Genomic DNA, 56,317 nt, shown 5'->3' on the forward strand with positions numbered 1-56,317 from the left:
CGTACGACCAGTTGTTGTCCGAGACCGCGTCGGACCGCGACGCGGACGCCCTGCTGCCGAAGGCGGTACGGACGTACTGCGCCGTCATCGCCCACCACGTGGGAGCCATCGGCAGATTTGAACCCCCCGTGGCCCGCACCCTGAGATCGCTCAGCGCGACAGCGCTCAAGAACATGCCCCAGCCCGTCCTGGACGACGTCCTGGACACCATGGACACCGAACGTGCGGCCGTGCTGCGCAGGCTGCGCCGCCGTCCCGCCGGAATCAAGGAGGCGACCACCGCATGACCGTCCAGATCTTCGCCTCTTCGGGCGCGCACGGCACGGCCGTGGTCGCCGCCGCGGTCGACTCGGGCTGCTTCCGGGACGCGGAGCGCCGCATCCTGCTGCTCTGCGACACCGCGGCGGTCCCGGAGGCCACGCCGCTCCCCTCGACACTGCCGGGGTTCGCGGCGCTGCGCTCCCGCTTCGACGAGGTCCTGTCGTGGAACGACACCGTCTTTCCCCTGCACCCCGCCGCGTGGACGCCCCGGGCCGACGACGTGCCGCTGTGGGAACGGCATCTGCGCCGTGCCTGGGACCTCGGGGACGAGGAGGTCGAGCTGGTGCTGGAGTCCCCGCACGCCTCACCCGCCCACGCGATCGCCGAGATCTTCACGGACAGCCCGGTCACGGTGTACACGGACGGCCTGACCGGTTACGGGCCCACCGCCGGGAAGGTCGGCCCGCTGATCGGCACCCGGGTGCCGCAGGTGATCCACCCCGACCTGGTTCCCGGTCTGAGGCCGATGCTGCTGGCCGAGCACGGCGTGCCCTCCCGTCCGCTGCCCACCGCCGCCCTGCTGAAGGTCCACGCCGAACTGGCCGGTGCGCACCCGGGGTTCGCCGGCTCCCCGGGTGCCGCCCTGCTGCTCCTCCCCGAGCCGGAGACGCTTCCCCCCGACGGGGGACCGGAGCTCCTCCTGCGGATGGTGCGCGGCGCGGTCGCTCTCGGCCACACCCGTCTCGTCCTCCAGCCGCACCCCCGTACGCCGGCGTTCTCCGCCGGGGCGCTGAAGGCGGAGGCCACCCGTCTCGGTGCCGTACTGACCGTCCCGGCGTTCGAGGTGCCCGGCGCCCCCGTCCCGGCCGAGGTCCTCTTCGAGAGACTCCGTCCCGCGCTCGTCGTCGGCCTCTCCTCGGCCGCGCTGCTCAGCGCGTCGGTCCACTACGGCCTGCCGGTGGCCCGGACCGGCACCGGCACCCTGCTGGAGCGGCTCGCCCCCTACGAGAATCCCGCCAGGATTCCCGTGACGATCGTCGACGCGCTGCTGCCCGCCCTGGACGACGCCGCCGCCGTGCGCGACCAGACGCCGCCGACGGAGGAGACGGCGGCCGAGGCCCTCGACGGTCTGCTGGAGGCGGTCGGCTTCGCCATGCGTCCGCGCGTACGCCCGGACCTCCGTCCGGCCGCCGAGCGCTACCTCTCCACCCGGCTGGACACGCGGACCTGGCGCTACTTCAAACGCCGTCGCCTCGCGTCGCTCGCCCTCCCCGGTGTCGTGCCCAACCGTCTCGCCTTCGTCCGTCGCAGCCCGACGTTGCGGCGGGTGGCCCGCCGCGCGCGGGCCCTCGCGCGCCGCTGACCGGGCGACACGGGCGGGACACGGCGAGGTCCGGGGGCGGGAGGCGGGCGGGTGCCCGCCTCGTCGGAGCGTGCAGTCAGCCCAGCAGCCGCGTCAGGCCGAGGCGGGTCCACAGGAGCGCCGCGCCGAAGGAGACGGTCGCGGTGGCGGCGGTGACGGCGACAGCCAGCGCCGCCGCCGCCGGAAGGCCGAGATCGGTGTCGATCATGACATCGGTGAGGACGCCCAGGACCAGGACGTGGACCATGTACGCGCCGAACGAGGCGCCAGACAGCCGGGCCAGCGCGGGGCGCAGGCGCTCGGGGACGCCGACCCTCAGCAGCGAGAGCAGCACGGCCACGCTGAGCAGGGCGACCAGCACGCTGGCGTACGGGATCGCGTAGTGCACATCGTGCTGGTACCAGACGATCGCCGCCAGCGCCCCTGCGGCCGGGAGCAGCCACCAGAGCCGGAACCTGCCGAGCGTCCCGGCGGGCGTCGAGAGGAGCAGCGCGCCGAGGGCCGCGTAGATCAGCTGGTACGGGCCGAAGCCCCAGCCGAAGTGCGGCAGTTCGACGCCCGCGACCTTCGACACGTCACCGAACAGGGACGGGGCGGCCCCGAGCGCCAGGAGGGCGGCACCGAGGCCCCAGGGGCGCTTGCCCGCCTTCACCAGGGAGACGAAGGCGAGGAGCATGATCACCGGGATGTAGGCGTACAGGTACCAGAGGTGGTAGGCCGGGCGGACCGAGGCGAAGAGCGCGTGGAGTGCCAGGTCCCGGAGCGGGTCGGCATTGGTGCCGCGTGCCTTGCCCCAGGCGAGGTAGAGCACCGTCCACACGCCGAGCGGCACGACGATCCGTACGATCCGCTGCCACAGCTGCCTGCCGTCACGGACCGGTGCGCCGACGAGGACGACCCACCCCGCGATCGCGAAGAAGAGCGGTACCGCGAAGCGGCCGGCCGAGTCCCCCACCAGACCGGCCCAGTAGGTGCCGGGAGCGTTCGACGCCTCGCGGCCCGCGGCCTGCACGAACGCGGAACCCGTGTGACAGACGATCACACCGACGGAGCAGACCAGCCGGATCAGATCGATGTCGTAGCGGTGTTCGCGGCGCGGGCGGGCTTCGGAACCGGGCTGCGAGGGCTGCGCGGGGGCGGGCGCGCTGGGTGAGGAGACAGAGGAAGACATGGTTCAGGAAGACTATGAACGCGTGGGTGCGGGGTGAACTCCGATCGGGTGAACAGTCGCTACGTCCGGGTGGCGGCCGGGTGAAGGCCACGCGCGGCACCGTCGGTCCGGCGATGCCCGCGCCCGGCGGAGTCGGCCCCGCGGACGGCTCCCGGGGCACGGCGGGCCCGGAGTTCACCGTGGTGCCGGTGAACTCCGGAACCTGGGGAGCCGCCGTGCGCATGGATCATGGCGGTAGAGGTCCGGAAGGGTTCAGAGACCCAGGCTGACACGGGTACGCCGTACGGTTCGGCGCAGCCGGATCGCCGCTCCTCGGGGACCGCCGCCGGGAAGCGTGAGCTTCTGCAGGCGCCGCCGCTTGAAATAGTGCTGGGTACTGGCGTCGAGGTGCTCCCGCAGCCAGGACTCGGCCTCCGCGCGCAGCTCGGGATGGAGGTTCGCCTGCATGCAGTACCCGACCGTCCTCACCAGCGGACCGAGAGATTCCGGGGACGTGGACGGCAGTTCGGGAACGGGTCCGTCGCCCTGCTGGTCCAGGTCGGGCAGGAGGTGGTCGACGATCGTCAGCGGAATGCGGTTGCTGTTCTCGTACGGGGCGATGCGGTCCAGGACGAGTCCGGTGCCGACCCGGGCGACGGGAATGCCGTAGTACACCGCGGCCGTGAAGAGCGCGGTCGAGAAGCAGCCGACCACGAGCGTGGGCGAGCACCGCTCGTAGAGGGTCTCGGCGAGCAGCGGGCTGTCGAACGTGGTCAGCTGCACGCCGAGTTCGGCGGCGGCCTCGTCCAGTGCCCGGGAGTAGGCGGCCGGGGCGGTGGGGTGCGGCTTGAAGACGATGGAGGTGTGGCCCGCCCGCACCGCGCCGCGCAGCATGCGGATGTGCAGTTCCTCCTCCTCCTCGGGAGTGAGGATGCTCAGGGCCGCGAGGTACTGCCCCAGCAGGATGGCGGTGGGCGTTTCCGTGCCGAGGGCGGCGAGTTGCCGGTCGCCGTCCGCCGCCCGGCCGATCTCGCCGAGCACCTTGCGGAAGGCGTCGTTGGGCACGAGTTCCGGCTCGACCCCGAACTCCGACAGGAGAAGGGGGCGCAGCCCCGGTACGAGGTCCAGGTGGAGCACGCGCCGGACGCGGCAGGCGATGGAGCGCGGCAGCCTGTTGCGGGTCGGGCCGTAGCTCATCAGGCCGTCCGCGTAGACGTGCACGGCGCTCTCGGCGAAGATCGCGGCGAGTGCGCGGGCGGGGTTGACCTGGATGGATTCCACGGCGAGATCGACGGGGCCGGTGGGGTCGATGCCCCAGGCGAGGCGGAAGGCACGTTGCCAGAGCTCGGTCTCCTCGCCGCGCGGGCCCCAGCCGCTCGGGTGGTGCGGGCTGATGGCCTCGTTCCAGTCGACGACGGAGTCGAAGCGTGCGGCGATGTCCCCGTAACCGCGCATCTCGTCGAGCCGGAGCGCGGTCTCGGGGACCGAGGCGTTGTTGGAGACGAGAAGGATGCGGTGGCTGTCCTGCCCGGGTCCGAACTGTCCGGCGTCGAGAGCCGCGGCGAGGGTGGCCGCGCCGTACAGGGTCGATACCTGGAAGATCTGGGTGCGTCGAGTGGGCATGGGTCAGGCGGCCTTCTGCTTGTCCTGCTTGTCACGCAGGCGGTTGAGCAGAGCGCTGCGCTTGGCGTCCATCATCTTCAGGGTCTGGTCGAGCACCTGCTGCGGCATGCGGTGGAGTGCGGCCGTCGACTCCTGGCGCAGGCGCCGGAAGGTCGCTGGTTCGTACTCGTCCGCCTTGTCGTTGTGGAAGGCGATCATCGCGCAGTAGGTGCGCACCGCCTTCGGCAGGAGGAGTTCCGCGTCCCGGTCCTCGCGGATCTCGTCCAGCAGCGTGTCGTACGCGGGGAAGAAGTCCAGCTGGCGTGAGTCCTTGATCTGGGTCAGGGAGGTCGTGACGCCGCGCCGGTAGAAGATGCCGTACAGGTTGAGCGCCGCACAGGTGCGGGCCCGAAGGTGCAGCTGCCAGATCCACAGCCTGTCCTCGGCGGTGCGCAGCCGGGTGTTGAAGCGGTGGCCGCCGTCTTCGAAGATGCGCCGGTGGTAGATGCCGGCCCAGACGAAGGGGTAGTCGACCATCGTCTCCCACTCGGGCGAGGCGATGCCCTCCCGAGGGTCCAGCACCGTGTCCCGGAGCGGTGCGGGTGCGCGTTTCACGATCCTGCTGGTGCCGGTGGCCTGGACGTGGTCGGTGCGGGCGAAGTCGCAGTCCAGCTCGGCGGCGGCGTGCAGCAGCCGGCCCAGGTGGCCGGGGGCGTACCAGTCGTCGCCGTCGAGGAAGGTGACGAAGTCGCCCCGGGCCGCGTCGATGCCACTGTTGCGGGCGGCGGCGATGCCCAGGTTCTTCTCGTGCCGGACGACCTCGGCGTTCGGGAGTCTGTCGGCCCAACGGTCGATGATGGCCGGTGTCTCATCCGTGGAACAGTCGTCCACCAGCAGGAATTCGACGTCAGGGCCGCTGTTGCGGGCGAGACTGCCCAGCGTCGTGTCGGCGAAGGCACCGACATTGTGGAACGGAACGACAACGGACAGCTTCGGCACGCGGGCCCTCTCCTTCGATCATGATCCGCACACGTTAGTGAGCGGGTCGGAGGATCAGGTGTCCCTCGACCCAACGGACGGAGAACTCTGGGCGTCCCCTGGGTGGCTCCGGCCGGGGATGCCTGTTGTGCATCCGCCGCGACGGGGGCCCGGACCTCTCGTCCGGCCGCACCGGTCGGTCCGGGATGCCGGTATGGGATGCCGGTACGGGTGGTGGCCGGCGCACCCCGCGTACCTCAGATGCCGCTGAGCGAGAGCTTCGCGGCGAAGCCGAGGAAGAGCAGGCCGACCGCCGAAGTAGCCGTCACCGAGAGCCGCTTGCGGCGGCGGAAGGCGGCGGCGAGGCGGGTGCCGCCGAAGATCAGCGCGGAGAAATGGAGGAAGCTCCCCAGCTGGAGCACACGTGCACGGCGCCTCTTCCCGGGGCGGCCCGTACGAGGGCGCCCGGTGCGGGGCGGTGTGCCCGTGTCCGGCTCCGCACCTTCTCCGCCGCCGGAGGAGGACCGGGCAACCGGGCGCGGCGGGAACGCGTCTCCTCCCACACACCGGTACGCGGGGCGCGGCAGGCCATGGGGAGGCCGGAGTGACACGTACACGAGCGACATGCTCACCCTCGACATCCATCCGTACGCGGGCACGCGGCCGGCGGGCGCGGCGGGCGGCCGCGACCGCCGCCGTGCTGCTCGCCGGGGTGGCCCTCGTGACGGGGTGCGAGCCGACGGAGGTGACCGGTGGGGCAGGAGTGTCGCCCGTCCCCCGGGTGACGACTCCCGCCGCCTCTCCCACCGCGTCCGCGACCGCATCTCCTACCGGGGCTGCCGCCTCGTCGTCGCCGCCGCCGTCCCGGACCACCGACGACAAACCGTCCGCTCCGGCCACGGCGACCGCGCGGCCCACCCCCACCACCGTCCCGGCCCCGGCACCGTCCGCCCCGGCTCTGATGTCCATCGGCTCCGAGGGTGCACGGGTCCGCGAACTCCAGGCCCGGCTGCGGCAGGCCGAGCACTTCGCCCGTCATCCCACCGGTTACTACGGGACGCTCACCTCCCAGGCAGTCAACGCGTTCCAGCGCGAGCTCGGCCTCACGGTGACGGGGCGCACGGACGCCGTCACCTGGCAACGGCTGCTGGCCGCCACCCGTACGCCCACGGCGTCCGAGCTCGACCCGCCGACCGAACTCCCCGTGGCGGCCCCGGACCCGCGCTGTCTACGGGGGCGGGTGCTCTGCGTCAGCAAGGAGAGCCGGACCCTGGCGTGGATGATCGACGGCCGGGTGGTCTCGGTGATGGACGTGCGGTTCGGCTCGGAGTACACGCCGACCCGCGAGGGCGTCTTCTCCGTCTACTGGAAGTCGCGCCACCACGTCTCCACGCTGTACGGCTCCCCGATGCCGTACGCGATGTTCTTCAGCGGAGGCCAGGCGGTGCACTACTCGGCCGACTTCGCCGCGCGCGGCTACGGCGGCGCGTCCCACGGCTGCGTCAATGTCCGCGACGAGAAGAAGATCTCCGCGCTCTACGCGCAGGTGAAGGACGGCGACAAGGTCGTGATCTACCACTGAGACGCCGCGCTCGACCGCTGCCCGGGAAGCGGCGCGTTCCCCGGCCGGGCCCAGATCGGGTCCTGCCTCGGGAGGCTCCGGGGGCGTCGGGCGAAAAGGGGAAGGGGAAGTGGCGCGGACGGGACCGGGGGAACGTGTCCCGCCCGCGCCGATGCGCGGAGCCGAAGGTACGGGGGGAACCCCGGCTCGATGCGCCGCCGATGACCAGTCGGCTCACTTCCTACTGCGTCACCGAGCCGAAAAACGTCACAGATGTCGGCCGGATGTGACCGGTCCCACACGGGCTGCCCGGCGGACGACCGGTCAGCTCCACCCGAAGAGGGCCGATCGAGGATCCCCGGAGCGGGCACCGCGTCCGCCCCGCACGCCCGTTGAGCCCTTCTCGGTCTCCGAGCTCTCCCCGCTTGCCGCGTGCTTCCCTCTCCCCCCGCTCCCCGCTCTCCGCGTCGGAGCGGCGGCAGGGCTTCCCGCCCCGGGGGTCGCCGCCTCACCGGACTCCGGTGCCGAGCGGCGAGCGGTGGCCGGACCGACCGCAGGGGCGCGCCGGGGCGAGAAGGAGGAGGACCGGCCCTGCCGGTAGGTGTCCTGGTCCCCTTCGTGCGGGTGGCCGCCGGCGTGGCCGGAGCCTTCGCCCGCGCCGTTCGAGGCCGGCCCGTCCGGTCCGTCCGATCCGTTGTCCGCGTCTGAATCCTCCGGGTGCGAACGCGTGAGGGTCGCGCAGTAGGCCTCGATGTTCCGCTCGCCCCGTGCCAGTTGGGCGAGGCGGCGCCGCTCCCGGTCGTCCACGTGCCCCTCCCGGTAGTCGTCGCACTCCTCCACGGCAGCTGCGTAACCGTCGGTGTCGGAGCTCCCGTGACCACCGGAGGCTCCGGAGCCGTCCGGGCCGCCGAACGCGCCCCGGCCCGACGCCCCGCCGCCGTCCCCGTCCCTGTGACCGCCCGCGCGGCCGCCGGAGTCGCCGGTGCCGTCCCGGCCGTCCGGCCCGCCGGTACCCGGGGTGGTACCCGCGTCGCCCGTTCCGCCAGGGGTTTCGCCGGCGCTTCCGCCGGAGGCGTCGCCGGTACCGTCCGGGGTGCCGGAAGGACCGTCCGTACCGGGCGCCTCCGGTGCGGAGCCGTCCGGTGAGGCGGCCACCGAGACGGTGGCCGCCGGGCCGTGTTCCGCACCGCCGAACGCCCCGGTGAGCGCGCCCGTACCGGCCGCGACGGCGACACCGCCGAGCGCGCAGCCGGCGAGTGAGGCCACCAGGCCGATGCGCACGGGGCGGCCGAAGCGGGGGCGCTCCCGGCCGCGGGACGGGGAGGGCGGCGCGCCGAGCCGCACCGGGTCGAGCATGCCCGCATCCGGGGCCGTACCGGCTTCCACGACGGGCCCGACGGGCCGCCGGTGGCGCCCCGGAGCGGACGTCCCACGAGCCGGTCCCACCTGCCGGAAAGCTGCCAACGCGGCCTCTTCGCCCGCCAGTTCACCATCTGCCCGGGGCGCCGAACGGGCCGCGCCGAGCGTCTCGGCGAGGCTCCGTGCGGCGGAGCGCGCCTGAGCCCCGGGAGGCACGACCGGTTCGCCGCGGAGCAGTTTCTCCGCGGCTTCCCTGTCGAGCCACTCGTCCTGCTCGTCGGCCATCACATGTCCTTCTGCGTCCACGGACGCGAATGCGTCACTCCGGAACCACTCCCGCGGGCGCCACCACGCCACCCCGTCCGAGGCGTTGCGCGGGTACGGCACCGAGTTCCGGCCCGGGTCCGTCCCGGCCCCCCGCGCCCTGCTCCGTTTCGTCGTTCCGCGACCCCCGAGGGACCGTACCGGCCCGTTCCGCTTCCCGCTGGTCCCCTCCCAGCATCTCCGCGAGCCGCTTCAATCCGCGGTGCGCGGCGGTGCGTACGGCGCCGGGCCGTTTCCCCAGCGTCCGCGCGGCACTCTTCGCGTCGAGGCCGACGACCACCCGCAGCACCACCGCTTCGGCCTGGTCCTGCGGCAGCCGGGCTATGAGCGCCATGGCGCGGTCGGTGTCGATGGCCTCCATGGCCTCGCCGGCGGTGTCCGAATCAGCCGGACGCCCCGTCAGCTCTGTCTCGTCACCGCCGATCGCGGGCCGCCGGCCGCGCATCCGCAGATGATCCAGGGACCGGTTGCGCGCGATCCGGGCGGCCCATCCCCGGAACCGGTCGGCATCACCGCTGAAACGCTCCAGATCGCGAGCCACCTGGAACCACGTCTCGGACGCCACGTCCTCCGCGTCCGCTTCCCCCACCAGCGTTCGTATGTACCCCAACAGCCGCGGCTGCACCGCGCGGTACACAATGCGGAAAGCTTCCTCACTCCCGCCCTGCGCCGCGAGCACCGCGGCGGTCAGCTCCGCGTCGTCCCCCAGCACCCCTCAACCGCCCTGCTGTCCCGAATCGCGGCTGGTCACCGCCGCTGCGCCACCCTGCGCGATCAGCACGCTACGTGCTCGGCAGGTGCCGCGTCCATGGCTTGTACAAGTCGCAACAAAGCGGCGCCACCTGGCGGTGTGACAGAAAACGTGGTCACGACGCTGTGTGGAGTACGGGGCCGCACTGCGGCTTCGTGGAAGACGGCCGGGGCCTCTCCTGTGGGGGGTGGCGGCTTTGGCCGTCTTCCTTCACACCCCTTCTGACCAGGCAATATACTGGCCAGCGCCTGCCGCCACCGCGGGCGGGGGGAGAGAATCGGGTGGTCGCTCACCGCGCGGGTCGTCCGGGGCCCGATCCGCTCCATCGAGGAGAACAGCTTGCTCGATGACCTGCTCGGCCGTCTCGCACTCCCCGGGCAGGCCGAAGGCGCGGACGGGCTCAGCGAGAACGGGGCGCCGTACTGCGCGACGCCGGGGTCACGCATCTGCCCATGGGGCCGCACCGGGATCACTCCAACTCCCGTACGTGCGGGGCATTTTCGGGTGGAGCCCGGATTTCGATTCCAGACGGTAGCGGGCGTGGGGTGCGGGTGTGGACATGCTCCAGGAGAAAACCCGCGTCCCGTCCTCCCCGTGCTGGACTCGGCCGTGCGCAGCGGTGCCGCCTCGGCGGTCATGGAGGTCTCGGCGCCCCCGGTTTCGCGGCGCCACGGGAGCCCGGGGCAGACAGGTCAGACGGCGAGCCGGATCAGTGCCCAGATGACGACGAGGTCCAGTGTCATCACGCTGATGGACCACAGGGGGTAATAGGGAATGAACATGAACTGGGTGACCAGGCTGACAGCGGCCAGCCCGATGCCGGTCGAACGGCCCCAACTCCTGGCCCCCAGAACTCCGAGGCCCCCCAGCACCAACGCGACGCCGACGACGAGGTGGATCCACCCCCAGGCGGTGAGGTCGAACCGGTACTCGTAGGCCCGAGGCACGCCGTAGAGGGTGTCGCGGGCGATGCCGGTGATCCCCTGGAGGATGCTCAGCACCCCGCTCAGGACGAGTGGGACGCCGATGAACCTCGTCGGATCGGTTGACCTTCCGCCGTCCCGGGGGGCTGCAGCCTTCTGTCGCACACCACCCGGCGTGTCTGTCATGGCTGGCACCTTTCGGCTGGTGCGAGGCCGCCCCCTTGCACAAGAGGACGGAAGCGGAGGCGTTTGCCCACGGTCACACTGTGAGCCCATCGCCGTCGCCCAGCGATCGCGCGAGACCATAGGAGTGACCCGACGATGTCGTCCCGCCCTACTGGCGCATCGAGCGCCCGGAAGGCGCTTCAGTCGTCCACGCGTACGAACGCGAGGCACCGACGAACCTGCGCGCCCGCCGGACTCTTCCGGGGCGTCCTCCGAGCCACGGGTCTCTCAGCCCGTCACCCCGACCAGCCCCGTCACCCCGACCAGCCCCGTCACCCCGACGCGCCCGGTGTGGCGGGCCCGACGCCCGCCCGCCCTCCCCGGCCGCAGCTCACGCCTGGTTGCGCGCCCGGCGGGACATCACCGCGCGCAGCACCCGGCGGCCCTCCGTCGAGTGGTCGAGCGCCCGCCGCAGTCCCGCCCCGCTGCCGGGCGAGCCGGCGCTCTCGGCGAGGATCTCCAGCAGCTCGCGCTGGCGGCGCAGTTCGCCCGTGACGAGCGGGCCCGCTTCGGCCTCGGCCCCGGCGGAACCGATCCTCAGCAGCTCCAGGGTTTCCCGTTCTCCGCTCTCCGGCCCCTCCTGCGCACCCGCCGCGTCCGGAGCGGGCGGCTTATCGGCCCGTCGGTGGATCTCCAGGGAGAGCAGGGAGCAGGCGTCGGCCCAGGCGCGCAGGGGCCCGGCCTCGAAGGTCTCCGGGGCCGCGTCCAGCACCGCACGGATGCGCGCGAGCGGTTCGGCGGGCTCCCGCGAACCGGGCTCACCGGACCCACCTGCGGCCCCACCGGATGCACCGGATGCACCGGCCCCACCAGGTGCACCGGACCCGCCCGACCCGCCGGTCGGCAGGTCCAGGGCTGCGACGGTTTCGCGCGCGGCGGTGAGGCGGGCGGCCCAGGCGGTGCCGTCCTCGCAGCTCGCCCAGAGCGGGCGCAGCGGCTCCGGGCCCTCGCCCTCCGGGGCCGGAGGCAGACAGCGGTCGAGGCAGGCGAGGCCGCTCGCCGCCAGTGCACGCGCATCGGCGCGGGCGATGAGATCCCACAGGTTCATGACGTACCCCCAGGTCTTCTTTGTCGCGTACAGCGCCATCTGGCGCGAATACGTCACCCCACGTCGGCAGGACACGCGCGCATGGGCGCCGCCGGAGCGCCTCACCCGCCACAACAATCCCAGAAAGTAGGAAAAATGACGCTGGTTCGGCGCAAAGTTGATGGAGGAACCTGGCGGCGAAACGGGAGGACCCCGGGGCGGCCGGCCTGCCCCGACCCTCGGATGGCTTGATTCCGCTTGCCCCCGGGAGCCCCGTCACCTCACCTCAGGCCCGCCGCCCCGTCTCCCCGAGCCCCGCCCGTACCCTCACCGCCGCCCGTACCCTCACCCCCGCCCGTCGATCTCCGAGGCCAGGGCGGTGAACGCCGTCCAGCTCAGCGCCGGCTTCCCCGGTACCCAGAGCTTCTGCGCGGTGGCCCGCAGCGGCAGGCGGATGCCCTCGGCCACCTGCGCCTGCGTCTGGGCGTTCGGAAAGTCGCCCCAGACCGCGAACCGGCCGCCCAGGATCTGGCCGGAGTACGTGGCCGGGACCGGCTGGGTGCCGCGCAGCACGAGCGGGGTCCACTGCTCGTAGATCCGCTTCCCGGTCGGGTAGACGAAGGTGTTCGGTTCGCCGAGTACGTAGTAGAGGAACTCGTCGTTGAGGTTCACCACCGGGCGCCCCTCGCTCAGGTACGCCTCCGGTTCACGGGCGCCGATCTCCTTGCCCGTCCAGTACTCGATCTCGATCCGCTTGTCCGCCTGCACGGTGCCGCCACTGAAGAGGCCGTCGTTCCACGCCTTCGCGGTCATCCCCTTCGGGCGGACGACGGCAGCGCGGTCGTTGAGCCAGCCGGTGGCGAGGTCCTCGATGGTGGCGCCGTCGCCGTACCTCCGCTGGGCGGCGGCGAGGAGCTGCGGGTACGAGGCCGGGGGGTCCTGGACGGTGAGCGCCTGGTACTCGTCGGCGCCCAGGTGCCAGAACTTCCCGCCGAAGAGGCCGGTGAACTCCTCCAGCAGTTCGTCGATCAGCTTCGCCGCCCCCGGCTTCGAGATGTCGAGGGACCCGTTGGACGCCGTCCCGGAGACGCTGCGGAGCTGGAGGTCGGGGTGGGCCCGGAGTACGGCTCCGAGGTGACCGGGCGAGTCGATCTCGGGGATCACCTCGATGTGCAGGCTCCTGGCCAGCGCCAGGATCTGCTTCACCTGCGCCTGGCTCAGGTGGTCCGGGGAGACCACTTCGGGGTGGGAGCGGGACTCGATGCGGAACGCCTGGTCGTCGGAGAAGTGCAGGCCGAGCTGGTTCATCTTGAGGTCGGCCATCTCGCGGAGCCGGTTCTCGATCCAGGCGACGCTGTACGGCTTGCGCGCGATGTCCAGGTTGAGGCCCCGCTGCGGGCGGTCCGGTCGGTCGTTGACGACGCCCTCGGGGAAGGTGCCGTCGGCGGCGACCGCCTGCTTGAGGGTGCGGGTACCCCAGAAGACGCCGGCCTCGCCGGGTCCGCTGATGGTCACCCGACCGTCCCGCGCGGTGAGGGTGTACGACTCGGCGCCACCCTTCGCTCCCTTGTCCAGGGAGAGCTCCACGTCACCCGTACGGGGGGCCGCCTCACCCCGATAGTGCAGCCGCAGCTCCTCGGCGAGCAGCCGGGCCTCGTCGGCGAGTGCCCCGCTGCCGTCCGCGAGGGCCACCCCGCCGGAGGAGGCGGGTTTCCAGCCGGGGCCTCGTGCGGCGGTGTGTTCGCGTACGGCCGGGATGGTGCGGGGCGCCGCGGAGAGGGGGTACGTGCGGGTGGGCGACGGGGAGGGGGCGTCGGCCGACGTCGACGAGGCGGCGTCCCCGGTGGACCGGGAGCCGCCGTCGTCACCCGAACCGCAGGAGACGAGGGCGAGCGCTGCGGCGGTGAGGGCCGCGCCGGTGAGGAGGGCGCCGCGTGGGGGGAACATGGGATGGAAACCTCCGGGGCGTGGGGGGCGTGGAGGGCAGGGCGTGAGGGGAGTGAAGGAGAGACGCACGCCGCAGAGATACGCGCGCCGGACCAGGCAAACCGTCCAATGAGCCGCATTTAGCCCGATCGAGCGATCGGGCAACTGGACGAGCCGTCAGTCAAACGTTCCGCAACTCTTTCGTTCGAGTGGTTTTTTGGGTTCCGCCGGACGGGTGTCGCCTGTTCTCGCTACCGTTGCGGCACATACGCCACTCCCTTCACTTTCGTCCCCCGTACGACCTCGCTGCCTTCGGACCCCCTCTCCAGGGTCAGGAGGTTCATTCGTCCGAGGAGTTCACGCTGTCCAGGTCCAGCGAGCCCACCACCGGTCTGCCGGAGCAGGTGCGGCAGACCGGCCGGACGGCCCGTCCCGTCCGCGACCGCGTCCCCGCGCCCACACCCCCGACCGTCTCCGCCCCGGCATGCCTCCCGCCCACCGGCCCCGCAGGCCTCACCGAACCCGCGAGCCCCACCGGCCCCGCGAGCCCCACCGGATCCGCGGGCCTCACCGGCTCCCGCGGCCTCGCCCGGTTCAACGCGGCCCCGGCCGCGGTGGCGGAGGCCGCCCTGCTGGAGTGCTGCGGCAGCACCCGTTGGGCGCACCGCATGGCCTCGCACCGGCCGTATCCCGATCTGGACTCGTTACTCGCCGCCTCGGACGAAGCGGGGTACGACCTGTCTCCCACGGACGTCACCGAGGCGCTCGCCGGCGAGTCGGCTCCCTCGCTGCGCGAGGACGCGCCCCACGCGGCGCGTCTGGCGCTGCACGCGGCGCACGCGGCGTACGTGGCGAAGTTCGGGCACGCCTTCGTGATCTGCCTGGACGGCCACCGGCCCTCCCGGCAGGTGGACGAGTTGCTCGCCGGCATCAGGGCCCGGCTCGCCCACGACCCGGACGAGGAGCGCTCGATCACGGCGGAGGAGATGCGGAGGCTCGCCCGGGGACGCATCATCGAGCTGGTGTCGGGGCCCTCCTCGGACACGGTCCCGGGCCGGGAAACGTCTAGCCCGTCCGTGGCTGATCGATTGCCTCTTTGATCACAGCTGGGCCCCCGGCGCGAACGAACCGACAAAGCGTCGCTACCATGGCCGGGGCCGGTGGACCGTACCCGGCCGGGTCAGACCGACAGTCAAGCCGGCCGACCCCAATCCCCGCTCCCGGAGGGTTCTTCCGTGCCGGCTGGAACGCTGTACCGCGGCCGGGAAGGCATGTGGTCCTGGGTGGCTCATCGAGTCACCGGTGTCCTCATTTTCTTCTTCCTGTTCGTACACGTCCTGGACACCGCTCTCGTGCGTGTCTCCCCCGAGGCGTACGACGACGTCGTCAACACCTACAAGACCCCGCTCGTCGCGCTCCTCGAGTACGGCTTGGTCGCCGCCATCCTGTTCCACGCGCTGAACGGTCTGCGGATCGTCGCCGTGGACTTCTGGTCCAAGGGACCGCGCTTCCAGAAGCAGATGCTCTGGACCGTGCTGGGTATCTGGATCGTGCTGATGGTCGGGGCCCTGTACCCCGTCCTCGGTCACGCCGTACGTGAAATCTTCGGGAGCTGAGGCCCATGTCGACCGAGACCTCCCCCGCGATCGGTGACGTCGAAGGCGTGAGCCTGTACGACGTCGACCACCCGGCCCCGGTGATCGAGCCCCCGCGCAAGCGGACCGGCAAGACGCCGAAGTCGACGCGCGGCAATTTCGAAATGTACGCCTGGCTCTTCATGCGCCTGTCGGGCATCGTGCTGGTCGTCCTCGTCATCGGTCACCTGCTGATCCAGCTGGTGCTCGACGGCGGCGTGTCCAAGATCGGCTTCGCCTTCGTGGCGGGCCGCTGGGCTTCGCCGTTCTGGCAGGTCTGGGACCTGGCGATGCTCTGGCTCGCCATGCTCCACGGCTCCAACGGGCTCCGTACGGTCATCAACGACTACGCCGAACGGGCGAACACCCGCTTCTGGCTCAAGATGCTCCTGTACACCGCCACGGTCTTCACCGTGCTGCTGGGCACGCTGGTGATCTTCACCTTCGACCCGAACATCCGCTAGGCACCGGGCCAGAGGGACCAGAGGAAATCATGCAGATCCACAAGTACGACACCGTCATCGTCGGTGCCGGCGGCGCCGGTATGCGCGCGGCCATCGAGTCCACGAAGCGCAGCCGCACCGCTGTGCTGACCAAGCTCTACCCCACCCGCTCCCACACGGGTGCCGCGCAGGGCGGCATGGCCGCCGCGCTGGCGAACGTGGAGGAGGACAACTGGGAGTGGCACACCTTCGACACGATCAAGGGCGGCGACTACCTGGTCGACCAGGACGCCGCCGAGATCCTGGCGAAGGAGGCCATCGACGCCGTCCTCGACCTGGAGAAGATGGGCCTGCCGTTCAACCGCACGCCCGAGGGCCGTATCGACCAGCGCCGCTTCGGCGGGCACACCCGCAGCCACGGTGAGGCCCCCGTCCGCCGGTCCTGCTACGCCTCGGACCGTACGGGCCACATGATCCTCCAGACGCTGTACCAGAACTGCGTCAAGGAGGGTGTGGAGTTCTTCAACGAGTTCTACGTCCTGGACCTCCTGCTCCAGGAGGACCCCCAGACCGGCGTGAAGAAGTCCGCGGGCGTCGTCGCGTACGAGCTCGCCACCGGCGAGATCCACGTCTTCCAGGCGAAGGCGATCATCTTCGCCTCCGGCGGTACCGGCAAGTTCTTCAAGGTGACGTCGAACGCCCACACCCTGACCGGTGACGGCCAGGCCGCGGCGTGGCGTCGCGGGCTGCCGCTGGAGGACATGGAGTTCTTCCAGTTCCACCCGACGGGCATCTGGCGCATGGGCATCCTGCTGACGGAGGGCGCCCGCGGTGAGGGCGGCATCCTCCGCAACAAGGACGGCGAGCGCTTCATGGAGAAGTACGCGCCGGTCATGAAGGACCTCGCCTCCCGCGACGTCGTGTCCCGCTCCATCTACACGGAGATCCGTGAGGGCCGCGGCTGTGGTCCCGAGGGCGACCACGTCTACCTCGACCTCACGCACCTCCCGCCGGAGCAGCTGGACGCGAAGCTCCCGGACATCACGGAGTTCGCGCGTACGTACCTCGGCATCGAGCCCTACACGGACCCGATCCCGATCCAGCCGACCGCGCACTACGCCATGGGCGGCATCCCGACCAACGTCATGGGCGAGGTGCTCGCGGACAACACGACCGTCGTCCCGGGCCTCTACGCGGCCGGCGAGGTCGCGTGCGTGTCCGTGCACGGTGCCAACCGTCTGGGCACCAACTCGCTGCTCGACATCAACGTCTTCGGGCGCCGGTCGGGCATCGCCGCGGCCGAGTACTCGGCGGCGAACGACTTCGTCGCGCTTCCCGAGAACCCGGCGCAGATGGTCGTGGACCAGGTCGAGCGCCTGCGGAACTCCACGGGTACCGAGCGCGTCTCGGAGATCCGGCTGGAGCTCCAGGAGTGCATGGACGCCAACGTGATGGTGTTCCGCACCGAGCAGACGATCAAGACGGCCGTCGACAAGATCGCCGAGCTGCGCAAGCGCTACCTGAACGTGTCCATCCAGGACAAGGGCAAGCGGTTCAACACGGACCTGCTGGAGGCCGTCGAGCTGGGCAACCTGCTCGAACTGGCCGAGGTCATGGCGACCTCCGCGCTGGCCCGCAAGGAGTCCCGCGGCGGTCACTACCGCGAGGACTTCCCGAACCGCGACGACGTCAACTTCATGCGCCACACCATGGCGTACCGCGAGGTCGCGGCCGACGGCACCGAGTCGATCCGGCTCGACTACAAGCCGGTCGTCCAGACCCGCTACCAGCCGATGGAGCGTAAGTACTGATGGCTACCCCGACCCTGGAGAAGACGAGCGCCCCCGAGCCGGGCTTCGCCGACACCCCGTACATCACTGCCACGATCCGGATCCGCCGCTTCAACCCGGAGGTCTCCGAGGACGCGGTCTGGCAGGACTTCCAGATCGAGATCGACCCGAAGGAGCGTGTGCTCGACGCCCTTCACAAGATCAAGTGGGAGCTGGACGGCACCCTGACGTTCCGCCGTTCCTGCGCGCACGGCATCTGCGGCTCCGACGCGATGCGGATCAACGGCAAGAACAGGCTCGCCTGCAAGACGCTGATCAAGGACATCAACCCGGAGAAGCCGATCACGGTCGAGGCCATCAAGGGCCTCACGGTCCTCAAGGACCTCGTGGTCGACATGGACCCGTTCTTCCAGGCGTACCGCGACGTCATGCCCTTCCTCATCACCAAGGGGAACGAGCCGACCCGCGAGCGTCTGCAGTCCGCCGAGGACCGCGAGCGCTTCGACGACACCACCAAGTGCATCCTCTGCGCCGCGTGCACGTCCTCGTGCCCGGTGTTCTGGAACGACGGCCAGTACTTCGGCCCGGCGGCGATCGTCAACGCGCACCGCTTCATCTTCGACTCGCGCGACGAGGCCGGCGAGCAGCGGCTGGAGATCCTCAACGACCGTGACGGCGTGTGGCGTTGCCGTACGACGTTCAACTGCACGGACGCCTGCCCCCGTGGCATCGAGGTCACCAAGGCCATCCAGGAAGTGAAGCGCGCGCTGATCACGCGTCGCTTCTGACCCGGCCGGTCCGACGGGAGGCCCCGTCCACCGCACGCGAAAGCGGCGGTGGACGGGGCCTCTTGCTGCGCCCGCCGGTCCGGAACGGTACGGTCATGTGCGCAGTACCGGACGAACGAACGGGGAACGTGGTGAGCGAGCCGAATCCTTACGCGGACGACGCCTACAAGTGGGGCCCGCCCCAGCAACCGGCCAACCCGCCCACGGTGGCGGACGGTCAGGGGTACGGCTACCCGGCGGGCGGGCCGCCGGCGTACGGCTATCCGCAGCAGCTGCCCGACTCGGCGGCCCAGCAGGGGCCGGGTTACGGCTACCCGGGGCCGGAACAGCAGCCGACGCTGGGCGGCAACTTCCCTGTCCCGCACCAGGGTTACGGTGGCGGGCCGATGCTGAGCATCGGCGACATCGCCGTCATGAACGACTCGGTCGTCACCCCGTCCGGGACGATGCCCCTCAAGGGCGCGGTGTGGACGGCGACGGACATGTCCCGCACCGAGGAGAAGATCCCCACGGTGGCGATCGTGCTGGCGATCATCTTCGCGCTGCTCTGCCTGGTGGGTCTGCTCTTCCTCCTGATGAAGGAGAAGAGGACGACCGGCTTCGTCCAGGTGACGGTGACCAGCGGCGGCCGTCACCATTCGACGATGATCCCGGCGAGGGACGCGAACACGTTCCCCATGGTCATGGCACAGGTCAACACCGCGCGCTCGATGAGCGTCTGAGCCTGGCCTGCATCCGGTGGCCCCGTGCCACCGCTCAGGCGCGGGGGGCCTCCGGTTCCGGGCCGAGCTCGGCGGCCAACAGGACGCGCCGGAGCAGGGAGTTGAGCTGGGCGCGCTCCTCGGTGTCCAGGACGTCGATCAACCGGGTCTCCTCGTGGCCGAGGTAGTCCATGGTGCCCGTCCAGGTGGCCCGGCCGGCCTCGGTGAGCTCCACGACGACCCGGCGCCGGTCGGTGGTGGAGGGGGTGCGGCGCACATAGCCGCGACCCTCCAGCACGTCGAGCCGCCCGGTGACGGAGGCGGGCGCCAGGTCGAGGGCGGCGGCCAGTTCGGAGGGGGCGGCGGCGCCGCCGCGGCCGGCCAGCTCGTGGAGGGTCTCGAACTCCGGGCGGTCCAGGTCGGCATGGACGAGAGACTGCTGCCGCACCCTGCGCAGATGTGCGGTGATCTTCTGCATCCGGGTCACCGCCCCCTCGACGTGGGGATCGAGTCCGGGAAGCACCGGCTTCCACCGCTCTATGTGGCTGTCGACCCGGTCGCGTGGCTGCATGGCGGAATGGTACGCCCGTGCGGGCAAGCCCTTTCACCGCGGATGCCTCCAAGGAATCACACCGAACCACCTTATTTCGTCGGCGAATTATTCGCATTCGAAACAGGTTGTGCACCTGCCGCCTCCTCGCCCGCGCCACCGCGCCTTCGCGCCGTCCACCGCCACCCTTCACCGCCCTCCACCGGCCGCTCCGCGCCCGCCTGAGCGCCCCTCACCCCGTACGGGCTTCCCCCCCCGGCCTCGGCACCTCGGGCCGGTCCGGGGCGCCTCGGCGATGTCGGCGATCCCGGGGCGGGCGTACGGGACCCCGGAACCGCCCCCAAGCCGGTGGCGGCCCAGGGGCGGGCCCCACACCCCCAGACCTCTTCTTGAACATGTTCAAGAAGAGGTCTACAGTCCATGACATCGGGTTTTGAACACGTTCAAGGGGGCTGGGGCATGGACCTCACCGTAGTCGCGTACGTCATCTATCTGATCGTCAGCGTGGCGCTCACCGTCTGGGTGGCGCGCACGCTGAGCCGCAACGGCCGCATCTTCATCGCGGACGTCCTGCGGGGCAACGAGAAGCTCGCCGACGCCGTGAACCACCTGCTGGTGGTCGGCTTCTACCTGGTGAACCTGGGCTTCGTGACGCTCTACCTGCGCAACACCGACGACATCGCCGACGCCCGCGAACTCTTCGACGCGCTCTCGCCGAAGATCGGCGTCGTGCTCCTGGTGCTCGGCGCGATGCACCTGGGCAACGTCTTCGTCCTCAACAGGATGCGCCGCCGGGGCCTGATGGAGCGTGAGCAGACCCCGCCGGTACCGCCGCAGGGCTGGACCGGGCCGCAGGGCCCGTGGGCGGCACCCGTCGCGGGGAAGTGAGCGGGGTGCCCGACCAGGGGGCGCCCGGCGCCCGGGTGCCCGCCACGGGGGCGGACACCCGGGCCCCGCGGACCGCGGTCCACCGGCTCACCGTGCTGTACGACGCCCAGTGCTCGCTCTGCGTCCACGTGCGCCACTGGCTCCTGGGGCAGCGCCAGATCGTCCCGCTGGACCTGGTGCCCGCCACCTCCGAGGAGGCCCGTCGCCGCTTCCCGGCGCTGGACCACGCGGCGACCCTGGAGGAGATCACCGTCGTCGGCGACCAGGGGCAGGTGTACCGGGGGGCGGCGGCGTGGATCGTCTGTCTCTGGGCCCTCGCCGACCACCGGCCGAAGGCTCACTGGCTCACCACCCCGGCGGGCCGTCCGTTCGCCCGCGCGTCGGTGCTGGCCGCCGCGAAGTACCGCTCGGCGACGGCCGCGCCCTGCGGCCCGGACGGCACCTGCGCGGTCCCCGCGCCGGAGACGGGCGGATAGCCTTGGGGCCGTGGCGAAGGACGAGAAGGACATCAGGGACGAGAACGGCGCGGCGGACGGCCAGACCCCGCGTGGCGCGGAAAGTCGCAGCGCGGACGGCCGGACCCCGCGTGGCGCGGACATGACGGACGGACGGGCGGCACGGGGGGCGGCGGCCCGGAACACCGGGACGCCCGCCACCCGTTCCCCCGCACCGGCGGCCGAGGCCGGGGGTGCCGCCGACGAGAAGGCCGCCGGCCGGGGCTCCGCGAAGAGCGAGCAGACCCGCACCGTCATCCTGGAGACCGCTCTGCGGCTCTTCCAGGAACGCGGTTACGACAAGACCACCATGCGGGCCATCGCCCAGGAGGCGGGCGTCTCGGTCGGCAACGCGTACTACTACTTCGCCGGCAAGGAACACCTCGTCCAGGGCTTCTACGACCGCATCGGCGCGGAGCACCGGGCCGCCGCCCGGATCGTGCTGGACCGGGAGACCGATCTGGAGGCCCGCCTCGCGGGCGTCCTGACCGCGTGGCTCGACGTCGCTAAGCCGTACCACGAGTTCGCGGCGCAGTTCTTCAAGAACGCGGCCGACCCGGACAGCCCGCTCAGCCCCTTCTCCGCCGAGTCGGAACCCGCCCGCGAGGCGGCCATCGCCCTGCACCGCGAGGTGCTGGCGGGCTCGAAGGCGAAGGTCCCCGACGAACTGGCGGACGCCCTGCCCGAGCTGATGTGGCTCTCCCAGATGGGCCTGGTCCTCTACTGGGTCTTCGACCGCACCCCGGACCGCGAACGCACCCGCCGCCTCGCCCTCCGGGGCGCCCGGCTCACCACCCGGGGCGTCGCTCTCGCCCGCTTCCGGGTGCTGCGCCCACTCGTCCGCGAGGTGCACGAGCTGTTCACGGACTTCCTGCCGGGGATGGCCTCGGCGGCCGTGGCGCACAAGAAGAGCTGACGGGGTCGCCCGCGACGCGAGACGGTCAGGACACCCGTACGCAGGGCACGCGTACGCAGGGCACGCGTACGCAGGGCACGCGTACGCAGGGCACGCGTACGCATGACGACGGCCCGCCCGCGGAATCCCTTCCGCGGGCGGGCCGTCGTCGCAGGCGCTGTGCGAAGTACCGGCGGATCAGATCCGCTTCAGCTCCCAGAGGCGCCAGAGACCGGTGCCGTCGGAGAGGTACTGCGAACCGGAGATCCCGGTCTTCGCGATGACGTAGTCCTTCTTCTGCCACAGCGGGACCAGGGGGACGTCGTCACCGACGATCTCCTGGATCGTCTTGAAGTCGTTCGAGGTGCGGCTGCGGTCCTCGAACTGCTGGGTGTCGGTGACGAGCCCGTCCAGCTTGGCGTTGGAGTAGCCGTTGTGGAGGCTGTTGTCGGAGCCGACGAGCGGCTGGCCGAAGGTGTCGGGGTCCGGGAAGTCGGGGAGCCAGCCGACGGTGTACGCGTCGTACTTACCGGCCGCGTAGCCCTTCTGGAACGCCTGCCACTCCACTTCCTTCACCGTGACCTTGAAGAGCCCGTCCGCCTCCAGCTGGCGCTTGATCTCGGCGGACTCCGCCGTGGTCGAGCCGTCCGGACGGAACGCGAACGTGATCGGCACGGGAATCTGGACCCCGGCCTCCTGCAGCAGCTTCCTGGCCTGGTCCGCGTCGGGCTGCGGGTAGGTGTCGAAGAACGGCGTCGAGTGGCCGATGAAGCCCTGCGGGATCAGCGAGTAGAGCGGCTCGACCGTGGAGTCGTAGACGTCGCTCACCAGCGGCCCGCGGTCGATGATCCAGGCGACGGCCTGCCGGATGCGCTTGTCCGAGAACGTCGAGCCCTCACGGACGTTGAAGACGAGGTTGCGGATCTCGGCGCTGTCCATCTCGGTGATCTGGACGTTCGGGTCGGCCGGGTTGATCTTGGCGATCTCGGCCGGCGGCAGCTGGCGGTGCGTCACGTCGAGGTCGCCCGCCTTCCAGGCGGCGAGCAGCTTGTCGGAGGAATCGTAGTACTGGACGTCGATCGCCGCGTTGACGGCCTTGATCGCGCCGCGGTAGCTGGTGTTGGGCGTCATCGACGCCTTGGCGCCGGCCTCGTAGGACTTGAGGACGTACGGCCCGGAGCCGTCCACCTTGTTGTCCGTGCGGAGCTTGTCCTTCGGGTACGCAGCCGGGTCGACGATCGCGCCCGCGCCGGTGGCGAGCTTCGCCGGGAAGGTGGCGTCACGGGCGGACAGGTTGAAGGTGATGTCGCGGCCCTCGGTCACCACGTTCCGCAGACTGGGGAAGAGGATCGCCGGACCGACGTCCGAGTTGATCTTCATCAACCGGTCGAAGGAGTACTTGACGTCCTTCGCCGTGATCTTGTGACCGTTGGAGAAGGTCAGGTCGTCCCGCAGCTTGCAGCGGTACGTCGTGAGCTTCTGACCGATGAACTGACAGCTCTCCGCGGCATCCGGCTCGGGCACGATTGCTCCGGACTTGAAAGTCATCAGAGTCTGGTACAGGTTGCTGAAGAGGGACCAGGATCCCGCGTCGTACGCACCTGCCGGGTCGAGCGAGGTGACCTCGTCGACAGTACCCACAGTAATCGGCTTGCCACCCGCCTCACCGGAGGGGAGAAGCTGCCAGGCCCCGACCCCTGCGATGATCAGTACCGCACATATCGCAAGAATCCGTACCCGGATCGAACGCATTGCCGTGCTCTCCCTTACCAGCCCCGCCGCGGTCCATGTACGCATACGCACACATCACCGCATGTTCGTGCTCACTCAATCACACGATTTTCGCATCTGGAACCCCAAATGGGTGAGTGACGGGCTTTTGATTGACCCTTGAACCTCAAGTCGTCAAGAGGCCCGGCACACCTGTCCATTGAGTGGGACACCGGTCACGCAGGGTGACGAAAACGGGGTGCGGACCGGGCGCGGTGAGGGTGCTGACAAATCGTCATATCGACTTTCTGTCGAAGGGTCCGGTCGCAGGAGGAGAGCGTGCGAAAAGCCTGCGAAATCCTGTCGGAAGAACAGGAAAAGCCCCACCGGGTGCGCACACCGGAGAGATGAACCGAAAAGGGGCGGATCAGGCCTGCCGGGAGGCCAGTTCCACGACGGTGATGTCGGAGGGCGCTCCCACGCGGACCGGCGGCCCCCAGGCGCCCGCGCCGCGCGAGACATAGAGCTGGGTGTCCCCGTACCGTTCGAGCCCGGCGACGGTCGGGTTGGCGAGTTCCGCCACCAGGTTGCCGGGCCAGAGCTGACCGCCGTGGGTGTGGCCGGAGAGCTGGAGGTCCACCCCGTGCGCGACGGCGTCGTCGATGACGATGGGCTGATGGGCCATGAGGACGGCGGCCCGCGCCGGGTCCCGGTCGCCGAGCGCGCGGTCGAAGTCGGGCCCCTGCCCCTCGCTCTCCCCGGCCACGTCGTTGACTCCGGCCAGGTCGAAGCCGTCGATCTCCACCCGGGCGTTCTCCAGCGGGTGCAACCCCAGTTCGCGTACGTGGTCGACCCACTCGGCGGCCCCGGAGAAGTACTCGTGGTTTCCGGTGACGAAGAAGCTGCCGTACCGGGCTTCCAGGTCCGCCAGGGGCTCGGCGGCGTGACCGAGATCCGCGACCGAACCGTCCACCAGATCACCGACGACCGCGATCAGGTCGGGCCGGGTCGCGTTGATCGAGTCGACCACCCGCCGGGTGTGGGCGTGGCCGAGGATCGGGCCGAGGTGGATGTCGCTGACGACCGCGATCCTGAACCCGTGCGCCGAGCGCGGCAGTTTGGCCAGCGGCACGGTGATCCGCTTGGTGCGGGGGCCGCGCAGCACGCCGTAGGTGCCGTACCCGACCGTGCCGAACCCGGCGACGGCCGCCGCGCCGCCGACCGCCCGCGCGACGAAGAGGCGCCGCGAGGGGCCGGGACCCGCGGGGGCAGGGGACGCGGAGGTGGGGGACGCGGAGGTGGGGGGCGAGGACGTGGGAGCAGCCACTGCTGGAGCGGCAGTTTCCGGTGCCGTACGGGCCGGGGCGCCGGACGGCACGAGGGCGTCGGTGCTTCCGTGACTGCGGTCCTCGCCGGCCGGGTCGGTGCCGCCGGCCGCGTTCCCGGCCGCTCCCCCCGCCGCGGGCTCCGGGCGACGGCGGTGGAGCACCCGGTGGAGGAGCGGGCGAACCGCCTCGCCCACGAGCAGCGCGAGCGTCAGGTAGAGCAGGCAGGCGAGCCAGAGGTACCCGGGCCAGGCGAGCACCTGCTGCAGCCAGAAGGGCGCACCGGCCTGGCCGGCGACCAGGGCGCCGACGCTGAGCACCGGCAGCACGAAGGCGGCCACCGTGCCCAGGCGCCTGAGCGTGGTGCCCGGGGCGGTGGTGTCGCCGACGAAGCGGCGCCAGAGGTAGCGGTGCACGCCGGCGAGCAACGCCAGCACCACGATCAGAACCACCGCAAAGACCACGACCACCGGTACTCCCCCGCCCCATGTCGCCGCGCTCGCCCTCCGCACGGTCCGTACCCGCGCATGGTAGTGCCGCGATCGGCCGCGTCCGTCCCCGTGCGGAGTGGGGGCCGGGGCGTGTGACCGCGAGGCGGCCGGGAGTTTGCCCCGCCCCGCGACGCCGCGGGGCAACTCCGTACAGGCCCTGGGGTCTGTATCGGGTGGTCCGACGGCGTCGCGGGGCACCCCATCCAGGCCCGGGTCAGCCGAGGGCGGTGACGAGGAGGGCGAAGGCGGCGATGATGACGGCGACGCGGACGTAGTGGTAGCGGTCCCAGCGGTTCATCTGCTCTTTCCAGTCGGCGGGCCGGTTGTCGGGGGTCCACGCCTTGGTCCGGTTGTTGATCGGGACGAGCAGCGCGAGCGACATAACCACGCTGAGGAGCAGCAGTGCGCCGGCGGTGACGGCGAGGCCGGTGCCGTGGTGGTGCCACCCGGCGACGGCCCAGACGCCGACGAGGACCAGCGAGCCGATGTACCAGACCGGCATGACGACGCCGAGCATCCGGCCCCCGTGGGCGCGGCCGAGCTGGCCGCTGTCCTCCGGGAGGGCGCTGAAGATCGGGTTCATGACGAAGGCGACGGAGAACTCCACCCCCACCATCACGCCGACGACCACGGTGGTGAAGACCTCAAGTGCGTTGAGCATGATGACCCTCTTGGAATCTAGTGCCGCTAGCTGACGAGGCGACGCTAGAGCTACTGCCGCTCTCATGTCTAGCGGTGCTAGCATCGGATCATGTCGGTACAGGAACGCAAGGAACGCGAACGGGCCCACCGCGAACGCCTCATCGTGGCGACGGCCCGCGAACTCGCCGAGCAGCAGGGCTGGGACGCGGTCACCACCCGGCGGCTGGCCGAGCGCATCGAATACAGCCAACCCGTCCTCTACAGCCATTTCCGCGGCAAACGCGAGATCATCGGCGCCGTCGCCCTCCAGGGGGCCACCGAGATGGCCACCGCCGTGCGGGCCGCGACCACCGCCGCGGACGACCCGCGCGCCCGCGTGTACGCCCTAGCCCGCGCCTACCTCGACTTCGCCGCACAGAACCCGGCGGTCTACGACGCCATCTTCCAGCTCGACGGCGGCCTCGCCTACGCGCAGGAGGACACCCCAGGACCCCTCATGGACGCTTTCGCCGCGCTGCTGGAGTGCCTCGGCGAGGTGGCCGGGGACGGCGTCGCCCCGGGTCTCTTCACCGAGGTGTTCTGGGCGTCCCTGCACGGAGTGGCGACCCTGACCCGATCGGGTCGACTGCCGCCGGAGGACACCGGGCGCAGGGTTCAGCTGCTGGTGGACCGGCTCACCCTGGTCTGACCCACTGTCCCGGCCGGCAGCGGCCCGCGGGGCGCAGCCGGAGACCGTTCGGGTCGCCGATCCTCGCGCCCCGGGCGGGCAGCCGCCCCGGACGCCGCGACGGTCATGGGGCCCGGCTGCCACGCGCCCGAGTGGTACTGCTCGCGGGCATCACGCGGGCCCGCTGGACGCCTGCCGCGAATGGGCGGTACGCCGCGCGGAGGCAGTACGCCGCGCGGAAACGCGCGCGGGGCCGGAAGGCTCCCGGGCGGTGGGTGTTCGGGCAGTGCGGCGTCAGCCGGTGGCTCGGGGGGCGTTCTCGGTGCGGAGGGCCCTGAGCCCCCGGAACCCGATGACGCCCACAGCCGTCCCCAGAAGGAAGGAGGTGATGGCGAGGAGCAGGTGGACCCAGAAGTAGGCGGTCGGGTCGCCCGCGTCGTCGAATGCGAGTCCGCTGCCGTCCTTCCACAGATTCTTGGCGAAGGTCACCCAGATCACCCATGACCACGCGCCGAACGCGAGCAGGAACCAGGAGACGGGACGACTGAGCTTCATGGACCCATTATCGCCGCCCGGCGGCCGTTCCCCCGCCGGGGGTGCCCCGGCGGGGGCCACGCCCACAGTGGGCCGGACGGCGGAACGCGGCGTGTCCCGATCCTGGCGGCCCGTCAGGAAGGGTGGTCCCGGTGGCACCGGAGGCGAAGGTGGGCTGTCCCGGCGTCGCGCACGGCGGGTCCGGGGTTCCGGGTCCCCATCCACACGAACGCCCTGTACGTTTCCGACCGTGCCTGCTCTGAAAAAGACCGTACTCACGGCTATCTGCGCCACCTTGATGTCCACTTTCGTCTTTGGTCCCGCGACGGCATTCGCTGCGGACAAGGACAAGAGCGATGACAAGCAGCCGAGGCCGACCCTGCCGATGTCGGGCATCGGCGGACCGCAGCTCGCGAAGGAGGGCACCCAGGTCAACCTGGGGCCGGGAGCCCCCGTCCTGCCCGAGGCGCTGACCGGCCGCTCCTGGATCGTGGCGGACGCCGAGAGCGGGGACGTCCTCGCGGCGCACAACGCGCACTGGCGGCTCCCACCGGCCTCCACGCTGAAGATGCTCTTCGCGGACACCGTGCTTCCGGCGCTCCAGCCGTCCACGACGACCCACAAGGTCACCGACGCCGAGCTGGCGGACCTCGGCGACGGCAGCAGTCTGGTGGGCGTCAAGGAGGACCAGACCTACACGGTCCACGACCTCTGGCTCGGCGTCTTCCTCCGCTCCGGCAACGACGCGGTGCACGTCCTCGCGTCGATGTACGGCGGCGGGGAGGCGGGCGGCGAGAAGGAGGCGGTCGCGAAGACCGTGACGGCGATGCAGGAGCACGCCGACGAGCTCCAGGCCCTCGACACCCACGTGGTCACACCGGACGGCTACGACGCTCCGGACCAGGTGTCCAGCGCGTACGACCTCACTCTCTTCGCCCGCAGCGGGATGCAGAAGAAGGACTTCCGGGAGTACGCGGCGACCGCCACGGCCGACTTCCCCGGCGAGGAGAAGGGCAACGGCAAGCGGGAGAGCTTCGAGATCCAGAACACCAACCGGCTGCTCACCGGTGACGTCGGCATCACCCCGTACAAGGGCATCGCGGGGGTCAAGAACGGCTACACCAGTCACGCGGGCAACACCTTCACCGGAATCGCCGAGCGCGACGGCCGGGTGCTGCTGGTCACCGTGATGAACCCGTCCTCCGACGCGAGCCACGCGGTCTACAAGGAGGCGGCCTCGCTGCTGGACTGGGGCTTCGCAGCGAGCGGCAAGGTGACACCGGTCGGTGAGCTGGTGCCGCCGAAGTCGGCGGACACCGGTAGTGCCACGGACGACGGAACCGACGGCGGCACCGGTACGGGCAAGGGGCCGCAGGCCGCCGCCGGGGCGAACCCGCAGAAGACGGTGGTCAAGGCGGCCGTCCGCGGCGCGGCGCCGTCCGGTGGCGCGGGCATCGCCCTGGCCCTGGCCGGCGGCCTGCTGGTGGTGCTCGCGGCCGGGGTGTTCCTGGTCAACCGGCGCTGGCCGCTGCGTCGCCCCCGCCCGTAGGCGGTGTCCGGCCGGCGGTCCGTCCGTCCGGCCCGGCGCCGTCCGCCGCCTCCGCCTCTGCCGTCTCCGCCGCTCGGGCCTCGGCGGCCTCCAGCTTGCTCCCGGTGGCGGTCCAGGCGGCGCAGACCAGCAGCAGCTTGGCGGTGAGGTTGATCCAGAGGAGCAGGGCGATGGGCACGCCGAAGGCGCCGTACATGCTCTTGGACGCGACACCGCTCATGTAGCTGCCGAGCAGCAGCTTGAGGAGTTCAAAGCCGACCGCGCCGACCAGGCACGCCACGACCAGCCGGCGGCGCGGCGGTTCCACCCCGGGCAGCAGGGTCAGCAGGTAGAGCAGGAGCAGGAAGTTGGCCACCACCGCGACCGCGATGGCGGCGGCCTGGAGCAACAGGCCGCCCGCGCCGTCCTCGGGGATGCCGATCCGGTCGGCGCTCCAGCCGACCGCGGTGGAGCCGACGGTGGAGAGGACGAGGGTCAGCAGCGCGGCGCCGCCGAGGCCCATCAGGAGTCCGGCGTCCTTGAGCTTGCGGACGAACGGGTTGCCGTCGTCCTGGTCGTCGATGCCCCAGACCGCGCGCAGGCAGTCGCGGAGCGAGCCGACCCAGCCGACGCCGGTGAAGAGCAGCAGCGCACCGGCGACGACCCCGACCGTCCCGGCGTGCGTGACGAGGTTGTCGATGCCGAGCTGGTCGGAGATGCCGGGGACCTGCTCGGCGGTCTTCTGCTCGATCGTGTCGAGCTGGTGGTCGGAGAGGAGCGCGGCGCCGACTGCGGCGCCGACCGCGATCAGCGGGAAGAGCGCGAGGAAGCTGATGAAGGTGATGGCCGCCGCGAGCCTCGCCCAGTGGACGCGTTCCAGCGTCTCGTAGGAGCGCCAGGCGTGCGTCTCCATCAGCCGGCCGAGAAGCGGGCCGACCACGGGGAGTCTCTTCAGCCAGTCCATGACGTATGCGTACCCTCCGGGCCCCGGAAAACCTGCGGACCGGACGCACACTTCCGTGCGCCGGGGAAAGATCGCCGCCCGCGCGGGCTGACACTCTCCGCATCACCCGTTCCGGTGAGCCCCTGTACAAATGCCCCAAAGGGGTTTTCTCGGGCGATACGGTCACCCATATGTCCGTCGACACGGTGTCCTTGAGCGGCTCCGGCCGCACCGCCCCGACCACCGCCGTACGGTTTCGTCCGCGTACGCCCGAGGAGGCGGCCGACATCGTGCGCGGGCGCGGGCCCCGGGGGGCGATCGCCCGGGGACTCGGCCGCGCGCCGGGCGACGCCGCGCAGAACGCCGGCGGCTCCGTGCTCGACATGGGCGCACTGGACCGGGTCCGCTCCTTCGACGCGGCCACCGGCACCGTGGTCTGCGACGCCGGGACCCGGCTGGACCGGCTGGCCGGGACGCTGCGGCCGGCCGGCTGGTACCTCCCGGTGGTGCCGGGCGACCGCAGGATCACCGTGGGCGGGGCCATCGGCTCCGACGTGCACGGCCACGACCACCGCACGGCGGGGTCCTTCACCCGGCACGTGACGGCGCTGGAGCTGCTGACGGCGGACGGCTCGGTCGTCACGGTGCTGCCCGGCACCCCGCTCTTCGACGCCACGGCCGGCGGACTGGGGCTCACCGGGATCGTCCTCGCCGCCACCCTCCGCTGCCGCCCGATCGCCACCTCGTTGATCTCCGTGGACACCGAGCGGGCGGCGGACCTCGACGACCTGCTCGCCCGGATGACGGGGTACGGCACCCGCCTGCCGTACGAGAGCGCCTGGATCGACCTGATGGCAGGCGGGCGGGCCACCGGGCGCTCGGTGCTGGTGCGGGGTGCGCACGCGCCGCTCGACGCGCTGCCGGCCCGCGACCGGCGGGCCCCGCTCGACGCGCCCGTCCTGCTGCCGCGACGGCCGACCGTGCCCGCCTTCGCGCCGGCCGGCCTGCTCGGCCGCACCGCGATGGGGCTGGTCAACGAGGTGCGCCACCGGGCGGCGCCGCGCGCCCGTACCGGGGTGCTGCGGAGTTTCCACTCCTTCTTCCGCTCCCCCGACGCCCTGCCCCGGATGCCCGCTCCGGCCGGTCGGGGCGGCTACGTGCGCTACCAGTTCACGGTCGGGGCCGGCCGGGAGGAAACCCTGCGCCGGGTGGTACGCCGGCTCGCCGGCCGGGCCTGCCCCTCCTCGGTCGCGGTGCTCGAACGGCTGGGCGCGGGCGGGCCCGGCTGGCTGTCGTTCCCGGCGCCCGGCTGGTCCCTCGCCCTGGACGTACCGGCCGGGCTGCCGGGCATCGGCCGTCTCCTGGACGGGCTGGACGACGAGGTGGCCGCCGCCGGGGGGCGGGTCAGCCTCGCCCGGGACTCCCGGCTGCGGCCGGAGTTACTGACGTCGATGTACCCGCGGGTGGCGGAGTTCCGCGCGCTGCGGGCGGAGACCGACCCGACCGGCGCGTTCCGCTCCGACCTCGCGCGCCGGCTCGCCCTCTGAAGTGCCTGGATCCGGCCCCAGCCCCGTCCCGCCCGGCCGCAGACCAGTCAGCCACCCCGTCAGCCGACCAGCCCGTCAGCCAGGAGAGTTCCCGTGAAGGACGCCTTCGGTGCCCCGCAGTCCCTGCTCCTCCTCGGTGGCACCTCGGAGATCGGGCTGGCCACCGCGCGCCGGCTGATCGCCCGGCGCACCCGGACGGTCCGGCTCGCAGGGCGGCCGTCGGCCGCCCTGGAGGCCGCGGCCGACGGGCTGCGGGAGCTGGGCGCCGAGGTCTCCACGGTGGAGTTCGACGCACTGGACCCCGAGTCGCACGGACCGGGGCTCGGCAAGGTGTTCGCGGAGGGGGACGTGGACGCGGTGGTGCTGGCCTTCGGCATCGCGGGCGACCAGGCGCGCGACGAGGAGGACCCGGCCGCCGCCGCGCTGGTCGCGCGTACCAACTACGTGGGGGCGGTCTCCGCCGGTCTGGTGTGCGCGGGCGCGCTCCAGGCGCAGGGCCACGGTTCGCTGGTGGTGCTCTCCTCGGTCGCCGCCGAGCGCGCCCGGCGCGAGGACTTCATCTACGGCTCCAGCAAGGCGGGCCTGGACGTGTTCGCGCAGGGACTCGGGGACGCGCTGTACGGCACCGGTGTGCAGGTGCTGGTGGTGCGCCCCGGCTTCGTGCGGACGGCCCGTACGGCGCAGGCGCGCACATCGCCGCTGGACACCACTCCGGAGGAGGTCGCCGACGCGATCGTCACGGGGATGCGGCGGGGTTCGGAGACGGTGTGGGTGCCGGGCGGCCTGCGCGTGGTGATGTCGGCCCTGCGCCATGTGCCGCGCCCGCTCTTCCGCCGGCTCCCCGCCGGGGACCGGGCGGTCTGACACCGCGCCCCGATGCGGGCCGGGCGGGGTCGGCAGGGGTCAGTACCCCCGGGTCAGTACCCCTGTCTCCGGGACCAGGCGAACATCCGCGCCGCCCCGATGAGGAAGGTCGCCGCCCAGGTCACCACGAAGGCGACCACCACCCAGAGGTTCCCGGTGACCATGCCCGCGCCCAGCAGGACGAACGAGACGACGGCCAGCAGAGCGAACGTCCGGCGGGACCGGATCAGCCGCCCGGTGCGGCCGGGGCAGTGCGGGGCCCCCGGGAGCCCGCCGCCCGGTGACCCCGGAGGCTCTCCGGCCGGGGGCTCCCCGCTGCCGGGGCCACGTCGGCGCGGGGTGGAGTCGCCGGGGTGCCCGGGGCGCGCAGGGGTCGCGGGGGTTTCGGAGGCTCCCGGGGTTCCGGGGGGTCCGGGGGTGTCCCCCAGCGGCTTGCGCAGGAGGTCGCGCTCCTCCCGGACATCGCGCTCCTCCCGGACGTCGCGCTCGCCCTCGACGTCGCGCCCGAACTGGACGGCGGGATCGTCCGGGAAGTCCCGTGCCAGCGAGGCTTCCAGTTGCGCCAGTATCCGGCGTTCACGGCTGGAGAGCGGGACCACGCGGACCACCTCCGCGACGGGGACGAATGACCGGGACGCCCCATGACGGGACGACGAGTGACGGCTGCCGTTGTTCCTGCCTGTGGAAATTTTCCCACTCCAACGGCCCACTGTCCCTCCGGCGCCCACACCGCGGCGGCCCCGCCCCGTGAAGGGCCGGTGGACGGCCAGGTGGACGGCCGGGTCAGGACAGGCGGTGCAGCGAGGGCTCGTCCGCGGAGAACCCGCTCTGGACGGGCACGGCGGGGGTGCCACCGCCGGCCCCGAACGGGAACTCGTTGATCTGGCGCCAGACGCGGTCGCCGCCCTGTTCGTAGAGCGCGAAGGAGGTGCAGGTCCAGGCGGCCTCGTACTCCGCGAGCTCCTCGTACGCCCGGTCCATCGCCGCCTCGTCGATGAAGTGCGCCACGGTGACGTGCGGGTGGTACGGGAACTGCAGCTCGCGGGCGAGCGGGCCGGAGGCGTCCCGGACCCGCTTCTGGAGCCAGGCGCAGGAGGAGGCGCCCTCCACGACCCGGACGTAGACGACGGGCGAGAGCGGGCGGAAGGTCCCGGTCCCGCTCAGCCGCATCGGGAACGGCCGGCAGTCGACGGCGATCCGGGCGAGGTACGCCTCGGCGGCCGGCACCTCGTCCGCCTTCACCTCGGTCGGCGGCAGCAGGGTGATGTGCGTGGGGATGCCGTGCGCGGCCGGGTCCCCGAAGCCGGCACGGCGCTGCTGGAGCAGGGTGCCGAAGGGCTCCGGGACCGCGATCGAAACGCCGAGCGTTACGGTCCCCACGTCGTTCTCCTCTGTCGTCGATCGCTGGTTCTCGATGACCGCGCGCGCCGGGCGCCGCGGCACCGGCGGTCGCACGGGGCCGTCGCCGCAAGTGTGCCGCGCGGTGCCGTGCTCCCGCCAGGGTCCTTCGACTCAGTGCTTGGCGGGCAGGAGGCCCATCCGGTCGTACGCCTGCGCCAGCGTCTCCGCGGCTACCGTCCGGGCCTTCTCCGCACCCTTGGCCAGCAGCGAGTCCAGCGTCTCCGGGTCGTCCAGGTACTCCTGGGTGCGCGTGCGGAACGGCGTGACGAACTCCACCATGACTTCGGCGAGATCCGTCTTCAGCGCGCCGTACATCTGGCCCTCGTACTTCTGCTCCAGTGCCTCCACCGAGGTGCCGGTGAGGGTGGAGTAGATGGTCAGGAGGTTGCTGATGCCCGGCTTCTCCGTGACGTCGTACCGGATCACCGTGTCGGTGTCGGTGACGGCGCTCTTGACCTTCTTCGCGGTGGTCTTCGGGTCGTCCAGGAGGTTGATGAGGCCCTTCGGCGTGGACGCCGACTTGCTCATCTTGATCGACGGGTCCTGGAGGTCGTAGATCTTCGCCGTCTCCTTGAGGATGTACGGCTCCGGGATGGTGAAGGTGTCGCCGAAGCGGCCGTTGAAGCGCTCCGCGAGGTCGCGGGTCAGCTCGATGTGCTGGCGCTGGTCCTCGCCGACCGGGACCTGGTTGGCCTGGTAGAGCAGGATGTCCGCGACCTGGAGGACCGGGTACGTGAAGAGGCCGACGGTCGCCCGGTCGGCACCCTGCTTCGCCGCCTTGTCCTTGAACTGGGTCATCCGGGAGGCCTCGCCGAACCCGGTCAGGCAGTTCATCAGCCAGCCGAGCTGCGCGTGCTCGGGGACGTGGCTCTGCACGAAGAGCGTGCACCGCTCGGGGTCGAGACCGGCCGCCAGCAGCTGGGCCGCGGCGAGGCGGGTGTTGGCCCGCAGCTCCTTCGGGTCCTGCGGCACGGTGATCGCGTGCAGGTCCACCACCATGTAGAAGGCGTCGTGGGACTCCTGCAGAGCCACCCACTGGCGCACCGCGCCGAGGTAGTTGCCGAGGTGGAACGAGCCTGCGGTGGGCTGGATTCCGGAGAGCACGCGAGGTCGGTCAGAGGCCATGTGCCCATTGTCTCAGGTGCGCAACCGATCCCGGGCAGCCGGTACTCGGGAATCCGTCGCGGGCTCCGGAGCGGCCCTGTTCAGCGGTGCGCGGGGCCGCCGGGGCGGGCGGGGCGGGCGGTGAGAGGTGGATCACGTTTCCGGTGACGGGCCCGGCGTGCGGGGGCGGGGCGGGCACGCCGGTGCGGCGCGGGTTTCCCGGGTGGTGCGGCGACGGAACGATACAAAGTGGGCACGACCCCGCCCGCCGCCCCCGACCCGGGCGCCATCCGCCCGGTCCGCACCCGCACCTCCATCCGCACGTGCCGCACGACGAACGGAGATCCCGTGTCGACCACGGAGAACGCCCTCGCCTCCACCGAGGCCCACAGCGCGCACAACTACCACCCGCTGCCCGTCGTCGTCGCGACGGCGGACGGGGCCTGGATGACCGACGTGGAGGGGCACCGCTACCTCGACCTGCTGGCCGGGTACTCGGCGCTCAACTTCGGCCACCGCAACCGCCGGCTGACCGACGCGGCGAAGGCGCAGCTGGACCGGGTGACGCTCACCTCGCGGGCGTTCCACCACGACCGGTTCGCCGCGTTCTGCACGGAGCTCGCCGAGTTGTGCGGCATGGAGATGGTGCTGCCGATGAACACCGGCGCGGAGGCGGTGGAGACCGCCGTGAAGACCGTGCGGAAGTGGGGGTACACCGTCAAGGGCGTCCCGGACGGCATGGCCAAGATCATCGTGGCGGCGGACAACTTCCACGGCCGCACCACCACGATCGTCAGCTTCTCCACCGACCCGGAGGCTCGCGCGGACTACGGTCCGTACACCCCGGGCTTCGAGATCGTGCCGTACGGCGACCTCACCGCGATGCGTGAGGCGATGACGGAGAACACCGTGGCGGTGCTGCTGGAGCCGATCCAGGGCGAGGCCGGGGTGCTGGTGCCGCCGGAGGGTTATCTCGCCGGGGTCCGTGAGCTGACCCGCGAGCGGAACGTGCTCTTCGTCGCGGACGAGATCCAGTCGGGCCTGGGCCGCACCGGACGGACCTTCGCCTGCGAGCACGAGGGCGTGGTGCCGGACATGTACGTCCTGGGCAAGGCGCTCGGCGGCGGGGTGGTGCCGGTGTCGGCGGTGGTCTCCTCGGCGGCGGTGCTGGGGGTGTTCCGGCCGGGCGAGCACGGCTCGACGTTCGGCGGCAACCCGCTGGCGTGCGCGGTGGCGCTGGAGGTGATCGCGATGCTGCGGACCGGCGAGTACCAGGCTCGGGCGGCGGAGCTGGGGGCCCATCTCCACCGCGAGCTGGGCCGGCTGGTGGGCGGGGGCACCGTGGACGCGGTGCGTGGCCGGGGGCTGTGGGCGGGGGTGGACGTCACCCCGGCGCTGGGCACGGGCCGGGAGATCTCGGAGCGGCTGATGGGCCGGCGCGTGCTGGTGAAGGACACCCACGGCTCGACGATCCGGATCGCGCCCCCGTTGGTGATCGAGCGGGAGGACCTGGACTGGGGGCTCGCCCAGCTCCGTGCGGTGCTGGGCGAGAGCGAGTAGGACGCAGGAGGGAGGGCGGGGGTGCAGGACCGACGGATCGTCGGCCCGGCACCCCCGCCCCGCCGGCCTACGCGGTGGTGCAGGCGTGCCCGCCGAGCTTGAAGACGGACGGATCGGGCCCGGCCTTCGGGGTGGTGGTGTTGAACCCGAAGTCGGCGACCGCACCGGGGGCGAGCGCCCGGTTCCAGTCCAGCGGCTTCGCCGTGACCGTACGGCCGCTCTGGGAGAGGTCCGCGCTCCAGCTCTGGCCGATCCGCTGGCCGCCCGGGAAGAGCCAGCTCAGCTGCCAGGCGGGGAGCGGGGCGGTGCCGGTGTTGCGGACCCGGACGGTGACGGTGGAGCCGCCCGTCCAGGCATGCGAGGCGTAGGACACCTGGCAGACCCGGTCGGTGCGGTCGGCCGCCGTGTGTCCGTCGCCCGCGTCGTCCAGGTAGGAGGCGATGAAGGCGAGGGGCGCGTTCCAGTTGATGGCGACCTCGTTGGTGGCCCAGGAGCCGTTGTCGTCGAGGTAGCACATCGCGGGGGCGCAGCCGCCGAGCTTCTCCGCCGCTGCCGGGTCACCCGCGGCGACGGCCGTCGCGTTGGGTCCGCCGGCCACCGAGCCGGGGGGCGGGTGGGGCAGGTCGGGGTTGCTCTGGTGGGCCCAGAAGCGGTGGTGCTGGTTCTCCGAGTCGCGTTCGCCGTACCCGGTGACGTAACTCTGGTTGAGCGGGTTGCGGCCGAAGAGGTAGTCGGCCCCGCGCAGGACGGCGTCCTGGTAGGCCGGTTCGCCGGTGAGGTCGTGGGCGACGGCCAGGACGACCATGTTGTTGAGCACCTGGCTGTTGGAGCCCCAGGCGTAGTCCTCGCCGGGCGGGGAGTAGGGCAGTCCGTAGAGCTCGGCGCGGGACTGCGCGGCGTACCGGTCGGCTCCGGCGGTCACGACCGCGCGGACACCGGCGAGTTGCGTGGCGCTCAGGTCGTTGGGGACGGTGGCGAGGGTGAGTACGCCGAGTCCGGCGGTGGAGCCCCAGGAGATGCCGCCGCCGGCGGAGAAGATCCGGCCGGCGTCGCCGTGCAGCGGGGAGGCGAGCAGCGCGGTGCGGTAGGCCGAATCACCGGTGGTGGTGAAGAGTTCGGCGGCGGCCCAGTAGAACTCGTCGGAGACGTCGTTGTCGCTGTAGGTCCCGCCGCCGGTGCCGTCCGCCGGGTCGGCGTAGACGGCCGGGTGCGCGGTGGCGGCCTTCCAGGCGGTGGTGGCGGCCCGCAGGCAGCGGTCGGCGAACGCCTGGTCGTACGGGGCGTACAGCCGGGCGCACTGGGCGCCGGTCGCGGCGAGGTTGAGCGTCGCGGCGGTCGAGGGGGCGTGCAGTTCGCGCGGTTGGGGGTCCTGGTCCGGGCGGGTGGGAATGCCGGTCCAGGCGGCGTCGTGCACCTTGTGGTGGACCATCCCCGCCAGCGGTTCGCCGGCCGGTACCTGCATGCGCAGCAGGAAGTCCAGCTCCCAGCGTGCCTCGTCGAGGATGTCGGGCACGTCGTTGCCGCGTTCCGGCACGCGCAGGGTGCCGTCGCCCAGCTCGGCGCCCTCGGCGTCGGCCGCGGTCAGAGTCCGCTCGTACGTGGACATCAACTGGGCCACCGCGATGCCGCCGTTGACCACGTACTTGCCGTGGTCACCGGCGTCGTACCAGCCGCCCGAGACGTCGAGGCGGTAGTCGCAGACGCCGGGGACGCACGGCACGTCGGTGTCGCCCTGGTTGGGGGAGGTGCCGGCGTGTCCGGCGGGGCGCGCGTACTCCTCACCGACGAGGTCCGCCTCGATCGGGATGCCGCTGCGGTTGTGGTAGAAGTACGCGAGCGCGTCGGAGCGGAGGCCGTCGTAGAGGTCGGCGCGCACCGAGAAGGGCTCGCTGACCTGCCCGTCGACGTCCACGGTGTAGCCGTCGCCGACGGTGGTGAGGGCGCTGAAGTCGAAGGTGTGGACGCGCTGCCGGGAGGTCGGGTCCTCGCCGCCGGGGACGGTCGAGCCGGTGGCGGCGGTGGACCCGTCGGCGCTCTTCACCCTCCAGGTCAGCGGCGCGTCGGCGTCCGTCACCACGGTGCCGCTCTTGCTGCCGTGCGGGAGGTAGCCGACCTGGTTGATCCGGACCGGGGAACCGGTGTCCGGTACGTACACGGGCGGTTCGGCACCGCCGCGCAGGGAGATGTCGTCGAAGCAGAAGGTGGTGGCCCGGTCGCCCCCGCCGATCTGGAGGGCGACCTGCGCGGCCGGCCGGTCGGCGGTGGCGGTGAACGCGTGGGTGACCGTCACCGGTTCGGTGCCGACCGGGTCGGCGGTGGCGAGTTCGGTGGCCCAGGGCTCGACGGCCTCCTGGACGCGGGTCTGCGCGGTCAGCGGCACGGTGGAGCTCGCGGTGTAGCTGAGGAGGTACGTCTCCCCCGCCACGAGGGGGACGTCGTTCTGCCCGACGATCACGTCCCAGGCGTTCGCCGTACCGGCCGGGACGTCGACGCAGAGGCGGCCGTCGACGACTTTCCCCGAGGTGTTCGCCGTCCACCACCAGGGCGCGGTCCCGGCGGAGAAGTCACCGTTGGTGATCTGCTCGGCGCCCTCGGCCGGTGCGGGTTCGTCGGCTGCGGCGCCGGGCGCGGCGAGGCCCACCGCGAGCAGCGCCGCGACGACCGCCGCGGCGGAGAGGCGCCCGGCGGACCGGGCACGGTGGTGCGGCGGACGGGTGCGCGAGGAGGGGAGGCGTGGGGGTGGGGCGTTCACCGGGACACCTTTCGTCGGCGGGCTGCGGGTGCGGAGAAGGAACGCTGAGTGGGGGCATGAGCGGAGGCAAGTGGGAGCGCTCCCACGAGCGGGCCCATTCTGGCGCCGGAGACCATCGTTCCGCCAGGGTCATGACAGAACTGAAAATGTCACCGCCGCCGGCCGGAGGCCGGGGGCGGTGACGGTGACGGTGACGGGGGTGACAGCGTGGGCGCCGGGCGGGTCCGGTGGGCGCGACCGCTGAGCGGGCAGTCCGCCAGGGGGCCAGGGGTCAGAGGATCACGTGCGGCAGGAAGCGGGCGTACTCGTCCGTGACCGGTCCGGCCGACTCACGGATGCCGAGACCCGCCGCCTCGTCGCCGACCACCCAGGCGCCGAGCACCACGCGGTTGCCGTCGAAGTCGGGGAGCGGCGCCAACTCCTGGTAGCAGCAAGCCTCCTGGCGCAACACCGGCGCACTGCCGGGACCGTGCAGCTCGACACCCGCCCCCTCGCGGCCGAGCAGAGGCTTGGAGACGTAACCCGCGCCCCCGTACCCGGCGAGTTCGCGCGGGCCGTCCAGATGGGCGGCCAGCAGGTTCGGGTGTCCCGGGTAGAGCTCCCAGAGGACGGCCAGCAGCGCCTTGTTGGAGAGGAGCATCTTCCAGGCGGGCTCGATCCAGCAGGTGGAGCCGGTCCCGCCGCCGTTGTCGAGCGTCTCGAGGACATGCCGGCCGAACTCGTCGGTGGTCAGCCATTCCCACGGGTAGAGCTTGAAACAGCTCCGGATGAAGCGCAGTTGCTCATCGACGAACCGGCCGCTCAGCGGGTCCCAGCCGATGCGTTCGACGGAGAGCGCCTCGGTGTCGATACCGGCCTGCTGGGCGGTCTCGCGCAGGTACGCGACCGTCATCAGGTCCTCGCCCAGCTCGTCCCCGTCCGAGTGCGCGAAGTGCACCGGTCCGGGCGGCAGGAGCGGGGCCTGCCGCCGCCAGGTCTCGACGAGCCGTTCGTGCAGGGAGTTCCACTGGTCGGCGCCCGGAAAACGCTCCTCCATCCAGAACCACTGCGCGCTGGCGGCCTCCACCAGCGAGGTGGGGGTGTCGGCGTTGTACTCCAGCATCTTCGCGGGGCCCGTACCGTCGTACCGCAGGTCGAACCTGCCGTACACGGAGGGGAGTTCGGCGCGCCGGTGCCAGGACTCGGCGACGAGCCGGGCGAGTCCGGGGTCGGTGATGCCGAGGTCGGCGAAGCGGTTCTCCTCCACGATGTGCGCGGCTGCGGCCAGGCACATGGTGTGCAGCTCCTCGACGACCTCCTCCAGCGCCTCGACCTCGGGCAGCGAGAAGGCGTAGTACGCGCTCTCGTCCCAGTAGGGGCGCAGCGAGCCGTCCGGGTGGCGGGTGAGTGGGTAGATCAGCCCCTGCTCCTCGACGGTGCGCTGCCAGTCGGGGCGGGGTTCGATGGTGCGGCGTTCCACGGTCGGCTCAGCCGCCGCTGGAGTGCGAGTTGCCGAAGCCGCCGCGCTTGACGGAGGACTTGTCGAAGCTGCCGCCGGAGACCTTGCCGTTCTTGACGGAGCCGCCGTAGTAGTAACTGCCGTGGCCGCCGCTCTTGCACTCGTACTTCGGCAGCGTCTTCTGGGTCACCCGGTCCACACAGCGCTTGTCGGGATCGGAGCCGCAGGCGGTGAGGGTCACTGCGAGCAGCCCCACGCCTCCGAGCACCACCGTGCTGGACCGCAGTATGCGCTTGGCCATCTTCCGTACTCTCCCCCGTCGTGCGGGTGCGCCTGGTGGTGCACCTCGTTCCGCGTACAGCGATGCGCTGTACCGCGATGCGCTGTACCGCGATGCGCTGTACAGCGATGGGCGGTACAGCGATGCGTTCAGTCGATGGCCAGATTAGATGCCAGGACCACCGGCCGGGAACCCCGGCGCCCCGCCAGGGAGCGGCAGCCGACCGGTTCGAGGCACCTGTGGCCCGGTCCCGCGGGCCGCGCAGGGCGCCGAAGCGCGGGTGACAGCTCTTCCGTCAACCCCGCTCCCGTTTTTCATCCTGGCGACCGACCTGCGGTCGATCAGCCCGGCGCGGCCGACGCGTGGCCCTAGGCAAGGCCCGGACGGGCACACCCGGCCGCTCCTCGCGCAGGCCGGACGCCGATTCCATACCAACCGGGCCGTTTCTGCCTCACTCTGGGTATCCGAAGATCACCCTTCGGGTACGGAGAGGACGAGAAGAGTGAACGCCAAGAGAAGCGAACCCGCCGTCGGATCACTGGTGGTGGACGCGTCACGCCCTGGTGTGATCGGCGAGTTCCGGGGCGTCTCGGGCGCCTTCTGGCAACTGCGGCCGGTGACCGGAGGTGCCGATTGGCAAGCCGATCCGGAGCAGACCCGCTTCGCCGATCCCGCCGAGCGGCTGCGCGCCGAGAACGCACGGTGCAACGCACGGAGCCGGGGCGAACGGCTGTGACCTGCCGGCCGGCGCCCCTCCCGGCAGGCTCCGCCCCTCGCGGCACAGGGCGGAGAGCGGCCAGGGCGCGGGCCCGCACCGCTCGGGCCCGCACCCTCCGGAACGACGTAGGACGCTCCGCACGCCGGGCAGGTGCTCTTTGAGGTGCAACATCCCTGTTCCCACCAGGATTTCGCGCTCCCCACGCTACGTTCTTGCCCGGTCCTGACAGCGAGCCGGGGGAGACGAACAGACCATGAAAAGCGCGGAGTTACTGCCACCCACGGATGTCTGGCTGCTCGTTCGAGCGCTCCCGGTCCCCCTGCAGGGCGCGACCCAGAAGCTCGCGGACGCCCTCATGGCGCTCCACGGCCCGAGGTTCGCCGTCTGGCACACCAACGAGTTCGTCTTCGGCGTCCGTGCAGGGCAGCTGTTCCTGCGGACCCTGGGCGGCGCGGAGGTGCCCGCGCCGAAGGTCGTCCTCGTCCGCCAGCCCCCGGGCTCCATGCACCACGACCGCGAAGTGACCCTGCTGCGGCACCTGGAGCGCATGGGCGCCACGCTCCTCAACCCGCTGGCGGCGCACCTCGTGTGCCGCAACAAGGTCTGGCAGATGCAGGACCTGGCCCAGGCCGGGCTGCCGGTGCCGGACACCCTCTCCTACGGGACGGCGCCGCTGGAAGGGGTGGTCCGCACCAACGGACTACAAGCCCCGTGCGTGGTCAAGTCGGTCACCGGCCACAAGGGCAAACAGGTCTTCCTCGCCCCCGACACCCACCTGCTGCGCGGTATCGCGGGCGCCCTGGCCCAGGAGACACCCCACCTGTTCCAGGAGTACGTATCCCACTCGCACGGCCGGGACCTGCGCATGGTCGTGGTCGACGGGGAGACCGTGGGCGCCGCCGTACGCACCTCGCGCAACGGCGGCCTCACCTCGAACCTCGGCCAGGGCGGTTCCGCCACCGTCTGCCCGGGCGAGTCCCCGGCGGCGGAGTCGCTGGCCGTACGGGCCGCCGAGGCGCTGGGCCTCGCGATCGCCGGGGTGGATCTCCTCTTCGCCTCCGAGGACACCTTCACCGTCTGCGAGGTCAACGCCGTCCCCGGCTGGCGCCCGCAGATGACGGCGGTGATCCCGGCCATCACGGCGAGCGTCGCCCGCCGCATCGAAGCCTGGGGCGGCTGAGCCGGGCCGCCCGAGCGCCACTTCCGTAGGGCCGCCGATCGCGTGCCACGGGCGGTCCTGCCGACCACCGGGAAGGAACGCCGCCTGCCGGGAGGCGCTCTACGGGCGGTTGCGGCAGAGGCAGAACGGGTGTCCGGCAGGGTCGGTGTACACCTGCCAGCCGTAGCCGGACTCATCGACGAAGCCCTTGAGGAAGGTGGCGCCCAGACCGGTCACCCGGCGGTGTTCGGGCTCGAACTCGTCCACTTCGAAGTCGAGGTGGAACTGCTGCGGGTGGTCCTGGCCCGGCCAGTTCGGAGGCTGGTAGTCCGCCACCCGCTGGAACGACAGCTCGATGCCGTCGTTGCGCAGGGTGACCCAGTCCTTCTTGCTGATGTCGGTGTTGATCTCCCAGCTCAGCACCTCGGCGTAGAACTCGGCCAGCTTCCACGGGTCGGGGCAGTCGAGGATGACGTCGGTGAATGTCAGCATCGGAACATCGTAGGTCGCAGCTTCGGACATCCGCGGTGAACAAGTGAGCGCGTTTCGTGGGTCGTTCGGTGAAGGTGCGGCGCATCGCACCGCGGGTTCCCGCCGGGCGGGAGGGCCGCGGCTCGGCAAGGAGCAGGTCCGCCCTCCGCCCCTGCGTCGGGGGGCGGACCCCGGAAAACCGCTGGTCCACGACTGCCGTCCGCCCCTGTCCGGCCTGGTCGGCCCAGTTCCACACCGGCGTCCCACGGCTCCCCGCGCCGTGACGATCTTGTTCGAAGTCGAATACTTCGCATTCGAACATCTAAAAATCTATGGTGGCCGTAGTAGACATCCGCGTGGGCCGTGGGTAGTGTTTCTCTCGTAGCCAGAGAGACCGCAAGGCCCGGCAGAGATGAACTGCCGGGAAGCAGTAAGTGCAGTACAGGCAGTTGCAGGACGGTGCGGTGGTGGAGTTCCGAAGCCGGAGCAGTTGCAGGATGGCGACGGGACTGACGACCGGACCGGGTGGCCCGCAGTGATCAGGGGCTGCCGCGAGCAGTGCTCAGCAGTGAAGTCATGAGGCAGCACCTCGGTGAAGGCGTCGGCTGCGGACGCGCGCACCGGGAAGTTCGGCAGTGGGGTTCTAAGCCAGAGCAGACGCAGGACGGGCGACGGGGCTGGCTGCCGAAGAGTGGTGGCGCTGACACAGGCCACCGAGCGGATCGCATTACCAGCAGGACGCAGTACCAGCAGTACGAAGTATCAGCAGGACGCAACACCAGCAGTAGTGAGCAATCGATCCCAGAGGGAAGAACGGAGGGGCCGAGCGCCATCAGGATCGCCCGGGCGGAAGTCTGAACCCGGGTACCGCAGGACATCGATAGTGAGGTGGTCTCCGGTCAAGCAACCGCGATCCCCGCACACCCGACAGCGTCTCGGTCGGAGTGGCGGATACGAAAGTCCGGCGCAGTAACCAGGGCCGGACGATGGTGTAGCAGTTCCTTCGGGGCCTTGGTGCCGTACGGCACCAAGGCCCCTCCACGTGTTCCACAGAGAGGTGCGATGACCGCAGACGATTCGTTCGGCCGTCTCGACGACGACGACTACCCCGCCTACACCATGGGCCGGGCCGCCGAGATGCTCGGCACCACCCAGGGCTTCCTCCGGGCCATCGGCGAAGCCCGCCTCATCACGCCGTTGCGCTCCGCGGGCGGCCACCGCCGGTACTCCCGCTACCAACTGCGCATCGCCGCCCGCGCCCGTGAGCTCGTGGACCAGGGAACGCCCATCGAAGCCGCCTGCCGCATCGTCATCCTCGAAGACCAGCTCGAAGAAGCCCAGCGCATCAATGCCGAACAGCGTCGTGCAGCCGGATCGGCGGAACCGGCGGGCGCGACCTGAGCTCCACGCCGACCACACCGGGTCCGTGTCGGGCCGGGTGGGAGGGACGGTGGGAGGTGCCCCGGCGACTCGTGGCGACCTACAGCGGTCCCCGCCGACTCGGGGCGCCCCCGGGCGACCCGAGCGGGGCCGCCACATCGGACCGCGGGCTCCCGCGTCTCGGCTCCCACTCCCTCGGCTCCCGCCCCTCGCGTCACGGGAGCACCCGGCACAGTGCGTCCAGGGCTCCCTTCCAGGCGCTGTCGGGCGGGGAGCCGTAGCTGATGACCAGCGCGTCCCTCTCCCGTCGGGCGTCCGGGTGACGGAAGAAGGAGAGGCCCTCCAGCGCCAGTCCCTGGAAGGCTGCGGCGGAGATCACGGAGCGTTCGGTGCCTTCGGGGAGTTCGAGGACGGCGTGCAGACCGGCCGCGATGCCGCTGACGCGGATGTCCGGGGCGCTCTCGGCGAGGGCGGCGACGAGCTGGTCGCGGCGGCGCCGGTAGCGGAGCCGCATCGCGCGCACATGGCGGTCGTACGCGCCCGAGGTGATGAACTCCGCGAGGGCGAGCTGTTCCAGCGCGCCGGTCGTCCAGTCGGCGAACCCCTTCGCGGCTGCGAGTTCCTCCACCATGCCGCCCGGCGCCACCATCCAGCCCAGCCGCAATCCCGGCGCGAGGGACTTGCTCGCCGTACCTATGTAGACGACCCGGTCGGGGTCGAGTCCCTGGAGGCTGCCGACCGGCTGGCGGTCGTAGCGGAACTCGCCGTCGTAGTCGTCCTCGACGATCAACCCACCGGTCGTGCGCGCCCAGTCGACGGCCGCCGCCCGCCGGTCCGGGTCCAGCTGGACGCCGGTCGGGTACTGGTGGGCCGGCGTCATCAGTACCGCGCCGACGCCCCGCATCCCTGCCAACGCACGGGTCTCCGTGCCCTGTTGGTCGAGCGGGACGCAGGGGGCCCGCAGCCCGGCGTCGGTGAGGACGCTCCGGTGGAATTCGAGTCCGTACGACTCGACGGCCACCTCGCGTACCCTCCGTTTCCTCAACACCCCGCTCAACAGGCGCAGTCCGTGGATGAAGCCCGAGCAGATCACCACCCGCTCCGGGTCGGCGTACACCCCGCGCGCCCGGCCGAGGTACTCCGCGATCGCAGTGCGCAGCTCGATGCGCCCGCGCGGATCTCCGTACCCGAAAGCCTCGTTGGGTGCTTCTACGAGTGCGCGACGGGACGCGCGGAGCCAGGCGGCGCGCGGGAAGGAGGCCAGGTCCGGCTGGCCGGGCATCAGGCTGTACGTGGGCAGCCGGCGGGCCGGCAGGGTCCTGCGGGCGACCGGGGTTCCGCCACGCGGCTCCGACCGCCGCGCGACACGGGTTCCGGAGCCCTGGCGGGCCGTGAGCCACCCCTCGGCGACCAGTTCCGCGTACGCGTCGGCCACCGTGTTCCGCGCGATCCCCAGGTCCGCGGCGAGCGCCCGGGAGGACGGCAGCCGGGCCTCGGGCGCGAGTCTCCCCGTGCGTACGGCGTGCCGCAGCGCCTCCATCAGCCCGTCGCGCAGGCCTCCGGCGTGCGGTTCGATGTGCAGGTCGGCCCCGAAAGTGGCCCAGGAATCCGTCATGGAAATGGACCATAGTCCGGCGCCACCCGGGTCGTAGCGTGGTGGGCATGACGACACCGAGCCACACCCACACCACCTCCGAGTTCGCCCCCGAGCACACCCCGCGCCTCAACTGGGCGGAGCTCGCCCCCGACGTCTACAAGGCCATGATCCGGCTGGACGCGGCGGCCCGTAAGGGACTCGACCCGGTCATCGGCGAGCTGGTGAAGATCCGCTCCTCGCAGCTCAACCACTGCGCGTTCTGCCTGGACATGCACACCAAGGACGCCCTCGCCCAGGGCGAGACCGTCCAGCGGATCGTGCAGCTCGGCGCGTGGGAGGAGTCGAAGCACTTCTACACGGAGAAGGAGATCGCGGCGATCGAGCTGACCGAGGCCATCACCGTCGTGACCGATGGATTCGTGCCGGACGAGGTCTGGGAGAAGGCCGCCAAGCACTTCGACGAGACCGAGCTGGCCCACCTGGTCGCGGCGATCAACGTGATCAACGGCTGGAACCGCTTCGCCGTGAGCACCCGCATGGTGCCGGGCCACTACGTACCGGGCGCTCACTGACGCACCCGCGGGTATCCCCCCTCGGTCCGGCAGTTGAGCAACCCGGCGGTTGGGCAACGCCGTCGATCCACAGCCGGGCCACCCGCCGGGAAATGCGACGTGCCCGCCTGGAATCACCGGACAGCACCCGTCAATTCCCGAAATGGAGCAAGGGATTCGACCCTCGAACAGACACCGTAAGATCGTCTTAACGCACCGCGTCTCCACGTGAAACGTCCTTCGTGGCATGCTCTCGTCACACACCCCGTCGCATCCGGCGGGGTGTGTCGAGTTGAATTCCGGAAGGACTCCCCCGCAGATGCGCGCACCCTTGATACCCAAGCTCGCGATCGCACTCGCCTTGACCACCGCGGCCACGGTCTCCGTCACGGGGACGGCCTCGGCCGGCCCCCCGCCGAAGGGCCACAACGCGCAGATACCGGCCACCCGGAAGGCGATCGCCGACGCCGCAGGAGCCGCAGCTATTGCCCACGCCGCCGGGGCCGGACTGACCGGGCAGAGCGGACTGGTCGCCACCGACGTCATGGTCGACCCGAACGGCACGCAGCACGTGCGCTTCTCGCAGACTTACCGGGGCATACCCGTCATAGGTGCTGACATCGTTGTCCACCTCACCAGGACCTCCGGCTACCTCGGCGTGACGCGCGCCGCCGACAAGGCGGTCTCGGTGCCGACCGTGGCGGCGAAGGTCACGACGCAGCAGGCCCGCACCAAGGCCGCCTCGGTCGTGTCCAAGGGCTCGGCGGCGACTCCCCGGCTGATCGTGCACGTCCAGCGGGGCAAGAGCATCCTCGCCTACCAGGTGGGAGTGTCCGTCGGGGGCGACGCGGCGGCCGCCCACTCGGTACTCCTCGACGCCACGACGGGCAGCGTGGTGAGCGACGCCCCCGCCCTGGACGAGTTCATCTCGCCGATGCTGGAGAGCAAGCTCAAGGCCTTGGGCCAGGCGGCGAAGCCGTCGACGACCGCGTACTCCGCCAAACCCCCGGTCAAGCCGGTCGCCGTCGCGTACCCCGCCCCGGCGGTGGGCACCGGGGCGTCGATGTACGACGGAGCGGTGACGCTGAACACCACGCAGACCGCCGCGTCCTCGTACACCCTCACCGACACCACCCGCGGCAGCGCCCAGGTCAAGAACGCCAAGAACAAGTCGTTGGCGGAGTCGAGCGTCTTCACCAGCTCCAGCGTCATGACCGACACCGACAACAAGTGGGGCAACGGCGCCACGTCCGACACCAACACCGCCGGTGTGGACGCCCAGTACGGGCTGACGTCGACCTTCGACTTCTACAAGAAGACGTTCGGCCGCAACGGCATCAAGAACGACGGCGTCGGTCCGCACGGCGTCGTCCACTACGCGCGCAATTACGGCAACGCCGGCTGGAGCGACGGCTGCTGGTGCATGGTCTACGGGGACGGTGACGGTTCGACCTTCACCAAGCCGCTGACCCAGCTGGACGTCACCGGACACGAGTTGACGCACGGTGTGGTGTCGTCCACGGCGGCTCTGGAGACCGACTACGACTCGGTCGGCAACCAGATCGGCGAGGCCGGTTCGCTGAACGAGTCGCTGGCCGACATCTTCGGGACCGCCGTCGAGTTCACCACCAACAACTCCACGCACGCGCCCAACTACCTGATGGGTGAGCAGCTCGGCCTCGCGCAGGGGTTCCTGAGGCGGCTCGACCACCCGTCGCTGGACAAGCTGGAGGGCACCGTCGACTACTGGAGCACGAGGGCTCCCAGCACCGAGGTGCACGCGGGCTCCGGGGTCTCCTCCCACGCCTTCTACCTGCTGGCGGAGGGCAGCGGGAGCAAGACGATCGGCGGTGTCGCGTACAGCTCGGCGACGTACGACGGCTCGACGGTGACCGGTATCGGCCGCGACAAGGCCGTGGCGATCTTCTACCAGGCACTGACCCGGTACATGGTCTCCAGCACCGACTTCCACGACGCCCGCACGGCGACGCTGCAGGCCGCGGCGGACCTCTACGGGCAGAGCGGCACCGAGTACGCCGCGGTGAACAAGGCGTGGGCCGCGGTGAACGTCACCACGGCCAACGGCTGAGGCGGCCCCTGCCGTTCGTTCCTCCTGCCGACGGTGACGGCCTGACCGCCCCGTCGTGATCCACCGCGCGGTTCCCCGCACCCCCGGGCCCTCGGGCCGTGTCCGACCGTTCCCGGGTGCGGGGAACCGCGCGTGCCGAGCGGTTGCCGCCGGTACGCCCCCGCCGGACGGGCCGCGGCGAGGAACCCCTCGGGCAACCGGACCGCAGCCAGGAATCGGCAAGAATTCCCCAAGAGGAATTCAAGTGATTCCCAAGGGAAAAGTGCGACGCGGTCCCGCCCGCCGTGTACTCGCCCCGGCACACTTTGTGGCCACGGGATCGAAGATGCGTCCGGGCATGGCCGAAAGGGCCCTTATCCCCTTTCGGCGCGTAACCCGGGAGCGCGCACGACGGCCCGCACCCCCGTCATTCACGAAGAGTGTTCTGCCGTGCCCATGTCTATCCATGCGCCTGGGGAGATCACGTCCGATCCGCACGCGCCGCACCCCGTCGACGCCTCGGCCGTCCTGCGGCCGGCACCTGGACGCTGCGGGTCGGCCCCGTGCAGCTTCGACCTCGACGGGGGGCACCTCCAGGGCTGGAGCATGCCCTTCCGTCCTGCCGGGACGCTCCCGGCCGTACCCCGGCCCGGGGCGTCCCGTACACGGCGGTCAGGGAGCCGACCCCTGCGGGTCGAAGCCGGCGACCGCCTCGTCCATGATCTCCTCGTGGAGCGGCCACTCCGTGTCGGGAGCGGCGACCAGCAGGGCGTAGAGCCTGCCGTTCGACGCGGTGAAGACCCGGTCGAGCACCTGACGGCGGGTGCCGGTCGCCTCGTGGTCGTAGGCGTAGACCAGTTGGGCGGCGTCACCGCCGTCCGGGGAGTCCACCGCTTCGACGCTGATCTCCTGGAACCCTGGGCTGGCGCTGCGGGACTCGGAGGCGGCGTGCACCGCGTCCAGGGCGCTGGTGACCCCGGTGACCTGCCAGATCTGGAGCAGCGAGGTGCCGTCCGCCGAGGTGTAGTAGACGCCGTGGTCGTCCTCGGTGCGGTTCGTCCACTCCTCGGGCACGACGACGGTGAAGCCGTCCGGGTCGTCCACGGCGGTGTATCCGGGGCCTGCCGTCGCCGGGGCGGTCCCCTCGTCCGTGGGGGCCGGACCTTCGCCGGTCGGTTCGGCGGGGGACTCGTCGCCCGTGCCCTGGCCGCCGGAGGCGTCCGTCGCCGAGGCGGACGCGGAGGTTGCCGAGCCCCGTGCCGTCGGGTGACGGTCGTCGCCCTCGGCGAGCGTGAACCAGAGAGCCGCCGTGCACGCGGCGAGCAGGCCGACCGCGAGCCCGGCGGTCAGCGGGGTGAACCGCTGCCACACCGTACCGACGCCTTCCTCCCGCACACCGTCCCCGGGCTCGATCTCGCCGACGAACCCGCCGACGAATCCACCCCTCGCTCCGCCTCCGGATCCGTCGCCGGTTCCGTCGCCGGTCCCGGTCCCGGTCGCGAAACCGCCCCGCCCGTCGGGGCCGTAGACGTATCCGCCGGGTGAGCCGTCCGGCGGGGGCGTCACGTACGCGCCGGGCGGTTCCGCCGGTGGGGCCGGTGCCACCGGCGGGGAGACGGGCAGTGGGGGCAGTACCACGGGCGGGACCTGGTCACCCGTCTCCCACCGCTGTGTCTCGTCGTTCCAGCGCGGTGCGCCGCCGCCCTTCATCGGTCAGCCTCCCAGCAGTGCCGAGAGCTCATGGCCGACCGCGGCGCCCGACGCCAGGGTGGCGACCAGGGATCCGGCCGCCTCCATGGCTTCCCGGAGACGGACGAGTCGGCCGGGTGCGGCGGCGCCCTCCGACTCGATCTCCTCCGCCACGGAGGCGAGCTCGGAGTCGAGCGCCCCGGTTGCGGCGGTCTCGACGAAACGGGCGAGGTCGGCACGCAACTCCCCCACCGCCTCCAGGAGTTTCGCCTGCGCCTCGTCGGCCGGTGCCGCGAGCTGGTTCTGCGTCACGGCGTTGTGGTCACCGATGGCGAACGCACTGCCCGTCACCGAGCCGATGTGCACGCCGGCCCGGGGCTTCTGTTGCCCGTCCGTGCTTCCCATGGTCATGTCCTTCCGGTGGTACGGAGTCAGGTCAGTGCTCTTACGTGCTCGGGGCCCCGCCCGTGCCGAACGGCGGGGGCGGCCAGGACTGCCCCGGCCTCGTGCCCGGCCCCTGGTCCGGACCCGACGTCGGCGGGGTGCCCGACGCACCGGGGGCGCCGCCGCGCCGCTCCGCGCGCCGCCGGTTGCTGGTGATGGTGTTGTGGTCGCCGATGCCGATGGCACTGTCGGTCGCGGACTCGATGAAGACGCCGCCCGCACCGATGTGGACGACCTTCTGCTCGAACTCGTCGGTCTGCCAGCCGGCTTCGCGCAGCGCCAGCCGCACCCCGCCGGTCACCCGGTCCTCGATGCTCTTGAGGTACCGGTCGATGTCCATCTCCTGGAAGAGCGTGGCCCGGGTGTCCGAGGCCAGCTGCCGGACCGAGAGCTCCGGTCCCTCCGGGAGCGCGCCGCCGTGGCCCTCGGTGAGCTGCTTCCGGCCGCCGACCGTGCCTCTGCCGAGCGTGGTCAGCGAGCGCATCAGGGAGCCCGGGGCCCGGGTCACGGCCCAATACGCCTTGCCCAGCCAGTTGTTGTTGCGATGCTGGTGCGCGAGCTGGTCCAGCTCGCGGAAGAACGGCAGCAGCGGCTTCAGGACGTGCGGGGCGACCTCCAGCATCAGCATCCCGCCCTGGGTGTGGACCCTGACGAAGACGGTGACCACGACTTCCTCGCCCCAGCCGCCGACCCTGACCCGCAGGAAGTGCCTGCGGCTCTCGCCGCCCTCCTCCACGGCGGCCCTCCGGTGCGTCTCGAACCCCTCCGGCCCGTACGGCGCGTCCCGGCGCTTCAGCAGCCCGCGTACCGGGAGGAACACGCACTCGTCCACCTGGAGTTCGCGCAACCGGTCGCGCACCGCCGCTGCTTCCTCCCGCGAGCCGTGCGGGGACGGTACCCGCAGCCCTTCGAGCAGGGGAACGATCCTGCGGAGGATGGCCGCGTTGTCGATGGGCTCGGCCACCGTGTCGGTGCGCGGGCGGAGTTCGACGGAGAGGTTCCACGCGCGGCGGGTGTCCCCGCTGCCGCAGAACGGATCGTCCTCGTTGTACATGATCAGTGGGGAGTGCTGCTCCACCCGGATGCGGTCGCGGAGCCGGCGGAACCGCCCGTCGGCGTACCGCTCGGCAGGGTCGGCGGCGAGGTCGGCGAAGCCCTGCCGGGAGAGTTCCGCGCCCATCACCCGGGAGAACTGGCCTCGTTGGAGGCCCACCAGGCCGGCGAGTCCGGCGACGGCCAGCAGGCAGAGCCAGGGCACGGAGGCGGGCATCCCTCGGGAGAGCCCGGCCAGGAGGCTCGGCACCAGGGTGAGGAAGCCGGGAAGACTGTCGACGAGACTGTCGTCCGAGCCGTAGCCGTCGCCGTAGGAGCCGCCGTAGCCGTAGGGGTCGGACGAGTCGTTGGTGTCGAGCCAGCCGAGCGACCCACCCAGCACCCACACCACGACGACGATCAGGAACGCGGTCAGTATGAGACGGGCGTACCAGCGGATCACCAGGGCCGGGATGACCCGGTAGAAGGGCGGCTCGGCGGCGGTTCCCCGCATCGACTGCGCCACGCCGATCCAGAATGCCGCCAGCGCCAGTATGGCGAAGAAGCCGTGGGTGACGACGACCGCCAGCACCCAGAACGCCAGAATGCCGCCGGCCCACTGGAGTTGGGTCTTTCGCGCCCACAGCGCATGGGCCAGGACACGCGCCGCGTCGAAGCCCGCGGAGGGGGCGACGATCCTGTTCTCCCGGAGGTACAGGTGGTCGATCACGGCGTCCCGGAAGCCCTCGTGGTGGTGGACCCCGGCGCAGAGCAGTCGGCAGGCTTCGCTTCCCGCGGGGTGAACCGGCGGTCGTCCACCCGGTTCGTCCCCGTCGTGCGATTCCTGCGACGGCACGGAGGTCACGGTCACCGGCACCCCTTCGATGATCAACCCATGGCGTCCGCACGGGTGTTGCATGGGATAGGACGCCAATGTAGCGGGCGCTGGAGTGGTGGTGCGAGGCGATTGTGCGTCATGGGGCGGGCCGTGCACGCAACCTTCACGTCCACGCGTGCACCCCGCGCGGGAACGCACGGGAGACGCGCCGGAACGCTCCCGCCACGACACGCGGGAGCGCCCGCACGGCTGTTGCCGTACGGGCGCTCCGAAAGCCGATGGGGCAGTGCCCCGCTCAAGCTCAGATCAGGCCGAGCCCGCGAACCGCGTCGCGCTCCTCGACGAGCTCCGCGACCGACGCGTCGATGCGCGCGCGGGAGAACTCGTTGATGTCCAGGCCCTGGACGATCTCGTACGAGCCGTCCTTCGTGGTGACCGGGAAGGAGGAGATGATGCCCTCGGGGACGCCGTAGGAGCCGTCCGACGGGATGCCCATCGAGGTCCAGTTGCCCTCGGCGGTGCCGTTGACCCAGGTGTACACGTGGTCGATGGCGGCGTTGGCGGCCGAGGCGGCGGAGGACGCGCCACGGGCCTCGATGATCGCTGCGCCACGCTTGGCGACGGTCGGGATGAAGGTGTCGGCCAGCCATGCCTGGTCGTTGACGACCTCGGCGGCGTTCTTGCCGGCGATCTCCGCGTGGAAGATGTCCGGGTACTGGGTGGCCGAGTGGTTGCCCCAGATCGTCAGCTTCTTGATGTCGGAGACGGCGGCACCGGTCTTGGCGGCCAGCTGCGAGATCGCGCGGTTGTGGTCGAGGCGGGTCATCGCGGTGAAGCGCTCGGCCGGTACGTCCGGGGCGGCGGCCTGCGCGATGAGCGCGTTGGTGTTGGCCGGGTTGCCGACGACGAGGACCTTGATGTCGTCCGCGGCGTTGTCGTTGATGGCCTTGCCCTGGGGCTTGAAGATGCCACCGTTGGCGGAGAGCAGGTCGCCGCGCTCCATGCCCTTGGTGCGCGGGCGGGCGCCGACGAGCAGCGCGACGTTGGCGCCGTTGAACGCGGCGTTGGCGTCGTCGGTGATCTCGATGCCGCGCAGCAGCGGGAAGGCGCAGTCGTCGAGCTCCATCGCCGTGCCCTCGGCGGCCTTGAGACCCTGCGGGATCTCCAGGAGACGCAGGTTGACCGGCACGTCCGGGCCGAGCAGGTGGCCGGAGGCGATGCGGAAGAGCAGCGCGTAGCCGATCTGGCCGGCCGCGCCGGTCACGGTGACATTCACGGGAGTGCGGGTCATGGCGATCTCCGTTAGACAGCTGGCGGTGGGGGCTCATGGCCCCTGGAGCTGGACATCCCTGAATCTTGATGTGAAGAGATATCCGTCGGCCAGGCTATCCGACCCCGGCCCCGCCGACCGCCTGCCCCCCTGTGTCACGGCCCACAGACTCCCCGTACCGGCGAGGGTGTCGCGGCCCGCCACGCGGCGCCGGGGATCCGCGGGCGAGTCGGCCGGTCGCGCTGTGGCACGGCGGTCACACGGTGCCGGAATGGTCACTTCCGTGCCACAGGGGGCGGCCGTTCCTTGCCCCGTCTGGTCGTGTCCATGACTCTTGGAGCGGGCCGCGGACGGCGCTCGATTCGCCGCCCGCCGGGGCCGCACCGCCCCGCCCGCCCTGCGGTGTCCGTCCCTGTCGGGGGAAGGGACGGACACCGCCCGGGTCACCTCACGCGGGCTGCTCAGAGGACTCCGGCCGAACGGGCCACTCGCGGAGCCCCGGGGTCCGGCCTCAGCGGATGGTGAAGTGGACCGCGTCCTCCAGGACCGGGATGTCCACCCACGGGCCCGGCTGCGCCATCAGCGCGAGCAGCACGATCAGCGCGCCCATCACCCCGTACGTGACGAGGTCGGTGAACCGGGACCGTACGGCCAGCATGCCGACCGACGGGACCACCCAGCGCAGCACGGCCCCGATCAGCAGGGCCACCCCGATCAGCAGGGCGCCGATCCGGAACGCCTCGGCGAACGGGTCGGTGGCCACGATCAGCAGCCCCACCGCCGCCGTCGCGAGCACCGCGAGCAGCGGCCACTGGCGGGCCGGCGCGGGGGCATCGCCCGACGCCGCCCGGCCGCCGCCCTCGGGGCGAGCGGTGTCGCGGGTCAGCGAGAACCGCCAGGACCGCTGGGGCGTCGCCGGGGACGCGTCCTGCGGCGCGGGGTCCGTCCCGGGTTCCGCCGATCCCCCGGCCTGGTCCGCGTGGTCCGCGTGGTCCGCCTCGCCGGGGTCCCGCGCGTCGCGGCGCGCGGGGCCGGCCGGACTCGTAGCAGCAGCCATCGGGTTCCTTCCGGGTCAGCCGGCTGCCGGGGCGTCGGCCTCGGCGGCGGTGCGCTCGGCGGCCTCGACGACGTTCACCAGCAGCTGCGCGCGGGTCATCGGGCCGACTCCGCCCGGGTTCGGCGAGATCCAGGCGGCGACCTCGGCCACACCCGGGTGCACATCCCCGACGATCTTGCCGTTCTCGTCGCGGCTCACGCCGACGTCGAGCACGGCGGCGCCCGGCTTCACGTCCTCGGGCTTGATGATGTGCGGCACCCCGGCGGCGGCGACGATGATGTCGGCCTCCTTGAGGTGGGCGGAGAGGTCGCGGGTACCGGTGTGGCACTGGGTGACCGTGGCGTTCTCGGACTTGCGGGTCAGCAGCAGCGGGATCGAGCGGCCGATCGTGACACCGCGGCCGACGACCACGACGTGCGCCCCGTTGATCTCCACGCCGTGGTGGCGGAGCAGCTGGACGACGCCCTGCGGGGTGCAGGGCAGCGGGCCGGTCTCGTTGAGGACGAGGCGGCCGAGGCTCATGGGGTGCAGTCCGTCGGCGTCCTTGGCCGGGTCCATCAGCTCCAGCACGCGGTTGGTGTCGATGCCTTTGGGGAGCGGGAGCTGCACGATGTAACCGGTGCAGTCGGGGTTGGCGTTGAGCTCGCGTACGACGTCCTCGATCTCCTCCTGGGTGGCGGTGTCGGGGAGTTCGCGCTGGATCGAGGCGATGCCGACCTGTGCGCAGTCGCGGTGCTTGCCGTTGACGTACCACCGGCTGCCCGGGTCGTCGCCGACGAGCAGGGTTCCGAGGCCGGGCGTGATGCCCCGCTCCTTGAGGGCCGCCACGCGGACGGTCAGTTCGGACTTGATCGCGGCTGCGGTGGCCTTGCCATCGAGAATCTGGGCAGTCATGCACCCATCCTCGCGGATGAACCCACCTGCGTACCAATTCAGGTCCGGTGGGCGGACGGGTGACGTTGCACTTGCACAACTACTACGCCAATCAGGTGGACAGGAACCGGCCACCGGGACGACGATGAGGCGCGCAGCAATGCGGACCGTGCCGGGGGGCGAACCGTTCATGTGCGCAGCGAATCCTCCGAGCGGGCCGTACCGTCCCCGCACCACCACATCGGAGGAACCTCGCCATGAGCTTCGGCGACCCCAACAACCCTTACGGCCAGCCGCAGCCGGGCGCCCAGCAGCCCGGCGGCCAGCAGCCCGGATACGGCTACCCGCAGTCCCCGCAGGGCGGACCGCCGCAGGGCTACGACTACCCCCAGGCGCCGTACGGGCAGGGCGGTTTCCCGGCCGGGCCGACCGAGATGCCGGGTGGGGTCAAGGCGGCCCGCGTGATGCTCTTCGTGATGGGCGGCCTCAGCCTCATCGGTGCGATCATCTTCGCGCTCACCGCGGTGGCCTTCGGCGCCGCCAAGAACGACGCCTCCTTCGAGGAGGACGTGCAGTTCCAGCAGCTCGCCGACTACTCGGGCGGCGTGCTGTGGGGCATCACCGTCTTCGCGGTGGTGTGGGCCGTGTTCGCCATCGTCCTCGGGGCGAAGTTCGGCAGCGGGGGCAGCGGCCTGCGCGTCACGGCCATCGTCTTCGGCGTGCTGACGGCGATCCTCGGCATCTACCCGTT

Annotated in this window: 51 protein-coding genes and 1 pseudogene (2 of these 52 cut by a window edge); 23 read left to right on the forward strand and 29 right to left on the reverse strand. The window is 71.5% G+C overall.

Annotated elements, in window-relative coordinates; all coding sequences use genetic code 11:
• Together ACFYPN_RS08440 and ACFYPN_RS08445 are read left to right on the forward strand one after the other, a co-directional pair.
• On the forward strand, nt 1–287 hold the 3' end of the coding sequence (locus ACFYPN_RS08440) for a glycosyltransferase family 2 protein (protein WP_358758817.1). Its footprint begins 697 nt before the window's first position; only the last 287 of its 984 coding nucleotides appear in the window; the start codon falls outside the window, past its left edge; the stop codon is at nt 285–287.
• Complete coding sequence (locus ACFYPN_RS08445) at nt 284–1,624, forward strand: polysialyltransferase family glycosyltransferase (protein WP_358758819.1); 1,341 nt, start codon at nt 284–286, stop codon at nt 1,622–1,624. Before ACFYPN_RS08440 ends, ACFYPN_RS08445 begins: the two co-directional genes overlap by 4 nt.
• Nucleotides 1,625–1,700: 76 nt before the next feature.
• On the opposite strand, the gene ACFYPN_RS08450 is transcribed toward ACFYPN_RS08445, so the two are convergent.
• From ACFYPN_RS08450 to ACFYPN_RS08465, 4 genes and pseudogenes are all read right to left on the reverse strand, one after another.
• The gene (locus ACFYPN_RS08450; RefSeq protein WP_358758821.1) at nt 1,701–2,795 is read right to left on the reverse strand and encodes an acyltransferase; all 1,095 of its coding nucleotides are present in this window, start codon (nt 2,793–2,795) and stop codon (nt 1,701–1,703) included.
• A gap of 252 nt (nt 2,796–3,047) precedes the next feature.
• Nucleotides 3,048–4,397, reverse strand: coding sequence for a polysialyltransferase family glycosyltransferase (locus tag ACFYPN_RS08455; protein WP_358758823.1), 1,350 nt, complete (start codon nt 4,395–4,397; stop codon nt 3,048–3,050).
• A 3-nt stretch (nt 4,398–4,400) separates the two neighbouring features.
• The gene (locus tag ACFYPN_RS08460) at nt 4,401–5,375 is read right to left on the reverse strand and encodes a glycosyltransferase family 2 protein (RefSeq protein WP_358758825.1); all 975 of its coding nucleotides are present in this window, start codon (nt 5,373–5,375) and stop codon (nt 4,401–4,403) included.
• Nucleotides 5,376–5,611: 236 nt separating this feature from the next.
• Nucleotides 5,612–5,776: pseudogene (locus ACFYPN_RS08465) on the reverse strand (leucine efflux protein LeuE); the annotation flags it as partial.
• A gap of 182 nt (nt 5,777–5,958) precedes the next feature.
• Here ACFYPN_RS08465 and ACFYPN_RS08470 point away from each other — a divergent pair.
• Entirely contained in the window at nt 5,959–6,936 is a 978-nt protein-coding gene (locus ACFYPN_RS08470; protein ID WP_389297380.1) for a L,D-transpeptidase family protein, read from the forward strand.
• 303 nt (nt 6,937–7,239) lie between these two features.
• Here ACFYPN_RS08470 and ACFYPN_RS08475 read toward each other — a convergent pair whose 3' ends face one another.
• The 5 genes from ACFYPN_RS08475 to ACFYPN_RS08495 all read right to left on the reverse strand — a co-directional run bounded on the left by ACFYPN_RS08475 (nt 7,240) and on the right by ACFYPN_RS08495 (nt 13,471).
• On the reverse strand, nt 7,240–8,559 hold the full coding sequence (locus ACFYPN_RS08475; RefSeq protein ID WP_389297381.1) for a hypothetical protein: 1,320 nt from the start codon (nt 8,557–8,559) through the stop codon (nt 7,240–7,242).
• A gap of 34 nt (nt 8,560–8,593) precedes the next feature.
• Entirely contained in the window at nt 8,594–9,310 is a 717-nt protein-coding gene (locus tag ACFYPN_RS08480) for an RNA polymerase sigma factor (RefSeq protein WP_389297383.1), read from the reverse strand.
• Nucleotides 9,311–10,041: 731 nt separating this feature from the next.
• Nucleotides 10,042–10,458 (reverse strand): hypothetical protein, encoded by a 417-nt coding sequence (locus ACFYPN_RS08485; protein WP_358758829.1) that lies wholly within the window; start codon nt 10,456–10,458, stop codon nt 10,042–10,044.
• A gap of 370 nt (nt 10,459–10,828) precedes the next feature.
• Nucleotides 10,829–11,545: a hypothetical protein gene (locus ACFYPN_RS08490; RefSeq protein ID WP_358758943.1), complete on the reverse strand. Its 717-nt coding sequence runs from the start codon at nt 11,543–11,545 to the stop codon at nt 10,829–10,831.
• Nucleotides 11,546–11,869: 324 nt separating this feature from the next.
• A complete protein-coding gene (locus ACFYPN_RS08495; protein WP_358758831.1) occupies nt 11,870–13,471 on the reverse strand; it encodes a glycoside hydrolase family 20 protein in 1,602 nt (533 codons plus the stop codon).
• Between the two features lie 383 nt (nt 13,472–13,854).
• On the opposite strand from ACFYPN_RS08495, the gene ACFYPN_RS08500 reads away from it, so the two are divergent.
• The 6 genes from ACFYPN_RS08500 to ACFYPN_RS08525 all read left to right on the forward strand — a co-directional run bounded on the left by ACFYPN_RS08500 (nt 13,855) and on the right by ACFYPN_RS08525 (nt 18,827).
• Nucleotides 13,855–14,550, forward strand: a complete 696-nt coding sequence (locus ACFYPN_RS08500) for a 2-oxo-4-hydroxy-4-carboxy-5-ureidoimidazoline decarboxylase (RefSeq protein WP_358758833.1) — start codon at nt 13,855–13,857, stop codon at nt 14,548–14,550.
• A gap of 135 nt (nt 14,551–14,685) precedes the next feature.
• Nucleotides 14,686–15,066, forward strand: a complete 381-nt coding sequence (sdhC, locus tag ACFYPN_RS08505) for a succinate dehydrogenase, cytochrome b556 subunit (protein WP_328719770.1) — start codon at nt 14,686–14,688, stop codon at nt 15,064–15,066.
• A gap of 5 nt (nt 15,067–15,071) precedes the next feature.
• Nucleotides 15,072–15,548 (forward strand): succinate dehydrogenase hydrophobic membrane anchor subunit, encoded by a 477-nt coding sequence (locus tag ACFYPN_RS08510; RefSeq protein ID WP_358758835.1) that lies wholly within the window; start codon nt 15,072–15,074, stop codon nt 15,546–15,548.
• A gap of 29 nt (nt 15,549–15,577) precedes the next feature.
• Complete coding sequence (sdhA, locus tag ACFYPN_RS08515) at nt 15,578–17,338, forward strand: succinate dehydrogenase flavoprotein subunit (protein WP_358758836.1); 1,761 nt, start codon at nt 15,578–15,580, stop codon at nt 17,336–17,338.
• The gene (locus ACFYPN_RS08520; RefSeq protein ID WP_358758838.1) at nt 17,338–18,105 is read left to right on the forward strand and encodes a succinate dehydrogenase iron-sulfur subunit; all 768 of its coding nucleotides are present in this window, start codon (nt 17,338–17,340) and stop codon (nt 18,103–18,105) included. Before sdhA ends, ACFYPN_RS08520 begins: the two co-directional genes overlap by 1 nt.
• Nucleotides 18,106–18,236: 131 nt before the next feature.
• Entirely contained in the window at nt 18,237–18,827 is a 591-nt protein-coding gene (locus tag ACFYPN_RS08525) for a hypothetical protein (RefSeq protein WP_358758840.1), read from the forward strand.
• Nucleotides 18,828–18,861: 34 nt separating this feature from the next.
• Here ACFYPN_RS08525 and ACFYPN_RS08530 read toward each other — a convergent pair whose 3' ends face one another.
• On the reverse strand, nt 18,862–19,377 hold the full coding sequence (locus ACFYPN_RS08530) for a MarR family transcriptional regulator (RefSeq protein WP_358758842.1): 516 nt from the start codon (nt 19,375–19,377) through the stop codon (nt 18,862–18,864).
• 438 nt (nt 19,378–19,815) lie between these two features.
• On the opposite strand from ACFYPN_RS08530, the gene ACFYPN_RS08535 reads away from it, so the two are divergent.
• The 3 genes from ACFYPN_RS08535 (at nt 19,816) to ACFYPN_RS08545 (ending at nt 21,654) form a co-directional block, all read left to right on the forward strand.
• On the forward strand, nt 19,816–20,244 hold the full coding sequence (locus ACFYPN_RS08535; protein ID WP_358758844.1) for a hypothetical protein: 429 nt from the start codon (nt 19,816–19,818) through the stop codon (nt 20,242–20,244).
• A gap of 35 nt (nt 20,245–20,279) precedes the next feature.
• A complete protein-coding gene (locus tag ACFYPN_RS08540; RefSeq protein ID WP_358758945.1) occupies nt 20,280–20,720 on the forward strand; it encodes a DCC1-like thiol-disulfide oxidoreductase family protein in 441 nt (146 codons plus the stop codon).
• A gap of 121 nt (nt 20,721–20,841) precedes the next feature.
• On the forward strand, nt 20,842–21,654 hold the full coding sequence (locus tag ACFYPN_RS08545) for a TetR family transcriptional regulator (RefSeq protein ID WP_358758947.1): 813 nt from the start codon (nt 20,842–20,844) through the stop codon (nt 21,652–21,654).
• 177 nt (nt 21,655–21,831) lie between these two features.
• On the opposite strand, the gene ACFYPN_RS08550 is transcribed toward ACFYPN_RS08545, so the two are convergent.
• The 3 genes from ACFYPN_RS08550 to ACFYPN_RS08560 form a co-directional block, all read right to left on the reverse strand.
• Nucleotides 21,832–23,385 (reverse strand): ABC transporter substrate-binding protein, encoded by a 1,554-nt coding sequence (locus ACFYPN_RS08550; protein WP_358758846.1) that lies wholly within the window; start codon nt 23,383–23,385, stop codon nt 21,832–21,834.
• A gap of 385 nt (nt 23,386–23,770) precedes the next feature.
• A complete protein-coding gene (locus ACFYPN_RS08555) occupies nt 23,771–25,132 on the reverse strand; it encodes a metallophosphoesterase (protein ID WP_389297610.1) in 1,362 nt (453 codons plus the stop codon).
• 241 nt (nt 25,133–25,373) lie between these two features.
• Nucleotides 25,374–25,820 carry an anthrone oxygenase family protein gene (locus tag ACFYPN_RS08560; RefSeq protein WP_389297387.1) on the reverse strand — a complete coding sequence of 149 codons (447 nt, stop codon included), beginning with the start codon at nt 25,818–25,820 and terminating at the stop codon, nt 25,374–25,376.
• Nucleotides 25,821–25,910: 90 nt separating this feature from the next.
• Between ACFYPN_RS08560 and ACFYPN_RS08565 the strand changes: the two genes are divergently transcribed.
• Nucleotides 25,911–26,489, forward strand: a complete 579-nt coding sequence (locus ACFYPN_RS08565; protein WP_358758850.1) for a TetR/AcrR family transcriptional regulator — start codon at nt 25,911–25,913, stop codon at nt 26,487–26,489.
• Nucleotides 26,490–26,762: 273 nt separating this feature from the next.
• Here the strand turns inward: ACFYPN_RS08565 and ACFYPN_RS08570 are convergent, their stop codons facing one another.
• Nucleotides 26,763–27,023: an SCO4848 family membrane protein gene (locus ACFYPN_RS08570; protein ID WP_389297389.1), complete on the reverse strand. Its 261-nt coding sequence runs from the start codon at nt 27,021–27,023 to the stop codon at nt 26,763–26,765.
• Between the two features lie 229 nt (nt 27,024–27,252).
• Here ACFYPN_RS08570 and ACFYPN_RS08575 point away from each other — a divergent pair, with 229 nt between their 5' ends.
• Entirely contained in the window at nt 27,253–28,551 is a 1,299-nt protein-coding gene (locus ACFYPN_RS08575) for a D-alanyl-D-alanine carboxypeptidase family protein (protein WP_389297390.1), read from the forward strand.
• Here the strand turns inward: ACFYPN_RS08575 and ACFYPN_RS08580 are convergent.
• A complete protein-coding gene (locus tag ACFYPN_RS08580) occupies nt 28,514–29,494 on the reverse strand; it encodes a YihY/virulence factor BrkB family protein (RefSeq protein WP_389297392.1) in 981 nt (326 codons plus the stop codon). The genes ACFYPN_RS08575 and ACFYPN_RS08580 overlap by 38 nt on opposite strands.
• A 170-nt stretch (nt 29,495–29,664) precedes the next feature.
• Between ACFYPN_RS08580 and ACFYPN_RS08585 the strand changes: the two genes are divergently transcribed.
• Together ACFYPN_RS08585 and ACFYPN_RS08590 are read left to right on the forward strand one after the other, a co-directional pair.
• The gene (locus ACFYPN_RS08585; protein ID WP_358758858.1) at nt 29,665–31,020 is read left to right on the forward strand and encodes an FAD-binding oxidoreductase; all 1,356 of its coding nucleotides are present in this window, start codon (nt 29,665–29,667) and stop codon (nt 31,018–31,020) included.
• Nucleotides 31,021–31,113: 93 nt separating this feature from the next.
• Complete coding sequence (locus ACFYPN_RS08590; RefSeq protein WP_358758860.1) at nt 31,114–31,884, forward strand: decaprenylphospho-beta-D-erythro-pentofuranosid-2-ulose 2-reductase; 771 nt, start codon at nt 31,114–31,116, stop codon at nt 31,882–31,884.
• 53 nt (nt 31,885–31,937) lie between these two features.
• Here the strand turns inward: ACFYPN_RS08590 and ACFYPN_RS08595 are convergent, their stop codons facing one another.
• From ACFYPN_RS08595 to trpS, 3 genes are all read right to left on the reverse strand, one after another.
• The gene (locus ACFYPN_RS08595; protein WP_358758862.1) at nt 31,938–32,483 is read right to left on the reverse strand and encodes a hypothetical protein; all 546 of its coding nucleotides are present in this window, start codon (nt 32,481–32,483) and stop codon (nt 31,938–31,940) included.
• 184 nt (nt 32,484–32,667) lie between these two features.
• On the reverse strand, nt 32,668–33,264 hold the full coding sequence (locus tag ACFYPN_RS08600; RefSeq protein WP_358758864.1) for a 2'-5' RNA ligase family protein: 597 nt from the start codon (nt 33,262–33,264) through the stop codon (nt 32,668–32,670).
• A 132-nt stretch (nt 33,265–33,396) separates the two neighbouring features.
• Nucleotides 33,397–34,410: a tryptophan--tRNA ligase gene (gene trpS / locus ACFYPN_RS08605; RefSeq protein WP_358758866.1), complete on the reverse strand. Its 1,014-nt coding sequence runs from the start codon at nt 34,408–34,410 to the stop codon at nt 33,397–33,399.
• Between the two features lie 327 nt (nt 34,411–34,737).
• Here trpS and rocD point away from each other — a divergent pair, with 327 nt between their 5' ends.
• Nucleotides 34,738–35,949 carry an ornithine--oxo-acid transaminase gene (gene rocD / locus ACFYPN_RS08610; protein ID WP_358758867.1) on the forward strand — a complete coding sequence of 404 codons (1,212 nt, stop codon included), beginning with the start codon at nt 34,738–34,740 and terminating at the stop codon, nt 35,947–35,949.
• 67 nt (nt 35,950–36,016) lie between these two features.
• Here rocD and ACFYPN_RS08615 read toward each other — a convergent pair whose 3' ends face one another.
• The 3 genes from ACFYPN_RS08615 to ACFYPN_RS08625 form a co-directional block, all read right to left on the reverse strand.
• Nucleotides 36,017–38,701 (reverse strand): glycoside hydrolase family 9 protein, encoded by a 2,685-nt coding sequence (locus ACFYPN_RS08615; protein WP_389297396.1) that lies wholly within the window; start codon nt 38,699–38,701, stop codon nt 36,017–36,019.
• 271 nt (nt 38,702–38,972) lie between these two features.
• Nucleotides 38,973–40,160, reverse strand: coding sequence for a glutathionylspermidine synthase family protein (locus tag ACFYPN_RS08620; RefSeq protein ID WP_358758868.1), 1,188 nt, complete (start codon nt 40,158–40,160; stop codon nt 38,973–38,975).
• Nucleotides 40,161–40,167: 7 nt separating this feature from the next.
• Entirely contained in the window at nt 40,168–40,440 is a 273-nt protein-coding gene (locus ACFYPN_RS08625; protein ID WP_358758870.1) for a hypothetical protein, read from the reverse strand.
• Nucleotides 40,441–40,921: 481 nt separating this feature from the next.
• Here ACFYPN_RS08625 and ACFYPN_RS08630 point away from each other — a divergent pair, with 481 nt between their 5' ends.
• Both ACFYPN_RS08630 and ACFYPN_RS08635 read left to right on the forward strand, forming a co-directional pair.
• Nucleotides 40,922–41,155: a hypothetical protein gene (locus ACFYPN_RS08630; protein WP_358758872.1), complete on the forward strand. Its 234-nt coding sequence runs from the start codon at nt 40,922–40,924 to the stop codon at nt 41,153–41,155.
• Between the two features lie 235 nt (nt 41,156–41,390).
• Nucleotides 41,391–42,317, forward strand: coding sequence for a RimK family alpha-L-glutamate ligase (locus tag ACFYPN_RS08635; RefSeq protein WP_358758874.1), 927 nt, complete (start codon nt 41,391–41,393; stop codon nt 42,315–42,317).
• Between the two features lie 99 nt (nt 42,318–42,416).
• Here the strand turns inward: ACFYPN_RS08635 and ACFYPN_RS08640 are convergent, their stop codons facing one another.
• On the reverse strand, nt 42,417–42,788 hold the full coding sequence (locus tag ACFYPN_RS08640; RefSeq protein WP_358758876.1) for a VOC family protein: 372 nt from the start codon (nt 42,786–42,788) through the stop codon (nt 42,417–42,419).
• Between the two features lie 1,041 nt (nt 42,789–43,829).
• Here ACFYPN_RS08640 and ACFYPN_RS08645 point away from each other — a divergent pair.
• Entirely contained in the window at nt 43,830–44,168 is a 339-nt protein-coding gene (locus tag ACFYPN_RS08645; RefSeq protein ID WP_358758878.1) for a MerR family transcriptional regulator, read from the forward strand.
• Nucleotides 44,169–44,361: 193 nt separating this feature from the next.
• On the opposite strand, the gene ACFYPN_RS08650 is transcribed toward ACFYPN_RS08645, so the two are convergent.
• Nucleotides 44,362–45,762: a PLP-dependent aminotransferase family protein gene (locus ACFYPN_RS08650; RefSeq protein ID WP_358758880.1), complete on the reverse strand. Its 1,401-nt coding sequence runs from the start codon at nt 45,760–45,762 to the stop codon at nt 44,362–44,364.
• Nucleotides 45,763–45,809: 47 nt separating this feature from the next.
• Between ACFYPN_RS08650 and ACFYPN_RS08655 the strand changes: the two genes are divergently transcribed.
• Complete coding sequence (locus tag ACFYPN_RS08655) at nt 45,810–46,316, forward strand: carboxymuconolactone decarboxylase family protein (protein ID WP_358758882.1); 507 nt, start codon at nt 45,810–45,812, stop codon at nt 46,314–46,316.
• Between the two features lie 298 nt (nt 46,317–46,614).
• Nucleotides 46,615–48,384, forward strand: a complete 1,770-nt coding sequence (locus ACFYPN_RS08660; RefSeq protein ID WP_358758884.1) for a M4 family metallopeptidase — start codon at nt 46,615–46,617, stop codon at nt 48,382–48,384.
• Nucleotides 48,385–49,035: 651 nt separating this feature from the next.
• On the opposite strand, the gene ACFYPN_RS08665 is transcribed toward ACFYPN_RS08660, so the two are convergent.
• From ACFYPN_RS08665 to ACFYPN_RS08690, 6 genes are all read right to left on the reverse strand, one after another.
• A complete protein-coding gene (locus ACFYPN_RS08665; protein ID WP_358758886.1) occupies nt 49,036–50,073 on the reverse strand; it encodes a serine/arginine repetitive matrix protein 2 in 1,038 nt (345 codons plus the stop codon).
• Nucleotides 50,074–50,076: 3 nt separating this feature from the next.
• Nucleotides 50,077–50,457, reverse strand: a complete 381-nt coding sequence (locus tag ACFYPN_RS08670) for a hypothetical protein (RefSeq protein WP_389297400.1) — start codon at nt 50,455–50,457, stop codon at nt 50,077–50,079.
• A 40-nt stretch (nt 50,458–50,497) separates the two neighbouring features.
• A complete protein-coding gene (locus ACFYPN_RS08675; RefSeq protein ID WP_358758890.1) occupies nt 50,498–52,399 on the reverse strand; it encodes a hypothetical protein in 1,902 nt (633 codons plus the stop codon).
• 268 nt (nt 52,400–52,667) lie between these two features.
• Nucleotides 52,668–53,657: a malate dehydrogenase gene (locus ACFYPN_RS08680; RefSeq protein ID WP_358758892.1), complete on the reverse strand. Its 990-nt coding sequence runs from the start codon at nt 53,655–53,657 to the stop codon at nt 52,668–52,670.
• A gap of 490 nt (nt 53,658–54,147) precedes the next feature.
• The gene (locus ACFYPN_RS08685; protein WP_358758894.1) at nt 54,148–54,693 is read right to left on the reverse strand and encodes a DUF3017 domain-containing protein; all 546 of its coding nucleotides are present in this window, start codon (nt 54,691–54,693) and stop codon (nt 54,148–54,150) included.
• Between the two features lie 15 nt (nt 54,694–54,708).
• Nucleotides 54,709–55,587, reverse strand: a complete 879-nt coding sequence (locus ACFYPN_RS08690; RefSeq protein WP_358758896.1) for a bifunctional methylenetetrahydrofolate dehydrogenase/methenyltetrahydrofolate cyclohydrolase — start codon at nt 55,585–55,587, stop codon at nt 54,709–54,711.
• A gap of 236 nt (nt 55,588–55,823) precedes the next feature.
• Here ACFYPN_RS08690 and ACFYPN_RS08695 point away from each other — a divergent pair, with 236 nt between their 5' ends.
• Nucleotides 55,824–56,317 carry the 5' portion of a hypothetical protein gene (locus ACFYPN_RS08695; RefSeq protein WP_358758898.1) on the forward strand. The gene runs 112 nt beyond the window's last position, so 494 of the gene's 606 nt are visible here — the first part of the coding sequence; its start codon is at nt 55,824–55,826; its stop codon lies off the right edge, out of view.

Source organism: Streptomyces sp. NPDC005576 (genome assembly GCF_042871745.1).
Classification (GTDB): Bacteria; Actinomycetota; Actinomycetes; order Streptomycetales; family Streptomycetaceae; genus Streptomyces.

What these genes read in the sequence shown, in the direction of transcription:
- ACFYPN_RS08570 (WP_389297389.1), bottom strand. Translation starts at nt 27,023, where the DNA reads ATGAAGCTCAGTCGTCCCGTCTCCTGGTTCCTGCTCGCGTTCGGCGCG.
- ACFYPN_RS08545 (WP_358758947.1), top strand. Translation starts at nt 20,842, where the DNA reads ATGACGGACGGACGGGCGGCACGGGGGGCGGCGGCCCGGAACACCGGG.
- ACFYPN_RS08690 (WP_358758896.1), bottom strand. Translation starts at nt 55,587, where the DNA reads ATGACTGCCCAGATTCTCGATGGCAAGGCCACCGCAGCCGCGATCAAG.
- ACFYPN_RS08625 (WP_358758870.1), bottom strand. Translation starts at nt 40,440, where the DNA reads ATGGCCAAGCGCATACTGCGGTCCAGCACGGTGGTGCTCGGAGGCGTG.
- ACFYPN_RS08670 (WP_389297400.1), bottom strand. Translation starts at nt 50,457, where the DNA reads ATGGGAAGCACGGACGGGCAACAGAAGCCCCGGGCCGGCGTGCACATC.
- sdhA (WP_358758836.1), top strand. Translation starts at nt 15,578, where the DNA reads ATGCAGATCCACAAGTACGACACCGTCATCGTCGGTGCCGGCGGCGCC.
- ACFYPN_RS08655 (WP_358758882.1), top strand. Translation starts at nt 45,810, where the DNA reads ATGACGACACCGAGCCACACCCACACCACCTCCGAGTTCGCCCCCGAG.
- ACFYPN_RS08585 (WP_358758858.1), top strand. Translation starts at nt 29,665, where the DNA reads ATGTCCGTCGACACGGTGTCCTTGAGCGGCTCCGGCCGCACCGCCCCG.
- ACFYPN_RS08665 (WP_358758886.1), bottom strand. Translation starts at nt 50,073, where the DNA reads ATGAAGGGCGGCGGCGCACCGCGCTGGAACGACGAGACACAGCGGTGG.
- ACFYPN_RS08645 (WP_358758878.1), top strand. Translation starts at nt 43,830, where the DNA reads ATGACCGCAGACGATTCGTTCGGCCGTCTCGACGACGACGACTACCCC.
- ACFYPN_RS08565 (WP_358758850.1), top strand. Translation starts at nt 25,911, where the DNA reads ATGTCGGTACAGGAACGCAAGGAACGCGAACGGGCCCACCGCGAACGC.
- ACFYPN_RS08490 (WP_358758943.1), bottom strand. Translation starts at nt 11,545, where the DNA reads ATGAACCTGTGGGATCTCATCGCCCGCGCCGATGCGCGTGCACTGGCG.
- ACFYPN_RS08680 (WP_358758892.1), bottom strand. Translation starts at nt 53,657, where the DNA reads ATGACCCGCACTCCCGTGAATGTCACCGTGACCGGCGCGGCCGGCCAG.
- ACFYPN_RS08485 (WP_358758829.1), bottom strand. Translation starts at nt 10,458, where the DNA reads ATGACAGACACGCCGGGTGGTGTGCGACAGAAGGCTGCAGCCCCCCGG.
- ACFYPN_RS08640 (WP_358758876.1), bottom strand. Translation starts at nt 42,788, where the DNA reads ATGCTGACATTCACCGACGTCATCCTCGACTGCCCCGACCCGTGGAAG.
- ACFYPN_RS08455 (WP_358758823.1), bottom strand. Translation starts at nt 4,397, where the DNA reads ATGCCCACTCGACGCACCCAGATCTTCCAGGTATCGACCCTGTACGGC.
- ACFYPN_RS08650 (WP_358758880.1), bottom strand. Translation starts at nt 45,762, where the DNA reads ATGACGGATTCCTGGGCCACTTTCGGGGCCGACCTGCACATCGAACCG.
- ACFYPN_RS08635 (WP_358758874.1), top strand. Translation starts at nt 41,391, where the DNA reads ATGAAAAGCGCGGAGTTACTGCCACCCACGGATGTCTGGCTGCTCGTT.
- ACFYPN_RS08475 (WP_389297381.1), bottom strand. Translation starts at nt 8,559, where the DNA reads ATGGCCGACGAGCAGGACGAGTGGCTCGACAGGGAAGCCGCGGAGAAA.
- trpS (WP_358758866.1), bottom strand. Translation starts at nt 34,410, where the DNA reads ATGGCCTCTGACCGACCTCGCGTGCTCTCCGGAATCCAGCCCACCGCA.
- ACFYPN_RS08535 (WP_358758844.1), top strand. Translation starts at nt 19,816, where the DNA reads ATGGACCTCACCGTAGTCGCGTACGTCATCTATCTGATCGTCAGCGTG.
- ACFYPN_RS08560 (WP_389297387.1), bottom strand. Translation starts at nt 25,820, where the DNA reads ATGCTCAACGCACTTGAGGTCTTCACCACCGTGGTCGTCGGCGTGATG.
- ACFYPN_RS08520 (WP_358758838.1), top strand. Translation starts at nt 17,338, where the DNA reads ATGGCTACCCCGACCCTGGAGAAGACGAGCGCCCCCGAGCCGGGCTTC.
- ACFYPN_RS08495 (WP_358758831.1), bottom strand. Translation starts at nt 13,471, where the DNA reads ATGTTCCCCCCACGCGGCGCCCTCCTCACCGGCGCGGCCCTCACCGCC.
- ACFYPN_RS08450 (WP_358758821.1), bottom strand. Translation starts at nt 2,795, where the DNA reads ATGTCTTCCTCTGTCTCCTCACCCAGCGCGCCCGCCCCCGCGCAGCCC.
- ACFYPN_RS08660 (WP_358758884.1), top strand. Translation starts at nt 46,615, where the DNA reads ATGCGCGCACCCTTGATACCCAAGCTCGCGATCGCACTCGCCTTGACC.
- ACFYPN_RS08685 (WP_358758894.1), bottom strand. Translation starts at nt 54,693, where the DNA reads ATGGCTGCTGCTACGAGTCCGGCCGGCCCCGCGCGCCGCGACGCGCGG.
- ACFYPN_RS08580 (WP_389297392.1), bottom strand. Translation starts at nt 29,494, where the DNA reads ATGGACTGGCTGAAGAGACTCCCCGTGGTCGGCCCGCTTCTCGGCCGG.
- ACFYPN_RS08510 (WP_358758835.1), top strand. Translation starts at nt 15,072, where the DNA reads ATGTCGACCGAGACCTCCCCCGCGATCGGTGACGTCGAAGGCGTGAGC.
- ACFYPN_RS08530 (WP_358758842.1), bottom strand. Translation starts at nt 19,377, where the DNA reads ATGCAGCCACGCGACCGGGTCGACAGCCACATAGAGCGGTGGAAGCCG.
- ACFYPN_RS08550 (WP_358758846.1), bottom strand. Translation starts at nt 23,385, where the DNA reads ATGCGTTCGATCCGGGTACGGATTCTTGCGATATGTGCGGTACTGATC.
- ACFYPN_RS08445 (WP_358758819.1), top strand. Translation starts at nt 284, where the DNA reads ATGACCGTCCAGATCTTCGCCTCTTCGGGCGCGCACGGCACGGCCGTG.